Origin of the sequence: Sphingobium sp. AP50 (assembly GCF_900109095.1) — a bacterium.
GTDB lineage: Bacteria > Pseudomonadota > Alphaproteobacteria > Sphingomonadales > Sphingomonadaceae > Sphingobium.
Genome location: NZ_FNYZ01000022.1, coordinates 1 through 56,457, shown reverse-complemented (window position 1 = coordinate 56,457; position 56,457 = coordinate 1). Strand labels below are relative to the sequence as shown.

The following is a 56,457-nucleotide window of genomic DNA, read 5'->3' as shown; positions in this document are numbered from 1 at the left end:
AACTGCCGAACGTCATCGGCATGAGCCAACACGCCGACGGTGGCCGTCTGGCGACCAAGCCCTATGCGGGTGGCGGCGCCTATATCAACCGGATGTCCGATTACTGCGGCAAATGTCATTATGACGTGAAAAAGAAGACCGGGCCGGATGCCTGTCCCTTCAACGCACTATATTGGGATTTCCTTGCACGGCACGAGCGTCGCTTCCGCCGGAACCGCAGAATGGTGCAGATATATGCAAACTGGGATCGCATGAAGCCGGAGATGAGAGATGCCTATCGCGCCAGCGCGGCAATCTTTTTGAGAACGCTTGAGCCTGCCGCGGAAGGTTGGGCGCGATAGGGACAGGGGATTGGTTCGCAATCCGCTCCTGGGAATCGGGATTTGACCGCTAGATGTCTCCAGTGGGGGCTGTTGGCGAAGTCGCCCGGCCGAACCTTTCAGTAGGTGGGGAGCCTGTAGGCTCCCCACGGCCATTCATCCCAGAGCTTTCGTCATCAAACGCTCCAGCCGCTCGGCAAAGGCCCGTGGATCAGCCGGCGCCTCGCCTTCGGCAATCCGGGCCTCATCAAGCAAAAGAAACGCCAGATCCCGTCGCCCTTCCTCATCGCCACTGACCTGCCCCAGCTTTGCGATGAGCGCATGGCCGGCATTCACCTCCAGAACCGGCTTGGCTCGCTCGGGCGCACGGCCGGCCGAGGCCAACATCTTTTCCAGCTGAAGATCCATGGCGTTGTCCGCCGCAACAATGCAGACCGCGCTGCTGGTCAGGCGGTCTGAAATGCGGACGTCGGACACCTGATCTGCCAATGCCTCCTTGGCGAAGATAATGAAGTTATTGGCCTCTTCGCTTGGGGTTGCTGCAGCACTGCTCCCTCCAGCCAGCGGGATGAGGCTCAGATCAGCAGCGCCTTGGGTGACAGATTTGAAAGGCTTCCCCTCATAATCGACGCCCATCGTCGTCCAGAAACTGTCAACCTGATCGGGGAGAAGCAGAACCTCGATACCACGCGCCTTGAAGCCCTCGATCTGAGGTGATTGCGCGATCCGATCCAGGTCATGGCCGGTCGCATAATAGATGGCGGTCTGGTTTTCTTGCAGGGTGCTGACATAGTCCTTTAGCGAACGCCATTCGCCATCGGACGTCGTGCTTTTGAACCGGGCCAAGCCCAGCAACGCGTCGCGACGCTCGAAATCTTCGTAAAGCCCTTCCTTCAGGACCGGTCCGAAATTTTCCCAGATAGCGGCATATCGCTCAGGCTCGCTGACCGATAGCTTGTCGAGTTCGGAGAGGATGCGGTTGCTTACGCCCTTTTGAATGGCGGACAGAACCGGGCTGTCCTGGATCATCTCGCGCGACATGTTGAGCGGCAGGTCGGCGGAATCGACAAGACCGCGCACGAAACGAAGATAGCGCGGCAGGATATCCGCCTCATCAGTGATGAATACCCGGCGCACATAGAGCTTGATGCGACCCTTACGGTCGGGGTCGAACAGATCGAACGGTTTGGTTTCGGGAATGAAGGTCAGAACGGAATATTCGTGACGCCCCTCTGCGCGGTAATGTAGCGTCAGAGCTGGCTTGTCGAACTGCCCTGCCAGGCTGCGATAGAAATCGGCATAATCTTCCTCGCTGATGTCGTTCTTCCCCTTGGTCCACAGCGCGACGCCGTCGGCTACCTGCGCTGGCTCCTCCTCGCTTGCGACTTCCTGGAGGAAGATGGGAACCGGCACATGGCCAGATTGCGCTTTGATTATCCGCTCAACCGTGTAGCGCTCGGCATAGGTCTTGGCATCCTCGAGCAGGTGCAATGTGACGCGTGTCCCGCGCGCAGGGGCTGCTGCAGGATCGGCCGGCGCAATCGTATATGTACCCAGCCCGTCGGAACTCCAGATGGCTGCATCAACCTCTCCGGCACGGCGAGAAACAACCTCAACCTTCCCCGCCACCATGAAGGCTGAATAGAAGCCGACGCCAAATTGGCCGATAAGCTGCTGCCCCTCACCATTCTTGTCCGCAGCAAGCTTGTCCATGAACGCCTTCGTGCCCGACCGTGCAATGGTGCCCAGTGTCTCACCCATGTCGGCGGCAGTCATGCCGATGCCGTTATCCTCGATCACGAGCGTGCCGGCTTCCTTGTCCAGCTTCAGGTTGATGCGCGCTTGGGGTTCGTCGCCGAGCAGTGCCGGGCTGGAGATCGCCTCATAGCGCAGCTTTTCGCATGCATCGGCAGCATTGGAAACAAGTTCGCGCAGAAAAACGTCTCGGTCGGAATAGACCGAATGAACCATCATGTGCAGAAGCTTGGAAACATCTGCCTCGAAAGCATGTGTTTCAGGGGCGGTAACGGCATCCATTGTCATCGTCTCTCCGGCTCGCATTCCTAAATCGGCGTGCGACAGATGGATCGAAAGCTTTTGTCGTTCAAGAGGACAGAGCTGGCCATTTTTCATAATGGTGAGCCGGTCAGAGGGCGAAGATACGGTCGCGGATTGACGTCAATGAAAAGCGGACACGCGCAATCCTGCAACCAGGATTTTGCTGGCCGGCCTGCAAGGGGCGACGACCGCGACGGCAACCTATAGGCCAATCCAGGTCATGAACTTAGAAACGGACAATCTACCGCAACTAACCGCTGCAAACTTTAGGTTTTGTCAAAAAGCGGTGCCAGGTGGACCGCCCTTATGAGGCACTGAACAGTGACCATCCCTTCCGCCACATCATAGGTAATCAATAGTTCGCGCCCGAGCGCCAACCTCCGCAAGCCCGGAGACAAATCATAGCGCGGTCATCCACGAACAGGAATATCGGCCAACGCCGCGATGCGTTCTTCAAGTCTGGCAAGATAACCACCGGCCGCGGGAACGTCGGCTTCCCCGCATATCCATTGGCGACGAGCAATCAAATCCTGGAGTGCCAATGGCTGAAGTTGTGCATCATAGATCGGGCGCGCCGATAGAGAGCCAGACCGGCAGCGCTGGAGAATGGAAAATCAGCCGCCGAACGTCGTGGCAGGTCAGAACAAGCATTTAAGCCATCGACCCGGCTTCAGCTCCTGCGATTTCCCATCATTTCGCCGAGCCGAACAGGCCTTTCCGATCTCCATTCTTCATTAAATTTGATGGCGCCTCTCGTAAATAGCATCACGATGGTCGAGCCAAGCAGGAAACGGCCCATTTCATCACCTTGCTTCAGGCAGATTTGTTGATCGGGATACGTCCACTCAGACGACGTCTTATTCCGTTTCGGGTTGACGACGCCGTGCCATGTCGTAGCGATGCTGCCGACAATCGTGGCACCTACCAATATCATTGCAAACGGCCCATGTTCCGGCGATTCAAAGATGCACACCACACGCTCATTGCGGGCAAAAAGATGGGGCACGCCTCTTGCGGTAACCGGATTGACCGAAAAAAGGGTGCCCGGTACATATATCATCCGCGTCAACATGCCATCACAGGGCATATGCAACCGGTGATAGTCACTTGGTGAAAGATACAGGTTGGCAAAGCAGCCGTGGCGAAACCTGGCAGCCAGTTCGGCATCGCCGCCGACCAGCTGGGCAGTAGTAAAGTTATGGCCTTTGGCCTGCAATATGTGATGGTCGTCAATGGCGCCAAACTGACTGATCGCTCCATCGACCGGGCAAATGAAATCAGCATGGGCCAACGGGCGCGCGCCGATGCTTAACGACCGGCTGAAGAAGTCATTAAAGCTTTTATAGCTTGCCAGATCCGCGTTTTCGGCGTCGGTCATGTCTACAGCATATTTTTTGACGAACCAGTTGATCAAATGGGTTGTCACCGGGCCGGCGTTGGCTCCTGCTATGCGGCCAGCGAGACTGGTCAGCGCCTGCTTGGGAAGGAGATGCTGAAGCAGGATTTTTAGCCGTTCAGACAAAGTGAGCCTCGAAGTAGCGACCTGACGGTCATATTGCGGTCTGAAAGTATAGAGATGCCTTGAGCTTTGCCATTAATATCACTCACGACCTAAGACGTATCGTCGCACTTGGCTATGTAAATTTGTGCACCAACTCTTATGCGCTTGCCATAGGCAAAGGGCGCTAACACCGCGTTTTCAGACGAATATCTGTTTTTTAAAACCAGGACAATATCTTCAGCGTTGAAGTCCTTCTGACCGCGTCTGACGCCTGCTAAGTCTAACCCACACCATAACGGGGAAGATCTTCAGCAAGATTATCGGTTTGTTCATAATATTTGTTCATTTCGGCTTTACGCCATGTGGTGAATTTCTAATAATCAAAGCTGCGGGATAGTAAGTTGTTACGCCTCCAGAACATAATATTGGAGATGGTCGCCAGAGGCGACGACCTGCCGGAAACAGCCAGGAGACTGTGTCTGGAGGTTGAGGCCATTGTGCCTGACACGGCCTGTTCGATTCTTACGGTCGATGCCGCAGGGCTACTTCATCCGCTTGCGGCTCCCTCTCTACCGACCGGTTATTCTCTGGCGCTTGACGGTCTGTTGATTGGTCCTTCGGTAGGCTCCTGCGGCACGGCCGCCTTCCTCGGTGCCGACGTTGAGGTGCGGGATATCCGAACAGATCCATTATGGAGTGACTATCGTGAGTTGGTAGATCAACTGGAGTATAGCGCGTGCTGGTCGACGCCGATCCGCGATGGCAAGGAGCAGGTCATCGGAACTTTCGCTTTCTATTATCAAGGACATAGGGGACCTACTAAACTAGAGCGAGATATCGTCGAGGCTTGCGTCCACCTCTGCGTCCTCGCTTTCGAGCGCCGCGATCGTGTCGAAGAGCGTGAAAGGTTAGCGCGGATCGATGGCCTTACAGGGCTTGCGAACCGCAATGGTTTCAATGCCGCCCTCGATGCCTTGGACTGTTCGCAGCCAGGTGCCTGGGCGCTACTGGCCATTGACCTTGATAATTTAAAGATGGTGAACGATACATTCGGACATCATGCCGGTGATATTTTGCTGCGAGAAGTGGCGCACCGCATGGCAGATGCAGCAGCCCCAGACCGCACATTCAGGATCGGCGGCGACGAATTTGCCATAATCGTACAATCACCTGCAGCCTTGCAGGATCTGGAAACCATGGCGTATGGCCTCCTCGATCGCCTGTCACCTCCCGTGAGAAGTCTCGGCCATAGCCTTTATCCGCGCGCCACCATCGGTGGCGCCATTGTGTCTGAGGCCGACCCGTTGCCACATAGCGTGAGGCTAAATGCGGATCATTCCCTTTATCATGCCAAGGAGACAGGGCGAGGGGGATTTGTCCGTTATTGGCGCGGTCTCGGCATGGCGATAACGCAGCGGCTTTCCGCCATTCAGGAAGTAGGCGCCGCGATCCGGGAAGGCAGGATCAAAGCCTATTATCAACCTGTTGTGCGGCTCGACACTGCGGAAATCGTCGGGGTCGAAGCGCTATGTAGAATGATTACACCTGATGGCAAGGTTCAGACTGCAGGCGAATTCCACGAGGCGATGTCGGATGTGGACATTGCTCAGGCCATTACCGACATCATGCTGGACAATGTGGCAAATGACGTGCGCCATTGGCTCGATGAAGGCATCGCTTTCCAACATGTGGGTGTGAATATATCCTCAGCTGACCTTCATAGAAGCATTCCGATCCATGAATATCTCAGCGCCTGCTTCGTAAAGGCGAATGTACCGCTGAAGCATCTGATCGTCGAGGTTACAGAAGGGGTCTATCTGGATGATCGCGACGACAATGTTGGAGCCAAGATTGCGCAGATGCGACATCACGGCCTCAAGGTTGCGCTCGACGATTTTGGTACGGGATTCGCGTCGCTAACCCACCTTCTGACAGTTCCGGTGGATATCATAAAGATTGACCGGTCGTTTGTTGCAGGACTTAAAATGGGCAGTCCCAGTGCAGCAATCGTCGAGGGGCTGACGTCCATCGCTCAAAAACTGGATATTCGCCTCTTGGCCGAGGGCATCGAAACCGAAAGCCAGGCGCGACATCTGCTGACTTTGGGATGTCGTATTGGGCAGGGGTTCCTCTACTCGCCGGCTGTTTCTCGTTCGGAAATGAGTAAACTTCTCCGTCTCTATGCACAAGGTTCAGGTGCGTGCCGTTCCATCGGGGCCTTTAGGCGGCATTCGCCTGCCGAAATGTCAGAAGTGCAGGTAGCAGGCAACGAATTGTAAGTCATCGAGCTTCGATGAACATAATCCGCTATCTCGTCGAGGGGGCGGTACATCACAATGTTCTCCTCGACAGGCTGGCGATGGCACTTGCAAGTGGATGAACGTCTTAGCTTTGGCTCTGCCTTTTTTTATTACGGCCACAATCCCACGCCAGCAATGCTGGGCAAAATGACCGACTTAATCCAGGATAGGAATAAGTGCGACCCAAGCTGAAGACTTTAGCTGCGGAAGATTGCAATCAGTCGATCGTTCGGGGGAGGATCAACATTTTATCCGGTGGCGCATCCGAGGAATGAGCTGTTGTGCTTCACAATCCGCCCTCGCATTCCAACCCTGACGACATGATCTTCCGTAACTGATCGACGGAATGGGACCAGTCAGCTTCGCCGCAAAGGGGAGACATGGTCTTTCCATCTATCAAAAAAAAACCATCGGTTCGGAGGAGTTCACCGCATTGTCCATGATATATTCGCTACTTTGCCATAGTCCGCGCTGCCATGGTTCTCGAATCGCCGATGCTACGCCTTTTGAAGAAAATCCTGGCTACCCTGTGCCTGATCGCCAGCGCGGGAGCGTTAGGGCTATGTGGGTCATCGCCTGTATCGGCCCAGGCGCTACGGATAAATCATCCCCTGTGCCATGCGGTAAGCGAAGAAGTGGCACCCTGGAACGTCGCGCCCTCAACATTCGCGTGTATCGGCCAACCAGAGCGCTATCAGCGGGGAACGCTTTGGCTCCAGGCTATGATACCACCAAAGGCGTATGATCGTGACGACCTCTCCTTGATCGTTCATAGTTCCCGATTCGATCGTTTGATCGTTGCTTTCTTTTATGCGGATGGTGCCGTGGAACGGCAGGCTGTCCGCAGTGGAGACTTTGGAACGCATTGGCGGGCAGGTGGGCAGCTTGCTTTTCGTGCGCCACAGCGAGACGCATCTTTGACAAAAGTGACGCTGCGCTTCGACAAGGTGGCGAGTGCCAGGCTGTTGCGCATGCGGCTCGTCGGACGAGGTGAAGAAGGCACCCAGACTACGGGATTAGCGACTCTGATCGGCGCGGCGCTTGTCCTGCTGCTGTCGGGCGCGCTCTACAATGCCTCGCTGGCACTAGCCGTGCGCAGACAGTTCTCGGCCTGGCAGGCGGCTTGGGCGGCCTCCATGCTGGCCTGGGGCACATGCTGGTCGCAACTCCACCTCTTCTTTTTTCCGGCCATGGCTGGTGCCCTCTCAGCACAAATATGCACGGGGCTCTCTTGCCTCGCCATTGCTCTTGCCACATTGAGTGCCATCACGGCACTTGAGCAGGTCCATGTGAGCGTCTACCTCAGGCGGACTGCACTTGGGCTCACGGGATGCGTGTTTGCGCTTGGCTTACCGCTCTCTTTGATGCGATCCGGACCGATCGAGAGCCTTGGCGCCGTGCTTGCTATGCTCGTCCTTGCAAATTTGCTCTCAGTGGCCGTCTCGATCGGGCAGGCCTGGCGACGGGGGAGCCGCGAGGCGCGCAGCTTTGCAGGCGCCTGGGCGGTGCCGATGCTGGTACTCGGCTCCACGAGTTTCTTTGACGCTGATACCATGTTCTGGGGCGGAGGATCGCAGATCCTCGTCCTCTTTGCAGCAGCATGGCAGACATTATGGCTCTCGATTGCGGCCTCGCGCACTTACGCCCGACTGCGCGTGGAACGTGACATCGCGCGCCAGGCTGAAGCCCAGGCACAGGAACTGGCACGTCGTGACGCCCTGACCGGACTCCCCAATCGGCGTGGATTCATCGAACGGGCCGGATCAATCCTCAATATATCGCGAGGTAGAGGCGACGTGGTGGCGTTGCTCCTGATCGATGTCGACTGGTTCAAGTCCATCAACGATGTTTACGGTCACGAAGCGGGGGATTTGGTTCTACAGGGGATTGCGTGTTGTCTTGCCCCCCACGAAAGCCCGGTCAGCGCAACCGCACGTCTGGGCGGCGAGGAGTTTGCGGTGCTGGTTGCCGGAATGGGAGATGTGGAACTTATGCGTTTTGCGGAGGCTCTTCGCCACGAAATTAGCAGTTACGACCATGGCGACGTCATCGGCCATCGCAAGGTCACCGCGAGCATAGGCATCACAAGATCCACGATCGCTGCCGATTTTCATAGTCTCTATCGCGTCGCGGACGAAGCCCTTTACGAGGCCAAACGGGGCGGACGCGACCGGGTTGCAATCCAATTGATGGACGCGCCTGATAGATATAGTGATCTTGGCGAAGTCGCGCTGAAATGCTGAGGATGGTTTCGGCCGCGCCGTGGCTGATGCCTGGCTACCTTGGAAATCGCAGGAATTAAAAGAAAAATGGAGCATGATCCGATCCGGAGGGACGGTTGCGTCACGATATCATTTTCAAACTGTGCTTCGTCAGTCCATCTCACCCGGTCGGTTCTACTCTGGACGCTTCCATTTCGGCGTGGGTTGGCAGACGCAGCAGTTCAAGCCTCTCGCCTTCCCATGCCACTAGCCCGATGCGGGCAAATGCGTCGAGCCAACCTTCCATCGGCCACCGATCCCAACGCGCCCTGAACCGCATCGCATTACGTACGATATCAGCGACATGCTGGACCGGCGGTTCATAGCTGTCATGATATTGGTGACAGGCAATCGCCCGACCCACAAACAGCAGCTTCAACCCGCATGTAGCGGCCCTGAAGCCAAAGTCGGTGTCTTCGGCGCCATAGCCTGTGAACCCATCATCAAATCCGCCAATTGTTTCGAAAGTCGATCGACGCAATGCGAAGGCGAGGGACCAGAAGAGCCCCGCATTCTTCTCTTCCCGGACCCCCTGGTTGGGAAACAGGCGCGCCGGATGGGAACGGCCTTGCGCGAGTAAGTCCGTCTCCTCCCAGACGCCACGTGCGTCATATGGACCAAGATAGCGGACATCTGCACAAAGCAGGGCATCATGGCTGGAAAGAGTCTGACACAAGACAGTGATGCAATCACGCATCGGGATGCAATCGACGTCGAGGAACAGCAGCATGTCATGGTTTGCGAGGGACGCTGCTCGGTTGCGCGCAGCGGCAAGCGGCAGGCCCTGCGTTTCGAACCGATCGATGCGAACCGGAAAACTGGTGGGCCCCACGATGACTGGCTCATCGCTCATATCCACGATAATGAGTTCGTCAGGCTTCCGATCACTGCGCCGAAGCCCTTCCACCAGCTGCGCCAGATGCGCGCTACGATTGCGAACAAGGGTGAGAACGGAGACCCCCATCAGCGACGCTTCCATAGATCGAGCCGATAAGTATCCCGGCGCTCTGTCTGCTCAATCTCAAAACTTGCGTCCAGCGCCGACCAGAGGATCTCGACTGCGTCATCGCCGCTATGGGGATAGTCGGTCTTTCCTGTATAATGGACAAGGATGACACGGCCGCCGGACCTCACCTTGTTGCGCAGCCACTCGCTTGCACAGTCGAGATCGACCAGATCCCAATAATAGGCTACCTCGGACAGGACTATGAGATCAAAGGGCTGGTCATCCGGAGCTTCCTTTGGAAATGCCATCCGGGCAAGAGCCATGCCGGGACGATCGCCAATGCGTTCATGCGCCTTTGCCAGGGCATTGGTGCTGATATCGATGGCCAGAAGCTGGTCACAGAGGCGCGCAAGGTGGCTTGTCAGCACGCCATGCGCACATCCAACCTCAAGCGCATGAACATATCGCCGATCTGACAGCACATCATGGGTATGCGCGAACTTGGCGGCCTCATATTCGCTCGATGCCAAATTCCAGGGATCCTCATCCGACGCAAAGATGCCATCGAAATACGCAGCTGGCAGGCTCGAGCCGGTCATCGGCAATCACTCCTCAATGTGAGGACGTCGCATGCGGTCATGCGGAACTTGTCGCGCGGAAGCCGGAAGCCATCGCCCAGGATCGGCGACATCTGACTGCGATGAGCCCGAAGGGCGTGTCGGCGTCGGCCGGACAGCATGGGGGGCGTCGCGACACGCCGGGCACCAGGCGGTGGTTCGCTCCACACATGATAAGCGAACAAGGCGACAGCGCGCTTTGCTCTGCGCAGAGCAGCTGCAGCCAGATAATATGCCGCTACATGGTCGCAATGCGCTTCGCTATGATCTGACACGGCAACGGCATCGATCCGTTGCCAGCGGATCAGGGCAGCAATGCGATCAGCGTCTCGCGCAAATATCTTGCTGTTGACAGGATGGGGATGGGCGTCGCGCCAGCCCATCCAGACTGTGGAGATTTTTCCGGCGCCCATCCTGCCGATGGCGTGGCGCGCTTCCCTTCGCCGGGTTATGGCTACGCGCGGCGTACTGTCAGGATGCGATCCGGTTCCGTCCGTCAGAAAGATGATCCCACCCAGTCGTTCATGGGCAGCGCAATGCGCTATCAAGGCTCCGGCACCCAGCGTTTCATCATCGGGATGGGGTGCGAATATGAGCCAGCGCGCCTTTGCCCAACGACTGCGTCTCAAAGGTTCATTCATTACCATAAGCGCTCGCCTCCGGACCAGATGTCGTGATCAAGAAGCGTTTTGGCGGCTTCATCGTGCGCATGATCCGGGCCGCCCTGCCGCAAATAAAGAGAAAGGTCGCGGATGATCTTGTCAGTACGCTGCCCGTCAAAAGCGCTTTGCGTCCCAAGAATGCGCGCAGCCGCTTCCATAACCGTGAACCCTGCATTTTCGACAACCCTGCGCGTCAGTCGTGCCATTGTCACGGCATTCTCATGATCCGCCGCGAAGGACTCAGCCGACTTTGCTACCCACAAGCCAGCGGTTCGCATGGCGACCACCGCGTCAGCAAAGCGTGCCCGTTGAACCGGATCCGCGCGCGCGCTATCACACATGGAGCGCTGGATCTCCAAGACCAGCGCCTCGATGCCGCCAAGCTGGGTCGCGCAAAAGCGCCAGGCGCCCGCGGTGAAACGGGGATCTAGATCATAGTCCCCTGGCTCGCCCAGCAGCATCAACGGTTCAACCGCAACGCCTTCCAATGAATAGCGTCCGCTGACGCTCGCCCGCATGCCGCGCACCCGCCATCCAGACAGGTCAGCCCGTGCCTTGTCGCTGGCGGATACGATGACCAACCTCCGTGCATGGTCCGTGCTGGCCGCAGTTACGAGCGCATAATCGAGGCCGCCAGCACCGCTGGCGAACATCTTCTCGCCTGAAAGTGAAGCGTTGCCAACCTGTGTCAGTCTGACACCCGGCGCCTTTTCCGTCGCCCACACGCCGAACCAGGCACCGGAATCAAGAGCGTGCGTCAGCCAGCGATGCTGCTCACTCGTGCCGTACCAGTCGAATAGCAGCATTGCGTTGACATGCCCTTCATAAAGGCGGCCAATGCTGAGATCTCCACGTCCCACTTGGCGCAGGTTCTCTGCCATTGCGCGGTTACGCGCGGCCTCACTGTCGAATGCTTGTCCACCACAGCCCTGCGGCGCAAAGCGCCGGTGATGTCCGCTCCTGATCAGAGCGGCCATGCTTTCGACAGGGAAATTGGGTGCGGCATCATAGCGGGCGCCGAGCGTCGCAAGCCGATCGACGATATCGACGGTGTCAGTGAATTGCTCCTCTATATCCTGGATCACGCGATGTCGCTCCTGCCTCTGATCGTTGCGGAGGGAAGGCTGTCGAGCCAAGAGGCCGCCCTTTCCGCGCCGCCCTCGTCGGCCAGGCAGGCTGGCCAGTGATCAGCCTGTTCGATCGCCTGCAAGATCAACACAGGCCACTCTTCTTGCTCTGGCCAATCATAACGCACGATCGCTCCGCCTGTTGCCGTAAGCCTCCTTGCCTTCGACAATTGTTCAGAGAAAGGTCGATCTTCAGGCAGACAGATGAAGGGACGGCGAGCCGTCAAAACGGCACTGACTACGCCATCCCCGGCGCCGCCGATGACCACGTCTGCTCCGCAAATATGCGGAGCGACGTCATCCACCCAGCCTCGCAAATCGAGATTGCCCGGAACGTCCAGCGGGGTCGTGCAGGGACCGAGAATTCGCCACCGACGCCCGGGTGTCGATCGAGCGGCATCCGCCCACTTGTCGCCGTCGGAGATGCCGCCCCCGCGGCCCAGGATGACGAGCACAACGCCATCGCCTTCGTGCGACCTACTGGGAAGCGATCGAACGATATCAGGTGCATAGAAAGTCTTTCCGCGTACCCAGGCCGGAACATCGTCATCGTCCAGCGCTTCATGAAAAGGGGCCAATAAAGCGGTTGCGCCACGGAAGGCGTCAAGATGCGCTGTATCGATCCGTCTGCCGTTCAAGCGAACATAGACAGTGGGCACAGAAGCTAGCCGGGCCAGCATTGCGACCTCGACTGACACATCGACCACCATCAAACGCGGTCGGGCCTGCGCTATCCAGCCCGTCATGAGTGCGGTGCGCTCCCGGATGCCTTCATGATCCAGCGGGGCGTAATGCAGCGCCGACGGCCGTTCCACATGGTCCACGCCGGAGAAATCCTCGCCAAGGCGGTCGTCAGGGAGATCGAGAGTGGGCAGATGATCCGCCTTCCCCGCCATTGCGGTCCCAATAAGCGTGACGTTGGTCAACATGGAACCGATCGCTAAGGCACGCTGACGGTGGCCGTCGCCATGATGATGCACATAATATCCGATCGGGCGGTTCACGCAGTTGCGCCCGCTTCTGGAAGCAGCATGTCACAGGGCATAGGGACAAGGGATCGTTCGGCCTCCCTTAGCGCTGTTGTCCCCAACACCTTCCTCGCTCGCCGGCGCCATCGCGCCCGAGCTTCCCAATGCACGAGGGCAGGCACGATCGGAACATTCCCGCTGTTTGCATAATCAATCCATTGCTGCATGTCGGCTGCCATGCCGGCTTCAGCGCGTCCCGCTGTTCTGGCGGAGGCTCTCGTCCATACGACATTGGGGTGGACGAGCCTTCCGCCTGCAGCAATTGCCGCGTCCACTAAAGCATGATCCTCTCCGGTGGAAATAAGCGGCACACCGCCAGCGCGCCGGTAAAGATCAACAGATAGCGCGAGGCTCGCGCCAGTGTGGTCACCATGCCTGGGCGGCATATCCCATTCGACTGGGTCTATCGCATCCTCAATCGCTCGGACTGCTGCCCAATAGGCGTCGAAGCGACTACGTATCGAAAAGATCGCCGGCATGGCGTCAGCCTCCAGTTCGTCCAATTCGATACGGCCGCCGACAATATGATCCGTTGCACAATGCTGAAGATTGGCTTCCACCCAAATTTCTGGTGGGCGGCAATCTGCATCCGTGGATATGAGAATGCCGCCAGCGGAAAGCAGTTCGGCGCCCAGGTCCATCGCAGCACGTCGAGCAGATCCGGCATGGGCAAGACCGGGCTCGAACTCGCATTCGACAACATGCAAATGAAATCGAGCGTTGATTTTTCTCATCGCGCTCATCGCCGTTGCGCGGGTGGCGTCGCTACTGTTGTTGATACAGATCGCAGCTGAGAAATTCTGGACAGTCTGTTGTGCCAAGGCCTCGATCAGCTGGCCGATATGCTGCGCCTCATTACGGGCCGGTACGCAGACGCACGCAGCCAAGTTCACGCCACGCTCGCAACAAGTGGAGCGGTGACGGCCTGTTCGATGCCGCTGTCAGTATAAGTGGCAGAAACTTTTTGATAAACCGCTTCATATTGATCGACCATGCGTTGGGCGTCGCAATATCGCTCAGCATGGACTCTGCAGGCGCTGCGGCTCAGTATCGAAGCCGCAAGCGCAGCCGACGCGAGAGACGCAACGTCGTCTGGCTCAGCGAGAACGCCGCAATCTTCGCCCAGAAGCGCAGGTACGCCGCCGCGCCGGAAGGAAGCCACCGGCGTGCCGCAGGCGAGGGCTTCAGCTACCACAAGGCCGTAGGGTTCTTCCCACCGCGGCGTGCAGAGCGCGGCCGTCGCGCCGCCTACAAGTCGGGCAAGATCGCAATGGGCCAGATGCCCTACATATTCAACATCCAGCCCCAGGCGAGGGAGGATCGCGTTGTCAAAATAGCCCTGGTTAGAGATCGGCCCGGCGATGCGCAGAGGCAAGCCGGTCAGGCGCGCGGCATCGATCGCAAAGTCTAATCCCTTTTCTGGTACGATCCGCCCGTACCAGACCAGATAGGGCGTTTGGCTGGCGACGGGCTGGAAAGGAAATTGCGTAAGGTCGATGCCGTTCGAGATGACATGATCTGTTTTAGCAACATGGCTCCACATGGCGGCAGTCGCTTGCGATACGGCGACATAGGTCATAGGTCCCCGGTTCAGTCGAACGCCGCTTTCCAACCAGCAAAAGGGAGGGGTGTGAAGGGTGGTCACGACGGGCGTGGCGAGCGTGTCGGCCATGCTCACCGGAAGATAATGCAAGGAGTTATTATGGATCACGTCGAAAGAACGTGACCGCAGTTCGGTCATCAGGCCTAGATACGCATGATGCTCTCGAAAGAAGGCGACATCATTAGCCTCCGCTATGCCGGTCTCCAGAAGCGAGGTCTCTGGACATATGGCTTCCACGCCAAGCGAAGGGTCCGAGCGCGTCGAAGCAAACAACGTAATTTCATGCCCGCGCTCGCGTAACGAGCGCGCAAGCATATGCGTGTGCATTTCGAGACCGCCGGCGAACGGCTCGGAGATGCGATATTTCAGATGAGCAATGATCGCGATCCGCATTTTGCCTCCCCGACGCGATGTGCAGGAAGTGCCATCAGTCCATGTCTAAACGTTGCCGCTGTATAAAATTTCCAAGGCGGTGACGTTGCACAGCCGGGATTCACATTGATAAAAATCAACTTCCGCTTTTATGGCTAATCGATCCCTTCAATCGGGATGCTGCCCTTTAGGTCGAAATTTACGAAACGAATACGTAAAAGATTTAGATCGGGCCCTTCCATCATGAAGTCTTCAGTCAAAAGACTATATGTTCCCCAAAGCAGAAAATAATTGCCATGCTATGAGTTGGCTTCATCAGCGCCCTTTGTCTGCTCCAAAGCCGCCTCACCAGCTTCAACCAGGCTACGTCCCGTTGCCACGGCGGCTTGTGGTGTCAGAGTGATTGCGATCCCATCCGGGCCATCGAGAACGACGTGCCCATCTTCCACTGCGGCAACCCCGGCGTCGGCGAAGGGTTCGACGGATTGATTATCCTTCATTTCAACTCTTCCTCATCTTTGTTAGAAAGCGGACTTTGTTCCAGATACAGATAGTGGGGACTGAAATCCCCGCGCCGCATGAGGGCGGAGAGATCCTCAATTTCGACCAGCGAGGCGCGCATGTTGCAAAGCCCCGCCTCGCGCAGTTGACGAAACGCTCTGTTGGTATGGACGGTGGTCAATCCACATATTTCGGCAATATCGCTTTGGGTGAGAGCCAGCACGAAGCGCCGCCCGTCGGAAAGGGCAACAGCTTCGAGGCGCGCATTGATCTCACACAGAAAATGCGCAATCCGGCCTACCGCATCGAGCCGGCCAACCCGAAACAACCAGGCACGATGCATTGCTGCATCGATCAGGGTAGAAAACCATAGCTTTCGAGCGAGCTCCGGCCGCGGATTCAAAATTTTCTCGAGGGCGCTGTGCGGAACGATAGCGACGGTTGCCGCGGTCAAGGTGCCGACAGAATGATCAAGCTCGCGCATGGGATAAGCGTGCAGATCCACGAATTCTCCGGGCACATGGACGGCGACCAATTGTCGCAAACCTTTCTTATCGTCGATAAATCGCGATAATATGCCTTCCAGCAAATAGGTGCTGGCGCAAACTTTCTCCCCTGCTTCGATGATCGTACGACGCGGTTCCACCGATCGAATTTCGCTGATCGCGCCTTCAAGCAGCGACCTTTCCTCATTGGTGAGATCGACGCCACGGCGGTTGGCAAGAAAACGGTCCAGAAACATGGTCGAGCAGCAGATCCTCGCAGTCAATGATCCGATTGTGCTAAACCGAAAAGCCGGCCGTGCGATCCCGCGCTCATGATCTTTCGCTATGATGTTTGTTAATCTGCGTCAGCGTGATGCAACAGCACGGGCACCGGATGGTTGGTCGACGATGCTTGAATTTCGTGCGCTCTCTCACTGGCACACAGGAGCCCTCTTCATGGCTATGGCCCCCTGACGGGCGCAAGGATCGCGCTGCTGTGAAAAGCTCTCCCAAAATGGGCGATCGGAAATTTCCCATTCGAGCGGGCGAGTTTGAGAATCGATTTGGTGACGGTGACGAAGTTCATCAGGTAGGAAGAGGAACCACACTCACTCCGTAGCAGGGCGTCCCCGTTTGGGCTGATCAGAACAGCCTGAAACTGGTAGAAGCCGCCAGCGTAGCCGAAATGAATCGCGACGAGGGTATCATCGCCATCGCCAGCGCTGCTTATGCTAAAGCCGTCCTTGAATTGCCCGATCAGGTCCGTTTTTGGGATCGCGCGCTTGTCGCCGACCTCGATGCTGCGGCGTTTGTCGAGGCTAGATGCATAGAAGCATGACGCCGGGCATGTCAAACGACCCTAGGCCGCCGCTGCCTTCTGCAGAGCGACTGCAATCCTTGCTATTTGAAGAAGCACGGCTTGGCCGTGATGATATGATAGCTGCGCTTCTGCAAGCGGGGGCGGACATAGAGGCAGTCGATGAAAAAGGGCATAGCAGCCTCATACTGGCAAGCTATCATGGCCATGAAACAACGACTGATCTTCTCCTTTCATTAGGCGCAGCGCCAGACGGCGTTGCAAACGAAGGAAATTCTGCGTTGATGGGCGTCGCCTTCAAAGGCAATGAAAACATAGCAAAGTCCCTGCTCAAGGCCGGTGCTGATCCTGACCATGGCAACCGCGCCGGTCAGACCGCATCGATGATGGCCGCTTTGTTTGGCCGCGAGCCTGTTATCGATCTGCTTCTTAAAGCGGGAGCAAATCCCGCTCTGCGAGCCCAGGATGGGAATGATGCGGCGGCCTTGGCGCTTGCTCAAGGGAGGGAGGATATTGCTACCCGCCTTACTGCAAAACAAGTTCTCTCGCCAAAATCATTGTAAAAAACTGATCATGATCAAGATTTATCTTAGTTCGAATATAAGGTGGAAAAGGGAACGCGATGATTGGCTGGGTGTTCTGAATATGTCCCTACATTGAAGGAGATAATCATGAGCATCGAAGGTAAGGCAAAAGAGGCGGCTGGCTTTGTAAAAGAGGAGCTGAACGAGCATAGCGACACGCCTGAAGCGAAGAAGAAGGCGCAGGAAGGTCGCGATCTTCGCAACGAAGGCCGTATCGAGGACGGCAAGGCTCCCAAGACGACCGAGCCTGGAACCGGCGCCAAGGAATAACTCTACCGTCAGGGTGTGCAACGCCGCCCGGGACCGGGCGGCGTTTTCATTCCTATCGATTTAGTCCGCATCAAGATTGGCTTGCTCATCTTCCGGCAGGTCGGCATGGGGCGAATTATAAGGTGGCGCATTCTCGCGCAGGCATCCGCCTTGAATTACCATATCATCGCGGTAGGCGTCGGTGATAAATGCGAGCGTGTCGACATGCTTTGCCTCGAAATACATTACATGCATATCTTCCCGTCCTGCGCCATTGATAAGTGTAAATTACAAAGCGCAAACGTCAGACAGGGTGACTTCGACGCTGGTCGATAGATGATTAGCTTCCGGGGACGCCTTAGCAGATGAGAAGGCTTACTCCGAGGTGGAGGATTCCGGGCTTTTATCGCGGGAATAAGCCGCCGCCATTTTCAGACGCCGGCCCATCGCGTTTTACCGGCTGATCAGGCTGCGAGCAGGTTCACAGCTGTCGGCTTTGCAGCGGGCAGCCCGTCTGTCTTTGCTTGCGCGAGCAATTCCTTCTTGCGTGCGGCCATCGCGTCGCGAAGTGCCACAAGATCGACATCCGTCTTCCGACACTGAGCGAACATGCCCTCCGACGGCATTTCCTCCTCATGGACATGATGCTTGATTTCTTCCGAAAGCACCTTGACCTTTGCATCGTAGAAAGCGTCGTCTGGCGACCCGGCTTCTATGTCGTTGATCAGCACCTTGGCGCCATCATGTTCGACATAGGCTTCGTCGAGCGTGTCGTCCTCGATCAACCCCCGGAAAGCGGGATAGAAGATTTCTTCCTCGATGAGCGTGTGGATTTTGAGCTCGACGCAAATCTCGTGCGCCAGCGCCTGCTTGCGCTCTGCGGATTTCGCGCCCTCGAACTTCTCGAACAGATCCTCGACCCTGCGATGATCGGCCTTCAACAGGGCGATCGCATCGGTGAATTGCGGCTCGGCCATCCTAATTCTCCTATGGGGTGATGGCCAATGAAGCAGTCGGCACCAATTATGGTTCCTCGCTAACGACTCGCAAAAAGGAAGGAGGCCGGGAGTATGGAGCCATCCACATCTGCTTACTCGCCCGTCTGGTTATGAGGGGCTGCTACAGCCTTGGATTCCGGCGATTCCCGTTGGCGCAGAAAAATGGATAGAAGCACCAGAACTGCAGTCGAGAGAAATTCGCTTTGCCAGTTTTGGAAGGATTCAAACCAAAGCTGAGGATCGCCGAGATAGGCTATCGTTGTCAGCGGCTGTTCTCCATGTGCTATTGCATCCTGCGCCGCCACCCTGGCGCTTTGGCTCCAGTGGATGACGAAAGAGATGACGAAAAGGGCGGCCAGAGCCAGGCCGAGCGATTGCGCATAGAGAGCGCGCCAGATTGGCCCCCATCGCAGGATTTTCGGTGCACCGGGCTTGCTCGCCTGGAGATCGAGGTCTGCGTCTCGCGGCGGCCCGTCCGGGTCCTTGGATTCGGCCGAACCGCGCTGGATGAGGAAAGCTGTCAGCACCACATAGGCTGACATCTGAAGGAACTCGCTCTCCCAATTTTCAAAGACACTGGAGAGAAATTCGGGGCTGAAGCTGTAGGCGCTGAGCGAAAGCGCCTGTTCGCCATGGCGGTGCGCATCTTCGACCTGAACATGCCAGCCCGCGATCCATTGCCCGATAATGCTCGCTCCAAACAACAACAGCAGGACGAGCGTCAGTCCGTTGTTCCGCACCATGACCATCTTCCAATCCTCATGATCCTGTGGGTGACGGCTTCCTGGCTTTCGATCCGTCGGTAAAGAATGCCGCGTGACACTCCGTGGGCAGCAGTCCGGAGTTGAATGGACAAGTCTGCGCCGGCCCGCGGCGCCTTGCCTGCGGACCGGCAGGGGCTATCAGATGATTGCGCCGACGCTGGTTGCGGCGCTGTTGCGCTCGATAAACTGGTAGGCGGCTTCCGCGACATCCTGCCAGCCCGGTTCATTGCAAATATAGTGGCTGCGACCGGCGAAGGGCAGAAACTCGGTCAGGCTCGCGGCATCTGTGTACGCCTTGAAATTCTTCTCGGTGAGGTGCGCAGGGATGATCTGATCCTCTTCACCACCAATCAGAAGAAGTGGTGCGTGGGGTGCATCGAGATCGATCCTGCCATCCTCACCCATGCAATCGCGCAGCACATTGCGGCTGTCATGCGTAGCCGTTGCCTCGAACTCGGCTGCAGCCTCGGCTTCGCTGAGCGTGTTGGCGAAGGTGCCATGGAAGGTTTTTTCATCCATAAGCACAGGCGCAATGCCCTTCAGGGGGTTTGCGATGATCGCGCTGTTCTTGATGAAGCCCCAGTCGAGATCGATCATCGCGTTAGGCGCGACCGAATTGATCGCAACGCCGCTCGACAGCAATCCGCGACTAAGCAGGATCTGGGTGATGAGCCCACCGACCGAATGACCGATCATGATCGGCAGGTCGTAACGCCGCACTTGGGCCTCGATCGCTTCGATCACCTCATGAAGGTGGAGATCGCCCAGGCCTTCAGGCGGGCTCTCACGCAGATCGACTGGATTTCCCGCATGAAGCGGCCAAGCCGGTGCCACGCAATCATAGCCCTTCTCGCTAAAATAGCTGGTCCATTTCTGCCAACTGACAGGATTTTGAAACATGCCATGGACGAATATTACGGTCTTCATGGAACACTCCTCGGCTGGTGGGGATGGCCGAGCGAACGGCTCAGGCCACTGTCCGTTCCAGCAGCCCAAGGCAGGATATTTACACCAGAAGAGGCTTGCGGGGCCATTTGTGGCGCGGCCCAGCGCATAGCTCGGTGCCAAAACTGATCTCTATCAATAAGATTTATGCTGCCGGTCATGGGGCTATTGTCGAGACCGTCGCGTTGTGGGGTGGCGAGACCGAGGATCGCCTTTGATGCGCCCATACATGCTGGCGCAGCCCATTTTCCCATGTCCAAGGAGCTATGCCCATGAGCCATGCGACAGACGATGCCCCTGCGGCCACTGCAAAGTCGAGCGAGCAGAAGAAAGAGGCCGCAACCGCCGTTGAGGGGGCGGGTCATGAAAACCTCATCGGCAAATCCGTGACCATCAACCGCCCTCGCGCAGAACTCTTTGCCTATTGGCGCGACTTCAGCCAGCTGCCCAGCTTCATGGATAATGTGGAGCGCGTGGACATTCTTACCGCTGAACGCTCCCACTGGGTGGTGAAGGCGCCGGCGGGAAAGACCGTCGAATGGGATGCCGTGATCACAGAAGAGATAGACGGTGAACTGATCGCCTGGACTTCTGTCGAAGGCGCTGACGTCCCCAATAGCGGCCGGATCGAATTTCGCGACGCAGGCGAACGCGGCACCATCGTCACGGCTACCATCACCTATGATCCGCCCGCCGGGTTCATCGGCAAGATCGTCGCCAAGATGTTCCAGCGCGAACCGGCCATTCAGGCGCGGCGCGATCTGCGGCGCTTCAAGCAACTCATGGAAACCGGCGAGGTCGCCACTGCCGCCCGCACTGCACAGCAATTTGCCGAGGAGAAGAACTGATGCGCGCGCTCACCTGGCACGGCAAGCATGATGTCCGCGTGGATACCGTCGACGACCCTGAAATCCTCAATCCGCGCGACGCCATCATCAAGATCAGCTCGACCGCCATCTGCGGTTCGGACCTGCACCTTTACGATGGCTATATCCCGACGATGAAAGCGGGCGACATCCTTGGCCATGAGTTCATGGGCGAGGTGGTCGAAACCGGTGCAAAATCGACGTTGAAGAAGGGTCAGCGGGTCGTGGTGCCTTTCACCATCGCCTGCGGGAGCTGCTACCATTGCGGCAAACACCAATATTCCGCCTGCGATAACGGCAATCCCGCCGACAATCAGGACATCGGCCAGGAAATGTATGGCCAGCCGATGTCCGGACTGTTCGGCTACAGCCATCTGACCGGCGGCTATGCGGGGGGCCAGGCCGAATATGTCCGTGTGCCATTTTCCGACATCGGGCCGATCGTCGTTCCCGATGGGTTGGATGATGACCAGGTCCTTTTCCTCTCCGATATTCTCCCGACCGGCTGGCAGGCGGCCGAATATGCCGACATCGAGCCGGGCGACACCGTCGCGGTCTGGGGATGCGGACCGGTCGGCCTGTTCGCGGTCCAGTCTGCCTTCCTGATGGGCGCGCAACGGGTGATCGCGATCGACCATTTTCCTCATCGCCTGGAGCTGGCGAAGCGCTTCGGCGCGGAAACCATCAATTATGAGCAATCGAAGACATATGAGGCGTTGATGGAGATGACCGGCGGCATCGGTCCTGATGCGGTCATCGACGCCGTCGGCCTCGAACCGCATGGCTTCTTCCTCGACAACGTGGTCGATCAAATCAAGGCGTCGATGTTCCTTGGCACCGACAGAACCCATTCGATCCGACAGGCCATTCATGCCTGCCGCAAGGGCGGACGCGTCTCCATGCCGGCCGTTTATGGCGGGTTCGTGGATAAGTTCCCGCTGGGCGCCTTTATGGAAAAGGGTCTGACGCTCAAGACCGGCCAGACCAGCGTCCAGCATTATATGCCCGCGCTGCTCGATGCGATCGTCGAGGGCAAGATCGATACGACCTTCCTCATCTCGCACCGCATGGGGCTGGAGGATGCGCCAAAGGGCTACAAGATGTTCCACGACCAGCAGAATGAGGTGACCAAGATCGTGCTGAAGCCCGGCCTTGATCGCGTCGCTGCGTGAGGAGAAAAGACATGGCTGATAAATTCGCAATCATCACCGGCGCATCGAGCGGGATTGGCGCTGAATTGGCAAAACTGGCGGCTAAGGACGGCTATGATCTCCTCGTCGTTGCCGACACGCCCTTTGCCGATGCCTCGGCTGGACTCGCAAGTTTTGGCGTCGCGGTCGATACGCTCGAGGTCGATCTTTCTATCGTACAGGGCGTCGATCAATTGCTCGATCGTACCGGCGGGCGACCGGTGGACTTGCTCTGCGCCAATGCGGGGCATGGCCTGGGACATGCGTTTCTCGACCAGCAACTGTCCGATTGGCGCCATGTCATCGACACCAACATCACCGGCACCATCTACCTTCTTCACAAGGTGCTCGGTCCGATGGTGGCGCGCGATTCGGGAAAGATTCTGGTCACCGGCTCGATTGCCGGTTTCATTCCCGGCAGCTTCAACGCGGTCTACAACGGCACCAAGGCTTTCATCGACAATTTCACCGAAGCGCTGCGCAATGAACTGAAGGATCATAAGGGCGTCACGCTGACGACGCTGATGCCCGGCGTGACCGACACGGAATTTTTCGACCGCGCTGGCCTGGGCGCCGACACTGCGGTGGGTGCCGACGACAACAAGGCCGATCCGGCCAAGGTTGCAAAGGATGGCTGGGACGCGCTCCTGGCCGGAAAGGGCCATATCGTTTCGGGCTTCTCGAACAAGCTGCAGGTCGCAGCAGCGGGTCTCGTTCCACAATCGTTATTGGCTGAGCAGCATCGCAAGATGGCTGAGCCCGGCAGTGCGCAATAGGAGGCTGAGATGTCCGAAGACACCCGCAAGGTAGCGCGAGGGCCGCTCGGCGATGCGCGTCCAGACCATGAGGCTGAGGTTGATCGGCCTAAGGGTAAGCACTCAGAAAAGGTCGAGGACCGGCCTAATGTCGGCACGGTAAAACCTGAGGACTATCCGGCCGGGGATCGCGACAGCGCGCGCCCGGACTGAGATGTTTCAAACTATCGCCGGAGGCCCGATGGACAGCCCGATCCCCTTTACGCCCGACATCGAGCGGATTGACCAGGATGAGGCGGACGTAAATGCCGAACTGGCGGACACTTTCCGCCAAATCATCGAGACCACATATCGTGATCTGGGCCATGGGTTTAGCGGCGTCCATGCCAAGAGTCATGCCCTTCTTCAGGCGCGCGTTCGCGTGCTTGAAGGATTGCCGCCTCATTATGCGCAGGGCGTTTTTGCCGAGCCGAAGAGCTTTGATGCTTTGGTAAGAATATCCACCGGTGCTGGCGACATATTGCCTGACAGCGTCTCATTGATCCGTGGCTTTGCAATCAAGCTCGTCGGCGTCGAAGGCGAGCGGCTGGCAGGGAGCGAAGGCGACAGTACGCAGGATTTCCTGTTCGCCAATGGTGTTGCCTTTCCGACCCCGGGTCCAAAGAAGTTCCTCGCGAACCTGAAGCTGCTCGCCAAGACGACCGACAAGGTCGAAGGACTCAAAAAGGCAGTATCTGCCGTCTTTCGGACGGCCGAGAAGGGCGTCGAAGCACTGGGCGGAGAGAGCGCTTTGCTCGAACAGCTTGGCGGCCATCGCCACACCCACCCCCTTGGCGAGAGCTTCTTCACCCAGGCGCCGATCCGTTACGGCAACTATATCGCCAAGCTTGGCGTGGTCCCGCTCTCAGAGAATTTCAAGGCACTCGAAGGCCAGGAAATCGACATCGCTGGTCGCGACGATGCGCTGCGCGAAGAGATTGCCAGCCTGTTGGCGGCGCAAGGCGGTGAATGGGAAATACGCGTTCAGCTTGCCCGTGATCTTGCTGCCAATCCGATCGAGGATGCGTCGGTTGCCTGGCCTGAAGAGGCCAATCCCTATGTTGCGGTCGCGGTCATCAGCATTGCGCCACAGCCGAGCTGGACTTGGGACAGAGCGCGGGTGCTCGACGATCAGACAGCGTTCAATCCTTGGCATGGGATCGAGGCGCATTGTCCGCTCGGTGCGGTGATGCGAGCGCGCAAAGTAGCCTATGTTGCGTCGTCCGAAATGCGCGGGCGGTTGAACGGCTGCCCTTTCCATGAGCCGTCAAATGCGAAGCTACCCGATGCCGAATAAGGAGAGATGCGATGCCGAAAGGTGACAAGTCGAGCTATAGCGACAAGCAGAAACGCAAGGCCGCCCATATCGAAGAGGGATATGAGGATCGCGGCGTTTCTCACAAGGAGGCCGAGCGTCGCGCCTGGGCGACGGTCAATAAGGAATCGGGCGGCGGAAACAAATCGGGTTCCGGACGCGGCAAGGCTGAAAATCATGACAGTTCCCGCAAGGGCGGACGCAAAGGCGGTTCCAACCAGAGCGCTTCCGACCGGTCAGCTGCCGCGAAAAAGGGTTGGGAAACGCGGCGGCGTAAAGGCAACGCCTGATTTCCTGCCTCATGGGCAATGATGACCAGACACCAAAATCCTAATCTGCAAGCAGGAAAAGATCATGGTCCTCAAGGCGCTGGCGATAAATTGTACGCTCCTCCTCAAATCCGGCCGAGCTTCGAAAAACTTTGAAAGCACGCTAGGCTATCTCGGCACAAGGCAGACCAAAGGCTGCCGGTCCCACGCCCAAAGGGCATCATCACAACAACAGTCTGGTGCATAGGGACCGGCATCGACCTGCCAATAGCCCATAACCGTCCGGTCATCGGCAAGATCGCACGACGACCCAGTCGATCGATGACGGAATATCCTGAAACACAATGGCCCGGCGCACTTGAAGTGAGAATATGAGGGCGTCGCAGCGTTGTGTCGGGTGCCTTTAGTCCAGGCCGGTATGAGGATAAACGCACGATATCCTCGACGCGGCATTTGCTGGCAGGGCCAAAAGCCCCGTCGATCTGCCTCATGCAAGATCGAAGGGGCAGGGAGACGGGTCATTGGCGATCACCGCCATGGCCCGTCCGTACACGCAGAGATTCTGAAAAAGGAACGTTCGCTCAGGACTTGAGGCCCTTAGCCATGTTGAGATGGGCTGTCACGATGGGAACAAGCTTGGTCGCGAATTCCTTCAACGAGGGAACGTCCCCATTGGCAGAATAGGCTTTGAGCGTTTCGAGCGTCTCCTGATGTCCCCGGGTCTGCGCTTCGATATAGGCGGCATCGAAGTCTGCCCCTTTCTTGCCCTTGAGCGCGTCGAGCGACTGTTGCTGCGCGATGGACAGGAGCGGCTTGGGCACGATGGTTGGCGACGCAGCGCTCGCAGCCTGGCCGAGCTTTGCCGTTGAATCGGTATGCGCCTTGATCATCGACTCCGCGAATTTCTTTACGGACGCCGACTGGCTGTTGGCTTGCGCCAATCTCGAGCTTTCGATTTCGAATGTATCGCTCGCCGCTGCTGTATTGGCGAACGTCTGGCCTGCGCTCTCCGCAACGGGCGCCGGTTCGATGGCGTTGACGCTGTTCACCGGCGCTGCCGCGGCGTTGTTGGACGTCGTATCGACCTTCTTGCCGCATCCGCCAAGTGTCAGCGCTGCCAATGATATCGCCACCGTCGCGAAATGCATCTTCATCTATTGTCTCCCGGATCATCCTCTGTCGGAACGTCAACCCGCCGCGGCCAAGCTCGTTCCCACGGGACCCTTCTTTGCCACCCGCCGTTTGTTGATGATTGAACCATCACATGGAGGACAGGCACATGGGCATTTTCAGCAAGATCAGGGACAAGATTTTTGGTCATGACGACCAGAAGGCAAGCAATGGCGCTCCTGCACCCGCCACGAATGTCCAGACGGCCAGCCCGACCCCGCCAGCCACTACGCCCCCTGCGTCGCCCGCCACCGCCACCGCGTCACCTGAGGCAGCCTCGCTGCCGCAGGTCGATGTCGGCGCGGTTCTCTCGGCCATGGCCGACGCCAAGGGAGGCGGGGGAAATTATCAAAGTTCGATCGTCGATCTGCTGAAGCTGCTCGATCTTGATTCCAGCCTTGCGGCGCGCAAGGAACTGGCAGACGAACTGGCTGTCCATGAGGGCGCTGATGGCAGCGCCGAGCAGAATATCGCGCTGCACAGGGCGGTGATGACGAAACTCGCTGAAAATGGCGGCGTGGTTCCCGATAGCCTGCGCGACTAAGACCTCTGGCCGTGCCGCTCCTTCCGGTGGCGGCCCGGCGTTATACTGTCAGAACCATTTCTGTTGCGATGGTGGCCCCGCGGTGACGCGGGGCCATCCTTGCGTCAGGCGATCCCTGCGCCGCCGGTCACGCCGTAGACTTCACCGGTGATATAGCTGCCCTCCTGCGAGGCCAGCAGCACATAGACGGGCGCGATCTCGACCGGCTGACCAGGGCGGCCGAACTGGCTCTGCTCCCCGAACTTGGTGACCTTGTCCTGCGGCTGACCGCCACTGGATTGCAGGACCGTCCAGAATGGACCGGGGGCAACCACATTTGCCCGGATGCCCTTTTCGATCAGCTGTTTGGCCAGCGCCTTGGTATAGGCGACGATGCCGGCCTTGGTCGTGGCATAATCGAGCAATATGGCCGAGGGCTCATAGGCCTGGACGGAGGCGGTTGTGATCACCGACGCGCCGGCGGGAAGATGCGGCACGGCGGCCTGTGTGATCCAGTGCATGGCGTAAAGATTGGTCTTGAGCGTGCGGTCAAAATCTTCCGAGCTCACGACCTCAACATCATCGCGATATTGCTGGCTGCCAGCGTTGATGACGAGAATGTCAAGCCCGCCAAGGCCATTTACCGCTTCATCGACGAGCTTGCGGCACCAGTTCTCGTCCGTAATGTCGCCAGGTAGTGCGACCGCCTTGCGGCCCTCTGCCTCGATCAGGGCGATGACCGCCTTTGCGTCCTCCTCTTCGCTTGGAAGATAGGAGATGGCGACATCGGCGCCCTCGCGCGCATAGGCGATAGCGGCAGCTCGGCCGATGCCGCTGTCACCGCCAGTGACCAGCGCCTTGCGGCCCTTGAGTTTGCCCGAGCCGGTATAGCTTTCCTCGCCATGGTCAGGCCTGGGATCCATGTCCGCAGCGATACCGGGAACCGGCTGCGGCTGCTCTGGAAAGGGGGGCTTGGGATATTGTGCGCGCGGGTCCTGCATGGTGAGACGCTCTGCCATGTTCGCTCCTTGCTGATGGGGATGATGGACGACAGTCCGGTTTGCCGTTCTGGGCGACACGTCAAACTACGAGCCGCAGCGCCATCGAGTTCCACACCGGGCTCAGCGGGATGGCAATCTTATTCAAAGCTCTGATCTGGATCAGGAAAACAGGCCGCCTCTCGTGCGTTCTCGCCTGAAATCAGTTCAAGGGAATGTCGTCATCAACAGGACTCAGCTCGACAACGCTCGCCCCCGGCGCGACGCGGAAAACTATCTTCATCTCGAACATTATGCGGCCCTGGGCGATGGCCGGACCTTGGCCCTGAGCGGTAGCGATGGGTCGCTCGACTGGTGGTGTGTCCCCAATCTCGATTCTCCGCCCCTGTTCGATAGGTTGCTTGATCCGCAGGAGGGCGGCTACTTCTCCATCACGCCTCGTGAAACGTTCGAGGTCGAGCGGGCTTATCGTCCCGAGAGTAATGTTCTCGAGACTATATTCAAGACCGCTGGCGGCAAGGCGCGAATGGTCGAATCGCTCAACAGCGGCTCTGCGGGACGCTTGCCCTGGTGCGAATTGGCGCGGCGGATCGAGGGGCTGGAAGGCTCGGTACATTTCGATATCGCGTTGAGGCTCGGGCATCGCGCCGGGACCGCTTCGCCCTATATGCAGAATGTCGCAGGCCATGATGTCTTCCATGTCGGCAGCGTGCTGGGTCTCTTTCTGCCGGGATCAGGCGTGATCATCGAGCATCTGGGCGATAGTGGCGCGACTGCAAGTTTGACGATCGAGGAGGGCCAGACGGAGTTGCTCGCGATCGTGGCGGGCGAGGACGAACCGCTGGTGGCGCCTTCGCTTGACGAAATAGACGCCCGGATCGACGGCTCGGACAATGAATGGCGCACATGGGCGCAGACGGTCCAATGTGACGGACCTTATCGGGAGGCATTGGTCAGAAATGCCCTCGTCCTCAAGCTCCTGCTCTTTTCGCCCAGCGGTGCGATCGCAGCGGCGGCGACCACCTCTCTTCCTGAACGGATTGGCGGGTCGAAAAATTACGACTATCGCTTCGCCTGGATCCGCGACGCAGGCTATACCATTAACGCCCTCCTGCGCGTTGGTGCCCAGGCGGAGGCGAAGGCTGCTCTGACGTGGCTGCTCAAGCAAATCGAGAAAGTGGGGCCGCGCGTCTGCTATTCGATCTGGGGCGGCGCAGCTTCAGACGTCCGGACAGTCGATCTGCCTGGCTATCGCCGTTCAGAGCCGGTTGTTGCTGGAAATCGCGCCACGGATCAGCGGCAGCATGGAATTTATGGCGATATCTTCGAGACCGCGGCATGCTTCGTAGACCATGGCAATATTCTGGACGCGCGCAGCGCAGAAATATTGGCCCATCTTGCCGATCAATGTGCAGACATCTGGCGCCAGAAGGATAGCGGCATCTGGGAGCTTGCCCAGGAGCAGCATTATACCATGTCGAAAATCAGTTGCTGGCAGGCCCTGGCCCGCGCGGTCGAGCTGGCCGACGCAGGACAATTGCCGACGACGTGCCGCGATCGCTGGTCACGCGAACGAGACAGGGTCGAGGCCTGGATAACGGAGCATTGCTGGTCCGAGAGCCTCGGCGCCTATAGTTTCTATCCGGGCTCGGATCGCCTCGATGCGTCCCTCGCCCTTGCTGTGCGCTTCGGGTTCGATGGACGGGATCGCCTTCGTCGAACGATCGAGGCGATCGATCGGGAGCTCGGCTGTGGACCCTATCATTATCGCTATTCCGGAGCCGACAAGGAAGAAGGCTGCTTCCTCGCCTGCACCTTCTGGATGGTCGAGGCCAAAATTCTGCTTGGTCAGCCTGAAGCGGCGTCCAGGGCATTTACCCAAGCGATTGAGGGGCTGGCGCACACAGCTGGCGTATATCCTGAAATGATCGATCCTGTGTCCGGCCGCTATCTGGGCAACATGCCGCAAGGGCTGACCCATCTTGCGATCATTCAGGCCCTCATGTCGCTGCAGGCTGGCAGCGGCTAGGCTCCCCTGAACATGGTCCAGCTTCCAGGCTCCGCTGAAACCTGTAGGGTTCAAGGCTGCTGGTTATAGGATGGGCCGCTATGCTCGGTCGCGACGTTGTTGCCGGTGGCCTGATCCTGTTCAAGTTCCTCGCCATGCCAGACATTTCTCGCGACAAATATGAAGATGAAGAGGGCGATGATCACGCCGCAAATGACCGCGCCGGCCTTTGCGAGGCGGCGCGGCGAGGGCTTCTCGTCCGATGTCATCATCCGGCATCCTCCAAAAATAATTCGCCTTCCTCTTCGCCATCCCAAAAATGCGCACGTTCGCCAATCACCTGGATTAGGACGAGGCCAGGTGTCTGCGGGCCCTGCGGCCACCATTTTTCCAGGCCTTTCGTCCAATGCGCTTCAAATTGGTCCTTATCGCGGATGAGCAAGGCGGTGCCTTCTACCGCCAAAAAGAAGGGGCGCTGGCCTAGCAAACCCGATTTTCCTTGATAGCTGAGGTTGACCGCGGGGTCGGCCTCAATATCCGACACCATGCGCGCGGTATCTTCCGAAAAAAACCAGGCGCTACCCTTATAATCGACTTCACGATTATTGCTCATCGGACGCGATCCGATCGCACCGTCGCCTGTATGGGTGGCGAGCATGGCGAAATCGATCTCTTTCATCTTGTGCGACAGATCTTCAACCGACATGGACATGGCCATCAACTCCTATTGTTTCGGCACCAACGCACGAACAGGAATAATGGGCCATTCCACAGTTCAGCATCGCAACGAGTATCCATCTGCTTGCAAACAATTACCCCTGCGCAAGCTTTGTCGCCTGCGATGGAAGATTGGCCTCTGCCTGGGCGTCGGATGATGACGCACGGCGACCGCCACGGACCATTTCCTCTATCCAGGTCAAAAGCAACTGGTTGTAGGCGCGCCGGCCGCCTTCATCCCGCAGCGAATGATCAGCGCCCTTTAGAATACGGTAGCTCAGCGAATTACTGTTGTGGAACGCCGACATATAGGAGCTGATGGTCGCGTGCGGAACATAATCGTCATGTTCCGATTCAACGATCAGAACGTCGCCGGCAAAGCGCTCGCAAGCGGCAAGAGCCCTGTCTTCCCGGCCCGTTCGAAAGCGCGCCCGATAGGCATTGATGAGATCGCGGTCGAGCTTCGCCTTGGGCACATCCCAATGTTCGTCAGGATAGAGCGCAGGAACACGAAGCGCCAACCAGTTGACCGGACGAGCCGCAGTGAGCAATGCCGCGAGATAGCCGCCATAGCTGGTGCCGACGACCGCAATCGCCGACGGATCGACCTGGTCCTGCCTGACGAGATAATCATAGGCCGCTGTCACATCTGCAAGGCCGTGCGAACGGGTTACGACATTGCGCTCCTCGGCATGTTTGGCATGGCCTCGCAGATCGAACGTGAAGCAGATGCAGCCCAGTTGAGCGATCTCCTCGGCTCTCACCATATCCTGCTCGCGCGAACCGCCCCATCCGTGGATGAAAAGGATGCCAGGGACGAGCTTGTCAGGCGACAACAAGGTTGCTTCCAGGCTCTCTCCCTGGACATCAAAGGTTAACTGACTGCCTGTCATTCCAACTCCATCGCATATTTTGTCATTGGCCCTGCGACGGGATCGACACCGCTATAATAGATAATGCTGCCATCCGGAGCGGCATCGGCCTCGCCATAAATCTCCATCGTCATGCATGTCACAGCCGACCGTTCGGGATCACGCGCCAGGGCTTCGAACGCCGCGATCTCCGCGCCGCTCGCGCCGCCAGCACGCCAACTCTGCTCGAGCACGCCGATGCGACGTTCCCCGTAGGAATTGACGCCGGCTGCTACATCGTAATTGCGGCGAGACGCCAGCAAATCCGGATAGAAACGTGAGACGATAGCATCATAGGCGATCGCTTTATCGATACCCTGCTGCAATTCCTCGGCCAAATCGAGGCTCGCAAGCCGCTCCAGCCCCCCCCTCACGACATGTAGGGTGGAGCCGCCATAGACAGTCGCGCCGCTGTTGTTACTGGTGAGCCGCTGCGTACCCCAATAGGAGATCGCCTCGCCAAACAGTCGCGTCGTGCCGACGCTGTAAGTGACGACATCATCGAGATTCTCCTCGATCACCACCCCATGTCTGGCGATGGCAGCCTCGTCGAGCTGGGCCATTGCTTCGTTTAATTCCTTGACCGACGTAACGACGAACTGGCCTAGTCCGGCAGTGGCTTCAACCTCCTTCAGGCGGATCGCCGTACGCCCGAGCATATCAAGAGCGGCAGCGCGGACCGTATCGAGAGTGAAGGCCGACCAGCCTGAAAGCACATGGGGCGCAAGAGCGGAGCCCAGTTCAGGACACCATCCGGCCGGAATTGCGGGATCGTCCCTGAAGGCCGGATGTGTGATGACCTTGCTGCCGACAAAGGGAAACGGCACGACGCCCCCGTAGATCTGGCTCTCGGTCCGGATGCCCAGTTCTTTCGCCGTCGAAAGGTCAATCGTCCCCGTTGGAATGAACAGCGTGTCAGTTGGACCCCCTGAAGTCTGTTGCTCGCCCAAAATGTCATGATCGACAAATCTTCCCTTGCCGAGACTGGCTATCCTGCGCGCAAGCTCACTCCGCGAGGCTCTGTCATGCTCATTGTTGAGGCTACTGGATTGACTGGGATGGATCTTCACAAAATGGGTCTGATGCGAGCGAGCCATTGGACCTCACGGAATTCGAGGGACTGCCAAGTGGCAGTCTTGCAACAACCCCACGCCCGAACATTATATCCATGGCTCGATAGACATGCCTTCCTTGTTGAGGGTTCATATGAGGATCTGGTCATGACTTTGTCTGGAATGCGCGCCACCAGGGCATTTCGCCGCGCAAATGCCCCTGTTCGCCCGCAAAATGATCCATGATTTCATGCAGGTGGTCAGCGCATGCGAGCACCAGGATCCAGCTTGGATCGCTTTTATTTTGCGTCGCAAGGTCTCGGAGGAGAGAAATTTCCTCCGCCATGAGCGTTAATGCTTCGACATCATCACGCATGCATGATTCCCGGCTAATAAGTTCCTCTCATTCCGGTGAACTCGATTGAAGAGAGAAATATCCTTGATCGTGCTTCATTTCCGGGCACGAACGGGGATCATTTGGGCACTCTATCCATTTCTGCGAAAAGGAAAAAGCGGAGAAGCAGATGCATTGGCCGAGGAAATTGACAATCGTTCGGCATGGTCAGAGCGCAGGCAATGTCGCGCGGGATGCTGCCATGCAGGCCAATGTCGATCGCATAGCTCTTTCCGAGCGAGACGCGGACGTACCCCTGAGCGACCTTGGCCGTAACCAGGCCCGAGCGCTCGGACATTGGTATGCCGGTGAGGCACCACATAAGCGTCCCGATGTGCTCCTTGCCTCCCCCTACCGACGCGCTTACGAGACTGCCGATCTATTTCGCCAGGCTGGAGGCTGCGCAAGCAATGTGCCCATCTGCTTTGATGAGAGGCTGCGGGAGAAAGAATTCGGTATCCTTGATGGACTTACATCCATGGGAGTGAATAGCATTGAGCCGCAGCAGGCAGAATTTCGCAAGCTGTTAGGCAAATTCTATCATCGCCCCCCAGGGGGTGAAAGTTGGTGCGATGTCATTTTGCGACTGCGCTCCGTCATGGACACGATTGCGCTTCATCATGCAGATCGGCATGTGATGATCTTCACCCATCAGGTCGTGGTGCTATGTTTGCGTTACATCGTCGAAGGCATGACCGAGGCTGAGATATTAGAGATCGACCGTGAAGGCGATGTCGCCAATTGCGCCATCACCGAATATGCGTTCGACGCGGACAGTGGCAAAAGGGGAGGACTATTGCTTGGTCGATACAATGTGACGGCCCCGGTCGAGCAGGACGACACGCCCGTGACCCGTGCGCCCGATGCCATTGCCGGCGCACGCGGATGAGCTGCCTCCCGCTCGACGAGGCGTGGCTGAAGCGACATCCGCTGCCGGCGATCGAGCAAGGTGCCGACAAAAACAGCCGGGGCCGCGTTCTGGTCGTGGGAGGTTCGGAATTTGTGCCTGGTGCGCTTCGCCTTACCGGAGAAGCCGCGCTGCGCGCAGGTGCCGGAAAGCTGCAAATGGCTACGGTGCAATCTTCGGCTCTGTCTTTGGGTGTTCTTGTGCCCGAGGCCGCCATGATCGCTCTGCCTGTCGACGGCGATGGAGAAATCGCTTCCAACGCGGCGACATTATTGACGGATCGGATCGCCGCCTGCGATACGCTCATTCTGGGGCCGGGTATGAGCACGACTGCAGGTACAAAGGCGTTCTTGATCGATCTGCTCGACCGGCTCTGCTTTTCTGGCAGTCTCATTCTCGACGCAGCCGCGCTTGTCGTTCTTCGTGAATATAGCCCGTCCGGTGGGGGCTTGGGCGATAGAACGATTTTGACGCCTCATCATGGCGAAATGGCCGCCTTGAGCGGTTTGTCTCTCGAAGAGATCCGGACTGAGCCCGCCGCGGTCGCAATCGAGATGGCGGCGCGGTGGAACGCGGTTATTCTCCTCAAAGGAGAGATCAGCTATCTGGCGTCGCCTGACGGACAATGTCTTGTCCACAGCGGCGGCTGTGTAGGTTTGGGGACAGCAGGATCAGGTGACGTCCTTGCTGGCCTCATAGGTGGCTTGACTGCCAGAGGCTCGGCTGCATCTCTCGCTGCTGCCTGGGGTGCGTGGATCCACGGACAAGCCGGTAAAGCCGCGGCGGCGGCGATTGGCGAACTGGGCTTTCTGGCACGCGAACTTATTCCGGTCATACCCGCACTGATTGAAGGCACGCTCAACAGCCTTCCTCGCGGTAAGACTGTTCAAAGACCCTGAATCATATCGCACCGTTCACATAGACGGATTCTGGCTGTTGGTGGGTAGGATTTTGACCGGAACTGACTTGGCTGCAAGTACATGGCTCTGCTCTGCGTGATGCTCGACAGGGATGAGGCAGTTACATTCTGGATAATAAGCACCCAGGCATCCGCTAGGAATGTCGTACGGGGTCACGATCAGGCCTGAGCGCCGACGTGTAATTTCGTCATCCAGGGCGCACTCAAGCGTCACGATGTCGCCTTCGCTCAACGCTTCACGCACCATGTCTTCAGCGTTCATAAACAAAACGTCCCGCGTGCCCTTCACACCACGGAAGCGATCGTGGAACCCATATATGGTAGTGTTGAACTGGTCATTCGAACGCAAAGTCATCAGGCGATATCGCCCTGCAACGTCAGCAAAACCAGTGGCCGAAAGACCGGTTGGAACATGAAACTCCGCCTTCCTGCTAGGCGTGAGCCAAATGCGCTCTGATGCCTTATTGCCTTTCCAGAAGCCGCCGGGCTGAAAGAGGCGTCCATTGAAATTTTCAAAGATATCGGGGTAGGTCGCTTCAATCGCATCCCGGATGCGTGCATAGTCGGCAACCCATCCGTCCCAATCTATTCGAGGGTTGGATGGCACGATCCGTTTAGCGATGGCAGCCACAATTGCAGGCTCCGAAAGAAGATGTGGGCTGGCAGGCTTTGCCTTACCCACGGAGCCATGGATGCAGCTGCTCGAATCCTCGACTGAAACGGCCTGCGGGCCGCTAGCCTGGATATCCTGCTCGATCCGCCCGAGGCAGGGAAGAAGATAGGCGACGCGGCCCGGTAAAAGATGGCTTCGATTAAGCTTGGTGGCTATATGGACGGTAAGGTCTAGCGAAGGCCATGCCGCCTCCATCGGCCCTGTGTCCGGAACGGCACGGAGAAAATTGCCTCCCATCCCGATGAAGGCTTTGACCGACCCATCGATTACACCGCGACAGGTTTCGATCGTGTCCAGCCCTTTTTCCGTGGGCGGATCGAAGCTGTACAGCTCCTTCAACTTCTCGACAGGGGCCAGGTCTGTTTTCTCTGTAATGCCTACCGTGCGCTGTCCCTGAACATTGCTATGGCCGCGAACGGGTGTTGGGCCAGCACCGGGTTTACCGATGTTGCCGCGCAGGAGAAGGAAGTTGACCAGCATGCGAACGTTTTCGACGCCCCTCACATGTTGTGTAAGGCCCATGCCGTAGATCGCCATCACAGCTTTTGACATCGCATAGACGCGTGCCGCTTGCTCCAGCGCGCCACGGTCGAGCCCTGCTTCCCGCTCGATATCGTGCCACTCGGTAGCGCGAACCCGGTCGGCGAAAGCGTCGAAATCATGGGTATGTCTTTTTATGAAATCATGGTCGAGAACAGGAGCATCTCCCGCTGCGGCAGCGACATCGTCCCATTCGATAAGAAACTTGGCCAGGCCCATGATAGCAGCGATATCGCCGCCTGCCTTAACCTGATGATATTGGGTCGAAATGCCCGTTTCGGATAACGTCGCCATTTCGATCGGATTTTGTGGATCGGTAAATCGCTCGAGCCCGCGTTCACGCAGGGGATTGAAGGTAACGATCTCTACCCCTCGCTTGCGCGCGGCGCGCAGGTCATGGAGCATCCGCGGCGCGTTCGACCCGACATTTTGGCCAAAGAAGAATATTGCATCGCACTCTTCAAAATCCTTGAGCTGCGTCGTTCCGACAGGGACGCCGATAGCCGCCTTGAGGCCGACAGAGGTGGATTCGTGGCACATGTTCGAGCTGTCGGGCAGGTTCTGGTTACCGTACATTCGGGCCATCAGGCCGTACATGTATGACGCCTCCAGACTGGTGCGGCCCGACGAATAAAATATGACAGAATTGGGATCATAGGTGCCTAGCGCCGCAGCAATGGCATCAAATGCTTCATCCCATGAACAGGCGACATATTTGTCTAAATCTATGTCATATCGCATGGGATGCGTCAGCCGCCCATGTTGCTCGAGATCATAGTCCCGCCACTGCCGGAGCGCGGTGAGACTATAGTCCTTGAAAAACTCAGGCGTTGTGCGCAGTTTAGTCAGTTCCCATGCCGTCGCCTTGGCACCTTCCTCGCAAAATTCGGCGGGATGGGGATGGGCAGGCTTGGGCCAGGCGCAACTGACACAGGCAAAGCCAGCGGGTTTGTTTTGCCGGGCAAGCTCTCTTAACCCTTGAACGGGCAGCTGCTCGCGAGGCAAGATTTCTGCGAGGGAACGAACCGACCCCCAGCCGCCGGCCGGCCCCTCGAACGTCTCGATACGGGGTTTGTCAGATTTTTGCCTGGCCATAGCTTTTCCGTTCCTTTTCCCAGTCAACGGCAACGAGCGGGGTTGGCGTTGGTTCAGATCGCCGACGAAGCGAGAAATGTCCCCGGGACGAACGAGAAGCGCGACGTTAATTGCACTTGCACATTTTGCTAACCGCTGACCGACCGAGGCGAAGGAAATGTCAGCGACCGTTATGGCTATGCGCATGAAACCGTCGCAAGACCGGCCTGGATCCCCCCCCCGTATTCAGGCTTTGCCTTGACGCGTATAAAATAGCGCCGCAATAATGGCGGCAGAGCCAATGCCGATAGCGGCCAGAATTTTTAATGAATTGGCGATGTCATCGCGCTCATTCGATCCAGTCGAAGGCACATCTGACTCCAGTTCCGCAGAATGTGGCAAAGGATGTGCAGGATAGGGTGCTACGCTACCTGCGGGGACTGGAGGCCTTTGTGACATGTAAATTTCTCCTTATGACCAACTTTACTGGCGACGGATTGAACGGATATCGGCGTTAGGCCCGATGGAAAGACTCATGCATGCATTGAGATCCAGACAGCCGCCAACAGAAGAGCAGCGACAAACGCTATCACCATATAGCTTCCCAGCGAGCGTGTAGCGGTCTTGGGCGTATGTGCCTTATGATAGGTTTTTTCGTTTCCGGGCTTCATGCTGGTCCTTTCTGTCAATGATTGATGAACGAGCGAGTCAGTGACCGGTTGCAGATTGCATTTCCTTGTTTCAGCTCGGCACCAATATTGAAATTATGAGTTCAGGCGGACATGAAGTTAAATATCCATGCCCACCTCGATTATGAGTTCCGTGACCCGACGGACGTGCTGCTGCAAGTTGAGGCGGCAAATATCCCGGAGCAAGCAATCGACTGGACCAATCTGGTCTTGCCTCTGGCAGATCACATCGCAAGGGTGCCAGCGCAGGATTGCATCGGTGAAAGAATATGGCTTCGGATAGCCGGTAAGATGGTGGTGGATTATCGCGCTACGGTGACGATAAACCGCAATTTGGCCGACTGTCGGACATTGTGCAAGATACCCCCACATCTGCTGCCCGGTGAAACGGTGCCCTACCTGCTGTCCTCTCGCTACTGCGAAGCCGATCGATTTCACAGCTTTGTTGACGCCGAGTTCGGAACGTTGGAGGGCGGCGAACAGATCGTGGCCATGCGAGACTGGGTGCATCATCATCTGAGCTATGTGCCAGGATCGAGCAACGTGATGACCACGGCAGCCGACACTTTCATTTCTCGGCGCGGTATATGCCGCGACTATGCTCATCTTCTCATTACATTGGCACGTGCGGCCGGCATCCCTGCCCGGATTGCAAGCGTCTACGCCCTTGGAGTTGATCCTCCCGATTTTCACGCTGTAGCGGAAATTTTCCTGGGCGGCGAGTGGCATCTTGTCGACGCGACCGGAATGGCCCGAGAAGCTGGCATGGCAAAAATTGGGGTCGGCCGGGACGCCGCAGACATCGCCTTCCTGACGGCATTTGGACAGGCGCAACTGATAGATCAGTATGTATCTGTGGAGCCGCACCGGGAATAAGCGATTGAAGGTCCCGTCACGTTTCGCAACTGGCCTGCAGCCGCCAGAGCCAGGTCTGGCTCAAGGCGTCAGATGACCAGCGCTGTAATCCTGAGCGGTTCTGGAGTGTAGCGCATAGGAGCGATACGTCACGCGGCAACGTTGCCCGGCAATCGCATTCCATCGGCCCTCTGCAGGAGGGCCACGCACTTTTCGAAACTGAATGATGCAACGTGCGATTGACTGCCATCGGCATGACGGACGCTGAGTTCCCACAGCATGTCGGACGAGATGCAAATTGCGCGCGCTTCGTCATCCTCGAACTGGACGAGTTCACCCCGGCGCTCGCGGTCGAGGAGATGCCGCGCTACCGTAGTTTGCATCTCACGATGGGCGTTACAGCGCATTTCGACAGTCTCGACGCGGTTGGCGAACCATTGCAATGTTCGGGATTCAAATAGCACGGGCGTCTCCAGCACAGGAAATCTGAGCACCCAATGAGACGCGCGTTCAGCTTCGTTGTTCCGCTTTTATTTAGAAGCTTTATCGAGGTTAATAAGAAAAGGTTCTCGGGCAAATAATTGATGCGCGGGGCGGGTCTGATCGAGCATAAGATATGTGTCTTGCCACCATGCAATAGGTGGTAGGCCTCCAGTAGCTATAATCGGTGCTGCTGCGCGGATCAGAACGGCGCAGGTCAGGCGGACATCACCATGGCGGCGGGTAAATGCAAGAATATGACCTGCCCTTGGCCCTTCGACCAGCAAGGGTTCATATATCCCGGACGCAAAAAGCTCGGGGTTGTCGCGCCGCATTGTCAAAAGCCTGTGAATGAGTTGCAGCTTAACATCTGCGCCGATATGGGGCACCGCGATCGAAGCTTTCCGATGCGAGTAATCTACAGCCCGCCGATTGTCAGGGTCGACCAGGCTGAGATCTTCTGCCTCACAGCCTTGATAGGTGTCAGGGACGCCCGGTAAGGAGAATTTGAGCGCCGTCTGAACAAGGGTGTTGATCCGTGAAGCAGGCTCGATCTGCTTGGTGAACTTTGCAAGATCGCCCGTAAAACCGGGGCTTGCGAGCAGATTATAGACCAGTCCGGCCGCTTGCTTTTCATAGTCGAGGTTCGGATCTTCCCAACTTGATCGCAACCGGGCCTCGCGCAGTGATTTTTGCTGCCAGCCAAGGATACGCTCAGCAAAGTGGGGGGACGTCCCATCATCCGGCCAGGCACCAAGCAAGGTCTGAAACAATTGATAGCGATCGGCGGGATGGATGTCGGGGCCAAGATCTTCAGCAAAAACGCTCCATTGATGAACGCGGTCCGCCCAAAGATCGGGAATGCCGCTCAAGACAGCGATGCGCGCGCGACTATCCTCGCCGCGCTTGTGATCATGGGTCGCGGTCGCCAGCATCGCGCCTGGAAAGTCACGCGCACGGTCCATAACCCGGCGGTGGAATTCCGCGGGCGAGATCGCAAATTGTTCAGGCGCCGATCCGACCTCATTAGCCGATAGTAGAGGGGCACGGCGATAGAAGGCGGTGTCCTCGACCCCCTTTGCAGCGATGGGCGCAGAGAGTTGCTGAAATTTGCGTACGGCTTCGGCAGCAAGATCGCCTGTAACAGGACCATCGCCTGCAAGCCAGGCAAGGATTTGTCGGGCTACCGGTCCTTCGCCAGGCGGAAGGTGCGACAGCACTGCTTCCCATGCTTCCGTTCGCGCTGCCTCGTCGCTGGTTGGTGCCGAGCGCCCGTCACCATAGGTGCGATAGACCGGAAAACTCTGCAACAGACAGGCGATCGCGCGACGAAGCATCGGCGGCGTCCATGCCTCGATGTGGGGCTGCCCGCTGCTCTGCGCGAGCCGCCTGAAGGCTTCAACGCAGGCAGCCAATTGCGCCTCGAACTGCCAATCAAGTATGTCGCGCTTCGCCTGTCGGACCACGGTCTGCGGGTCGGCATGGTCGGGATCCAGGGAAGCCCATAGGCTGGTAAGTGGCGCCTCGCCTGCTGGCTCGTGGAGCAGGGCCGTGACATCGCGCATGAAATCATAGCCGCTCGTCCCATCGATGCCCCAGTCGGTGGCGAGCCCCTCTTGTGCGCCGAGAATCTTCTCGACCAGGATGACGGCGCCGGGACGGATGATATCCATGCGGTGCCGGAGCTTGCAGCAGTAGCCCGCCGGATCGGAAAGGCCATCGACATGGTCGATGCGCAGGCCGTCAATCAGCCCATCGCGATACAGGCGGAAGTAGAGCGCATGGGTCGCTTCGAAGACCAGTGGCTCCTCGACCCTGACGCCGGCCAGCTCGTTGATCGAAAAAAAGCGGCGCCAGTTCAGCCGATCATTTGCGGCGCGCCAATGAACGAGGGCGTAATGCTGTGCCTCTACGATCGACGCGACATCCCCTTTCAGGGGGCCATCAGGGCGCAAGGGAAGCCTCTGCTCGCCATAAAGAAGAAGATGCGGTTCGCCTTCCGATCTCAGGACCAGATCGCGCTTTTCGATAACGTCGGCAAGAGGGTCTCCCAAGATAGGAAGAATGAGAGGACCGTCCCAGTCGATATCGAAATAGGGTGCGAACGGGCTGGCGCGCCCCAGTCGCAAAATATCGTTCCACCACGCGTTCTCGCCACCAGCAACCCCCATATGATTCGGAACGATATCGATGATGATGCCCATATCATGAGCGCGCAAGGTTGCGACCAAGCTGGAGAAACCGTCCTCGCCGCCCAGTTCGGGGTTGATCCGCGTCGGGTCGATAACATCATAGCCATGCATCGACCCACAGCGCGCGGTCGTGATCGGCGACGCATAGAGGTGGCTGATGCCAAGCCCCGCCAGATAGGGTACGATCGCCTCGGCTGCCTCGAATGGAAAATCCTTTGTGAATTGCATCCGATAGGTTGCGCGTAATATCATGGCTGATCCTCCTGCAGCAGGGCCGCTCGCGGACGGGCTCTGGTCAAGGACGCAATGCGCCGCTGGAGAGCAGGCTCAGCCAGCAGAGCGTCGATCGATGCCGGAAGGCGTCGGCGCCAGTTCGGATGCTCAACTGTTGTACCCGGGAGGTTGGGCTGTTCGACAAGCCCGACGAGATCCTCCATCGGCACCAGCAAGAGCGGCGCAGCCGACCCGGCCAGAAAATCCAGAACCCGCTCAATAACGGGCGTGGGATCGTCATTGGCTGGCTGCGGGGCGCCCGCACCAATCGCCATCCATAGCGCCTTTCGAGCCTCTGCACGGTCGCCTTGTGTGTCTCCTCCGCGATCGAGCGTATGATTCCATTCCAGATCGCGGCCAGTCCACCAACCGGCGATGGTCGCTACATCATGCGTGCCGCTCATGGCGACGGACCCTTCGGGATAGGCGGACGCGTCGAGGAACCCTTCTGCATCGCGGGTGAAGGGCAGGACGGTCATACCATAGATGCCCGCTTTCTCGAGCGCCTCGCTAAAACCAGGCGGCCGGGTGCCCAGATCCTCCGCTATGATGATCGCGTCGGCGCGCCAGGCCTCCAGCTTCAGCAGGCGCAGCAGGTCGGTGAACGGATAGGTGATATAGGCCCCCTCAGTGGCTGGACGGCCTTGCGGAACAACCCAGAGCCGTTGCAGCCCAAAGGCATGGTCGATGCGCATGCCGCCGCCTTGCGGCAGGTTGGCACGCAGCATCGCGATGAAAGGCGCAAATCCCCGATCGGCTAGCCCCTGCGGACTGTAACTGGTAAGGCCCCAGTCCTGCCCCTGCGGTCCCAGCGGATCAGGTGGCGCACCGATGCGTAGCCCCTGTAGAAACGCACCGGGATCGCCAAGTGCCTCCTCCCCCAGCGGATCGACGCCAACCGCAAGATCAGCGATGATGCCGATCGCCATGCCTGCATCCCGCGCTGCGCGCTGGACGTCATCAAGGCCGGCCCGCGCCCGTTTCTGGGAGAAATGTTCAAAGCTCTCCCCCTTATTTGCCTCTTTTGCCGATGCGGCGAGGGCAAATGCTTCCTGAAGGGCGATAAGCCTGGCCGGGCCGGCAACCTCCCAGTCGATCAGCGCCGCCGAGGGCTCTACGCCAGCTGTCCCAAGAGGCGCCAGCAGCGCGTTAAGCGCAATCCGGCTTGACGGAGAGTAGGGCGCGAAACGCCCCGGATTGGCAAGCGATAACGCATGGATTGGGCTTAGCGCCACTGCGTCAGCGCCGCGAGCGGCCAGACGCTCCACCGCGTCTGCCAGAAGCCCAAGATCGCCAAAGTCCTTATCGTCGCCACGCAGCGACGGAATTTGAATCGTGACGCCCCAGCAGCGGCGCTTTATCGCCGGGCAGCGTGCAGGGGCGACCGCGATCAGGATGCTACCATCATCATAATCAGCATGATAATAGCCAGGTTGGGACAGGCCGCGCTCGGTATCGATCTCGATGGTCTCGCCTGTCTCGGTTCGAAAGCTACAGACGCCGGCGGGCAGGGCAATTGGCTCGCCACAGTCCATGGTAAGAAGGGAAGGGCGGGCCGAACGCCGCTCATGGAGCGCCACGCGCGAAACGGTAATGGCGGCCTCGTCGCTGGCCCTAAGGCCCAGCGCGGACAGGATCGCGCGCAGGGTCTCGTCGCTCACCTGCCGCTCCTCGCCGTCCGCGTCGATCCAGAAGCGCGCAATGCCTGCTTCCTGCGCAAGCTGATGGAGCGGCGACGTCATGGCAGGTCGATCCAGACGGCGCAGCTGGCAGAGCCACCTGGCGTTCCCACCGCAAATATCGGCTGCTCTCGTCTGGAGCCTTCGACCGCCAGTTCACCAAGGTTGAGCAGGATGGACAGCAGACGCCCGTCACCAAGCCGCCATACCGCCTGGACAGCGCTGCCGGACAACACGGTCGCCTCAAGCGCGTGTGCGCCGGCGATGCCCGGCACGATGACTTGATGGCGGAGCGTCAGAAGCGTCTTGTAGAAGCTGCGCCATTCGGCTGCATCAGGGCCCTCCACCACGCGAGCCATGTCGAAGGTGGCCGGTGCGTTAGGGTCGGGGATATGCGCCCGGGCCTCTTCGCTAGCAAAGGCGGTAAAGCCCTTGAACTCGCGCCGTCGGCCTTCCCGCACGGCGTCGGCCAGCTCGTCGTGGAAATCAGTGAAGAAGAGGAAGGGGCTGGTCGCGCCGGATTCCTCGCCCATGAACAGCAAGGGAATCTGCGGCATCAGCAGCAGGAGCACCGTTGCCGCTTTCAGTCGCTCCGGCGAAGTCAGCGAGGTCAGCCGCTCGCCCATCGCGCGGTTGCCGGTCTGGTCGTGATTTTGCAGGAAGGAGATGAATGCGGACGGTGGGAGATGCGCACTTGGCGTTCCGCGGTGCTTGCCTTGCTGATGGGGCGAGGGATCGCCCTGATAGATGAAACCCTCCGCAAGGCAGCGCGCGAGCCTCTCAGCCGGGCGCTCAGCGAAATCCTCATAATAGGCGTCACGCTCGCTAGTCAAAAGGACATGGATGACATTGTGGAAATCGTCATTCCATTGGGCATTATAGCGCCCCGGTCCCAGCCGTTCGGCATCGTTGCGCTCATTCTCAAGCATCAGGTGAATGTGTCGCCCCGGTGTCGCTGCGCGCAGATCATGCGCAAGCGCGTCGAGAAACGCGTCATCGCCGATCGCATGGACCGCATCGAAGCGCAGCCCGTCAAAGCCATAGTCATGGAGCCACATCAGCGCATTCTCGCGGAAAAAGGCGGCAACCTGCGGGCGGTCGACCGCAATAGCGCCGCCCCAAGGCGTGTGGCGCTCGGGATGGAAAAAGGGTTGCGCATAGGCACCCAGATAATTGCCGTCCGGGCCGAAATGATTGTAGACGACATCGAGAAATATCATGAGGCCCAGATCATGCGCAGCTTCGACCAGCGCACGCAGTTCTGCCGGGCTGCCATAGGCCTCAGCCGGGGCAAAGGGTAGGACGCCGTCATAGCCCCAGTTGCGCGCGCCGCTGAAAGCGTTGACTGGCATCAACTCGATCGCGGTAACGCCAATGGCAGCAAGGCCAGCGAGCCTATCGGCAACGCCCGCAAATCCGCCGCACAGGCCGACATGCAGCTCATAGATAACGGCTTCTTCCCAAGGACGCCCCATCCAGCCAGCATCATAGGCAGGTTGCGCGGTGACGACACTCCAGCCGTGGATGCCGCCAGACTGGCGGCGTGACGCGGGATCAGGGACGGCGAGGTCAGGGGCAAGGCGGAAGCGATAATGGCTGCCTTCACTGACTTTGGCATCGACACGGAACCAGCCATCATCGGCCGGGTCCATCGGCCAGATCTCCTCATCCTCGATTTCAAGCGAAACGCTGTCCCGATCCGGAGCCCATAGGGCAAAACGCCATTGTCCGTTGCCGATGTCAGTAGGCCCCCACGCGGTCATGATGCCGGCCTTTCGCCAAGCCAGCAGACCAGCACCGCGGAATGTGCTTCGACCCTGTAGTCGTCGCCTATCGCGAAGGGCCCCCGCTCCGGCTGCGCGCTATCAATCAGCACCTGCCGCGGCGCGGAAGGCGCGGGCAGGGTGAAGTCGATGGAATCTTCGCTTGCATTGAGAAGCAGTGTCAACGCCTCGACCCGACCATCCTCCAGCAGGGTTGCCCGTCGCATGACGAGGGCGCGACCTTCGGGATTATCCCAGTCGTCAGCCGTCAGTCGCTCGCCGCGCTCGTCCCACCATTCAATGTCATTAATGCCGAACCCCGGCGAATCCTGACCATAGAGGAAAGTCGATGCGCGCAGCACCGGATGGGCCTTGCGCAGAGCAATCAGCCGCGCGGTGAAGTCGAAGAGGGCCTTGCCTTCCGCTCCCTCCGTCAGCGACCAGTCGAGCCAGCTGATGTCATTATCTTGACAATAGGCATTGTTGTTGCCGCCCTGACTGCGGCCGAACTCGTCACCGGCCACAAGCATCGGGGTGCCGAGGGAGGCGAGCAGGGTCGCAAGCATCGCGCGGCGTACCCGCCCCCTTGTCGCCAGGATGGAGGGATCTTCGGTTGCGCCTTCGAAGCCCCAATTGCGCGAAAGATTATTGTCATGACCATCGCGATTATCCTCGCCATTGGCCTCATTATGCCGCTCCTCATAGGAGACGAGATCGGCAAGGGTGTAGCCATCATGGCTGGTAAGGAAATTGACGCTCGCCCAGGGCCGACGCGCCCGACGATCGAACAGGTCGCCCGATCCCGATAGCCGGGCAGCCAGGTCGGCACGCTGCCCCGGATCGCCACGCCAGAATCGCCGCGCTGTATCACGATATTTGTCGTTCCATTCGGCAAAGCCGGGCGGGAAATTGCCGAGCTGATAGCCGCCCATGCCCACGTCCCATGGCTCTGCAATGAGTTTGAGACGACCCAGAATAGGGTCTTGTCGTAGTACGTCGAACAGCCCGGCGTTAGGGTCAAAGCCATGATCGGTGCGACCAAGCGTGAGCCCGAGGTCGAAGCGAAAGCCGTCGATCCCGAAACTTGTCGCCCAATAGCGCAGCGAGTCCGCCACCATCTGGATGACCCTGGCGTGGGTCAGCTTGAAGGTATTGCCGGTGCCCGTGTCGTTGAGACAGTAGCGCGGATCATCGGGTAGCAGCCGGTAATAGGTCGCATTGTCGATGCCGCGCCAGGACAATGTGGGTCCGAGCTCGCTACCCTCGCAGCTATGATTATAGACGACATCAAGGATCACCTCGATTCCGGCCGCGTGCAGGCGCCGCACCGCGACACGCAACTCATCATGGCTATCGCTGGAAAAATAGGTCGGCTCAGGCGCAAAGAAGCTCAGGCTATTATAGCCCCAATAGTTGCGTAGGCCTTTTTCCATCAGGAAGCGGTCCTGGGTGAAGGCGTGGATCGGCATCAGTTCCAGAGTCGTGATGCCCAGCCGGTTCATATGGTCGATGACCTTGGGATGGGCGAGCGCGGCAAATGTGCCGCGCTCCTGCGCCGGTGCCGCTTCCAGCAGCTTCGTCAGGCCCTTGGCATGGGCCTCATAGATCACCGTGTCCGACCAGGATACATTGGGACGAACATCGCGCGACCAATCGAAACTGTCATGGGTTACAACAGCCTTGGGCATGGCGCTGGCACTGTCGCGCCGGTCGAACCCCAGATCCTTGAGCCGGCCGCGGACCGGATAGCCATGCAGCACGTCATTCCATTTGATGCTGCCAGATAGCCGCCGGGCATAGGGATCGAGCAGCAGCTTGTTAGGATTGAAACGATGACCATGTTCGGGCGCATAGGGACCATGAACCCGGTAGCCATAGAGGAGGCCGGGCCGTGCATCAGGAAGATAGCCGTGCCAGACCTCGTCGGTACATTCCGGCAGGGTCAGCCGGGCAACCTCCTTGCGACCTTTGGGGTCAAACAGGCAGAGCTCGATCCGGTCGGCATTGGCGGAAAAAATGGCGAAGTTGACGCCGAGCCCGTCGAAGCTCGCGCCGAGAGGATAGGGTGATCCGCCCTCAAGGCGGTCAGGATGCTGGCTCAAATGGGCTAGGTCCTGTCATGGAGGAAGCGGGCGAGAACCAACGGGTTCAGACCGTCGTTTTAGACGCTTTCCTTTTGGTCAACGCTTTTGCTGCTGCTCCAGTCGCAATAGGAGGGGGAAGCTGGGCAAGCTTGTCGACCTGCGCCACCTCCTCGACGGCTTGGCGCCAATGTTCGTCGGCAAGCCCCTCAGGATGACCCTGCGCTTCCCAGATGGCATGTGCCCGTTCGCGAATGCGGTCCTCAAGATTGTCCTGCACGAAGGCCTCCAAGCGATGCCGCGATGCGCGGCGGACGATAAATGCGCAGGAGCCCCGATGGATGCGCGAGTTGATACAGATCAGCGAGATTTTTTGCCGCGCTGCAGCAGGCGTGACCTTCGCTATTGGAGCGGCGCTCACCGCCCAACTATCTGTCTTGGGGCGTTGCGAACTGCTTTGACTTCCAATGATGTCATCTTTCAAAAGGTTCGCAACGTTTTGGATTGATCAAAGCTCCTTGCAAGTTGGCCGCCTTGGGCCTGTCCGATATCTGGCTGCACCGGCGTGTGAAAAGGCGCATCTGTTCAGAGTATTTTCGAAGTAGATGGCTGGCTGGGAAAATATAGGAAACAAAAGAAAGATAGCGTGTGATCAGATCATGGATGACCAGATTACATTCAAGTGAAAAATGACATCTACTGTCTATTTAATCCTGGAAATTTATCAATATGGATCGGTCGCATCACATTATAGTGGACCGGCCGAGCCAAATGGCTCGTCGTGAAACTGGCGCTGACGTCATCCATAGCGTCGTCGTCAAACGCGAGATCAGTCCAGGCTTCAACGCAGGCTAAGCGTCGTTAGAAATTTATTCATCGATTTCCAGTTCTCGTCTGCGCCAGAAGGGTTTCGATCCGATCGCAGAGTTGATGCACCATGGACGCTACCATTTCTTGCGACGAACAATATTTTCTGTTTGCTGGCTAACGCATCGAATATGGACTTAGATTGTAAGATCTCTTCGGTTTCGGAAGACTGGCTGATATAGACCGGCACCGTCACTGCCTTTGCGGCGGCGCCGGTGAAATGACGATCAGGGAAATATTCTCCTGGCGAGAATGCCAGCACTGCAGCGACGCGGCTCGGATTGTCGGCTGCGACGCGCAAACAGAGGGAAGCTGAATAGCTGCTGCCGAGCAGAATGACCGGAGGGCCTTGAAGTCGGGCCCAGTTCAATGCGGCCTCGATATCAGGGAGTGCGTCGCTAAAATTCTGGGCCGATTTCCCATATTTGTTCACCGTGCGGTTGGGACCGTAGAGGCTGCCGCCCGATCGGAGGTCGACGAGGACCGTGCTATAGCCTTCCGCATTCAGACGAGGCACAATATCTTTAAACTCATAGCCGCTGGCTCCGGCCTGATGGAGGAGGATGATCGTAGCACGGGCACTCTCGACCGGGACATGGTCCAGGAAGACCTTCTTGCCATCCTCTGTTCCGATAATGGCTGTCTGCGCTGCTGCTGTCATCTCCATTTGTGCTACGTTACCGGCCGGATCGCTATCTTCTTTCGGCGCGCTGCATGCGGACAAGAACAATCCGATTGCTATGCTGACCACCTTGTTGATCCTGTTCATCTTCCTTCGCGCTTCCATCACCATATGTCTATTTTGAGCGGGGTGCGCCGCGATCAGGGGCGATGCCGCCGGAAATCAGGTAGCCGCTTCGTCCACCAGCATGGATCTTTCACACTATCCTGTCCCGTTGATGGCCGACAAAATGATCAATGTCGCTCAAGCACTGCGCGCAGCGATTTTTCGATATCGCCGCCACAATAGTCCATGCCATATTTCGCGAAGCTATTTTTTTCCAATGCCGCCAGGCTAGGCACCGATTGCATCCGTTTCACAAGACCAGCGATCCGTGGAGCGGTTTTCTCGAGGATTGTTTGGATGAGCGGGAAGCGCTTGCCCATTGTCGACCATAATGTCGCGGTAAGGATATCAGCCGCTCCCGGGCTATTGGTCCCCAGCAAATAACCCGCGTCAGCTTTCAACCCATGGTTGCTACCCAAAGACTCAAAAATATGCATCCATTTACGGAGCCTTGGTTCGAACTTTCTCCATTTCTCGTCCGTCCACATTTCGCGACCGCCATAGAGGGTTATCTCGTCGATCACGTCATTGGCATCATTGGCGACCTTCGCCGTCAGCGCCCGCGATGCCGCTCGATCGTCGATCAGCCCGAGAGTATCACCAAGGTACACAGCAATTGCTGGCATTTGCGATAATGCAAGGCCGGTTGCTCGCTCGATCAGAACCGGTGGTCCCATGAAAGCGACCGGTTGATCGGTTGGGTCACGTCCCATAAGGTCGGTGATGGCTTCACTGCCCTGTTCGCTCCAGCTTTTGCCGGAAAATGCGAGGATTGCGCGAATGAACTGACCTCGAAAGGGCGAGGGCCAGTAATAGAATTCATATTCCGCCATCACGCTCGCTCCATCGGCTCATCCCAAACAGTGTAAGCCCCAAGCACAACAAGAGTTTCATGGCGTCTGTGCCCGACAGGCATTTTAAACGCTCCGGCTATGGCCGCCAGGATGAAATTTCGTAGATGTAACAGCGCAGTCTGGTTCTCTTTTAACGCCTTGAAATTTTTGCTGATCAAACGCCAGGCGCGATAGGATGCGTTCTTTTTGAACCGGGGCAGACGTAATAGCGCGCCGCGTTAGTTGAGCATATGACATAGGTTAAAGCATTCAGATCACGGATGCCGTATCTTCTTCCCGTGATGGGCCGGCGAAGGGAGATAGGGTATGAGTAGCTCTGACCCAATGGCATTTGCCGTGCGTACCGCGGACATGAGCGATGCCGAACTTGCCTCTGCCCTTCAGGCGATTGAAACAGATACCGAACTTAGCGATTTCCAACGCGCCGTACTGGATGAGGCGCAGTGTCGTGGAATGCTCCAAACTATTGATACCAAAGGGATGCATGAGGTAAAAGGATCTTGATTAGGCCAGCGTAACGATCCGTGCGTCACCGGTGCGGTTCACAGGCTTGACTACGACCGTGTTCCCCAAACGATCGAAATCGATGTCGGCTTTGGCCTTTCCAACCGATAGACCACGCACGGAGAGGCTATTGAGAAAGGCCGGCAAAGTCGGCTGGCTGAGAATGATCTGATGTGATTTGACATCGAAACGCAGGCCGAGGCTCGACTGGATCAGCGCAAGAGGCGCGGCAGCGGCCCAAGCCTGCGGACTACATGCGACGGGATAAAATGTAGGTCCCTGCGATCTGCGACGTGGAAAGCCACAGAATAGCTCTGGCAGACGCATCATATCGACATAGGTCGCTGCCGCGAAGAGTCCCTCAAATATCCGGGCTGCGTGTCGCTGGAATCCGTAGCGTGAAAAGCCGGCTGCTATCAGCGCATTGTCGTGCGGCCAGATCGACCCATTGTGATAGCTCATCGGATTATAGCGTTTCTCGGTCGAAGCAATGGTCCTGACACCCCAACCGGAAAAGGAGGCCGGTGCCATCAATGTGTGAACCACCGCTGCCGCTCTGTCATCACGGGCTAGGCCGGTGTAGAGGACGTGACCCGCATTGGACGATCGGACCCGACAAGGGCTCTTGTCGCCGTCTAGCGCAAGAACATAGGTGCCGAGCTCAGGGTCGAAAAAGGCTGCATCGAACCGGATGCGCAGGTCGGCAGCACGGGTCCGATAGTCCGCAGCCCGGCCCGCCTCGTCTGTCGCAGCGAAAATAGCGGCGGCAGCGTTCCAGGCACCATAAACATAGGCCTGCACCTCTGCCAGCGCGATGGGGCCGCGCGCAATTTTGCCATCGGCGTGGAAAATGGAGTCATGGCTGTCCTTCCAGCCTTGATTTTGAAGCCCCTGGTCGGTCAGTCGTCCATATTCGACAAAGCCATCGCCATCCCGATCACCGTGGGTTTCAATCCATAGCAGCGCAGCCTCAATATGGGGAAGGATGGTGCGAAGGAAGCTAATGTCACCTGTCCGTTCCAGATAGGCGCCGGCCAACATGACGAATAGCGGCGTGGAATCGATGCTGCCGTAATAATGGCGGAACGGTACTTCGCCCAGTTCCGCCATTTCACCATGGCGGACTTCATGCAGGATCTTGCCCGGTTCAGCATCAGCGAGGGGATCGAAGCTGGTCGCCTGATGTGCGGCAAGATAGCCCAGCACGCCCTGACTGATGGCCGGGTCCAGCCACAATGTCTCAAGCGCGGTGATCAGCGCGTCCCGGCCGAAGACGGTGCTGAACCAGGGTATGCCGGCATAGGGATATGGGCCATGATCGGTTTGCGTCGACAACATGGATATGTCGGCGACGGAACGGCGCGTGACTTCATTGAACAGATCGTTGGATGAGCAGATGGTGGCGGCGCGTTTGCGCGCTTGCTGCAGCCCACGCATCGCCTCGCGCAGGGATTGGAGAAATTGCTTGGGAAGGGGTGCGTCATCCCGCGCCTGTCCGCAAGCGATCCGTGCGAACAAAGTGCAGCGGCCGCCCGCCGATATCAGGACATCGAACCGGGCATGGCTGTCTGTCAGTTCGTCGGGCACGGGATCGAAATGAAGATGAGTCTCTCGTTCGCGATCATCACGGCCCAGATAAGACAGGAGCAGATCGGCAGCTCCGACCTGAGGGGCGCGTAGCGTTCCGCGACGCAATCTGGTCATGCCGCGAATTTCGAATAGATCGGCAAAGTCCGCCGCAAATGCCAGCCCGACAGATATTTGCCGGCTTTCTGCATCGAAATTGCGGATCGTGATCCGCTCGTAAATCGCACCCTCCCATAAAAAGCGGGTGCGGCGCAAATGGATGAGGTCATGCTCAACTATGACCCGGCCATCTTCCCCGACGAAGTCGGGGTTGGCAAGGTCACAAGTCAGCATCGCATTATCGTCGCGCAGCGCCGAACTGAGCAAGATCGGTCGCATGCCGTTAACGGTGAGATAAAGATGAGAAAGGTGGCGGGTGTCCCGATGATAAAGCCCTTCCGGGCTGCCTGGCCCCGCGATAGCATCGCCGCTATGATCAAATACAGCGAAACTGTCGCCATGTTTGAGCGTGCGGGGCCGACGTTCATGCAGAGATGCGGTCGCAGGAATGAAGAATTGGGTCTGAGCCTGAGACAAGGCCTGCCCCCCGGCGATCCCCGGCAGGTCGAATTGCGGCTGGGTCAGCGACATGGCGGCTCCTATGCGACAATCTGTAATTCCGCGTCTTCACCGCGCTGGCGGCGAAGCCAGGCTGCGTCCGTGCGCGCGCCAGGCAGCCGATGGTATAGCGAGACATAGTCAGCAGCCATCCGTGCAGCCGTGAACCGTGCGTCGAATGCGCCACGCACCAATTTTCGGTCAAGATCCCGCAGCAGCCCAATGGCGTCAATCGCTTCATCCTCGCTGTCGACGATGAAACCGGAACAACCATGCTCGATTATTTCGGGTACCGAACCGCAGCGGAACGCAATAATCGGTGTGGCGCAGGCCATCGCCTCGATCATAACAAGGCCAAAGGGTTCGGGCCAGTCGATCGGAAAAAGCAAGGCGCGCGCATTACCGAGAAATTCGGCTTTTTGCTGCTCATTGATCTCACCTATAAACCGAACATTGGGATGGCGTTCAACCAGAGGGGCAATTTCATTTTCCCAATAGGCGCGATCGACCGTGTCAATCTTGGCTGCAATGCGCAATTCCATGCCTGATCGTGCTGCAATCCGAATAGCCCGGTCCGGCCGCTTTTCAGGCGAGATGCGGCCGAGAAAAGCCAGATAGCCCTCTCCATCATCGTAACGCGGCAAGAGAATGTCAGCAGGCAGCCCATGATGGATGGTCGCTCCCCAGTTGACTGGCGGCATGGGGCGACGCTGATCGTCGGAAATGGACACGAGGCAATGATCGCCAAAGCAGCGATAAAAAGGGGGCAGGTCGGGAAGGTCGAGGCGGCCGTGCAAGGTGGTGACCGTCCGCCCTATAAAATCCTGGATCATTGGCAGGTGCAGCAAGTCGATGTGGAAATGAAGGGCATCAAATTCATTTGCCCGCTGCCGCACCGCCTCCAGCAGCATCATGTGATAGGGGATGGGATCGACAATATTGGGTGTAAGCCGCAATGCGGCAGGGGTGATCGGAACCAGTTCTGCCGCCGTTAAAGAATCTCCGCTGGCAAATAGAGTGACATCGTGGCCTTGCCTCACCAGTTCTTCGGTAAGATAGGACACAATCCGCTCAGTACCTCCGTAATATTTTGGCGGCACGCTTTCAGCTAGCGGAGCAATTTGGGCGATCTTCATGCGGCAATCCTCACCAGAGAGAGGCCTCGGCGATCCCCCAGCGCGAAAGCCGCTTATATAAATACTTCATCCAGCTAAAGTTGCACCGTCATGTGATTTACACTCGCGACGAACCGATAGTGGCCAAGATACTGATCTTGATTATTGATCTATATTATTTCGAAGTTGATATGCCGCCATCTTTGGGGTCTGCTATCTGCGCGCGTGCCTCTTCTGCTGCGCGGATTAGTGCCTGTCCGGTTCCCTCGGCAGCGTCAGGTGTAAGGGTGATGGCAATACCATCAGGACCATCTAGCATGACCAGCCCAGTGTCGGCCGAGGCGGTTCCAATATCGTTATATATTCTGGACGTCGACACGAGTGCTCCTCTCTCTCAAGCTGTTTCGAGCAGGGGCAACGAAGCGTAGCAGGGCCGGTTCCGTCAGCCTGTATTGTCCAAGAAAAGGTAAGAAGGATCGAATTCTCCGAGCTCAGCCAGACCCGCAGGGTTGATGATGTCCACCTGATTGCGGCGAATTGTCATGAGTTGGCGGTCTTTGAGTTCCCGCAGCATTCGGTTCATGTGCACGGCTGTGATCCCGCATGTTTCTCCCAGATCAGCTTGTGTCATGGGCAAATGAAAAGACGATCCATCGCTTCGCCCCACGGCGCGCAGTTTGGTTTCGATCTCGCAAATGAAATGACTGACCCGTGCGATGGCGTCGAGCCGACCAAGCCGGAAAATCCACTCTCGATGCATCGCGGCATCCAGCAGTGTGCTAAACCATAGCAATTTGGTCAGATTCGGACGCGTCACCATTAGCCCATCCAGCGCGGCATGCGGAACCTGCGCAACTTGGCACGCAGTCAGCGTCGCCAGATCATGATCAAGATAGCCAAGCGGGAAGCCATGAAGATCGACAAAATCCCCGGCCACATGAACAGCCACCAATTGCCGGTCGCCTTTCTGGTCGTCCATGTAGCGGCACATGAAGCCTTCCATCAGATATGTGCTCGTCCTGACCGGTTCATCGCGCGATATCATCGTCGTGCGCGCAGGCAGCGATCGAAGACCAGACACCGATGCCTCCAGCGCAGCAAGGTCGTCAGCGGTCAACTGGTGGCGCCTGCGGCTGCGAAGCAGATCTGCGAAAATCATCCTGATATCCAATGTTAGAGGCAATCGAGATCCTGGCTTCGTTTCAAATGCAGTTTGGGAAACTTCTGAGTCAAGATCGCCTGTCGGACGCCTGCAGCCTTCCGACCTTGATCCTGATTAATGCGATTTTTCGGAACGTGGCGCGGTCCAGGGCATTTTTTCGCTATATCCAAAATCGGAAGGCTCATCGGTGGCTACTCAGCTCAGCTATAACGGATCGCAATTTCTTCGGCAGGAATTTCAAGTAGAATTGAGCCGATGGAACAGGCATCGGCTGGCGCCATCTTTTCCCGCAGAGGCGACCGCATCACGATTTGAATGCGATCGGAACATGTTACGACTGGAACATGCGTTTATTGAGGAATTGCGTGGTGAGGTGCTGGAGGAGGCAGCCCAAGCGCCGACAGACCCCGATGGCTTCATCGCATGGTTTGAGGCGCTGAAAAGCAATGGTCCGGGTCAACATGACAGGCTTTTCCCTTGGCTGGCGCAAGATGCCGGGCGGGATGAGCTGCGATGGTTCCTTTCGCAGGAGGCTGCCGGTGAGGCGGGCTTTGACGACCTGGTGGCTATGACGCAGGTAAAGCTGCCGCCCCGCGCCAAGCTCGAACTCGCCCGTAATTACTGGGACGAAATGGGGCGTGGCAATGCCAAGGGCATGCATGGTCCCATGTTGGGCCAATTGGTCGATATCCTCCAGCTTGATACGCAGATTGAACATACGGTCTGGCAAAGCCTCGCCCTGGCGAATGCGATGACGGCTATGGCCTCTTCACGTCATTATGCGTGGCATAGTGTCGGCGCGCTTGGCGTGATCGAACTCACCGCGCCCGACAGGTCAGCGCATACGGCAAAAGGGTTGCGTCGCATCGGCCTGTCTGGATCTGAACGCCGCTATTTTGACCTGCACGCAGTCCTTGATGTCAAGCATAGCCGTGATTGGAATGACGAAGCTATTCGTCCGCTCGTCGCCGAAGATCCCCGGCGCGCGAAGGCGATGGCGGAAGGAGCGCTGATCAGGCTTAAGTGCGGTGCACGTTGCTTCGATCGCTATCGCACCCACTTCGGACTGGCATAAGGCAATGCGATACCCGATCTTGTTGGTAGAGGATGATCCGGTGGTCGCTTCGATCATGACGGATATTCTTGAGCGAGCAGATTATGCCGTGGATGGGCCCCATGCCACCTTGTCTGACGGAATAGAAGCGCTTGCTGAGCGCATGCCGGCGGGCGCGATATTGGACATTCGGCTTAGGGGAGGAGATGTCGGGCTGCTGGCCGATGACCTCGAGCTTTACGGCATTCCCTATCTGTTTTGTTCCGGCGGCTTCGACCATCCGGTTGTAAGGGCGCATCGGAAAGCGCCCCTCATTCTGAAACCGGCGCTCGAACGGAATTTGATCTCAACATTGGAGCAAATGCTGCACTAAGCAAACTGAGTTTCCCTTTCAAAATCAAAGGCCAGTCAGGATTTGCCTTGTCGATCATGCGGGACTGATCGTGCGGTTGCATAAGGGGAAATAGCCGGGCGCTGCCAGAGTAGCACTTTGCCTTATCGGCTGTGGGCTGTATCGCCGACCTTGCTTTCCTCCGCTGGTCCTGATGCGTGAAATGACAAGGTGAAAAGCGTCCGCCCTTCCTCATCTGCCACATTCATGGTCCACTCGCCCGCTCCCCAGAATTGCTCCGGCTGATCAGCCAAAAGCGATCCCGCAAAGCGTACGGCCTGGCGTCGGGCGGCTTGCAGGTCATCCAGTTCCGTACCTTGCAAGTCCGTGTAGGACTGGCCATCCTCGACGTGAAAATAATAACGGGGCACAGAAATCTCCAGCCATGAGCGGGAGCACGGCGCTTCTTAGTCGCAGACGCCAGTGTACCACCTGCTATAGCATGTTTGAGCCAAATCGGCGAGATATACAAGAATAATCCCAGATTCTTCGGGTTCAGATTTACGTCATTCATGATCAGGCTAGCGATCTGATCCCTCATTGGCATCGAAAACCGTTCCCACTGTTCCCGCCAGTTGTGGCGCAGCCTGATCGAGATGAAGGTAGAGTGGGTTGAAATCGCCGACTTTCTGGATGCCTTCCCAATTTTTGATCGCGATCCACCGCCCACCATGGTCGATGAGACCATCCTGGCCGAGGGATTTAAGGGTGCGGTTGACATGAACTCCGGTAAGGCCGGTCGCATCTCCTAGCTGTTCCTGCGTCATCGGCAACTGGAAATCAGGGATCTCGAGCAGGTTCACTGCCCGCATCCTTACGGCAATCTCGCACAATATATGCGCGATCTTCGCACGTGCATTGCGCCTTCCAACATTCAGGACCCATTCGCGACAGATGGACGCATCGATCAAACCGTCAATCCATAGCGCCTGAGCAACGGCCGGCCGCTCAAGAGCGACGGTCTGCAGCGCCTTATACCAACCTGCATTGATCACGACCCACATGCCCATTTGCGGCGTCCGATTGTCATGATGCGCCACGGCTGATCGACGAGCCTGTTCCAAGCTTC

The 56,457-nt window shown here is 57.9% G+C and carries 57 protein-coding genes (1 of these 57 only partly in view); 21 read left to right on the top strand and 36 right to left on the bottom strand.

Annotation, left to right across the window (positions count from 1 at the left end; translation table 11 throughout):
- On the top strand, nt 1–341 hold the 3' end of the coding sequence (locus tag BMY84_RS24445; protein ID WP_093087361.1) for a cryptochrome/photolyase family protein. Its footprint begins 1,210 nt before the window's first position; only the last 341 of its 1,551 coding nucleotides appear in the window; its start codon lies off the left edge, out of view; it ends in the stop codon at nt 339–341.
- Between the two features lie 135 nt (nt 342–476).
- Here BMY84_RS24445 and htpG read toward each other — a convergent pair whose 3' ends face one another.
- Both htpG and asd read right to left on the bottom strand, forming a co-directional pair.
- Entirely contained in the window at nt 477–2,363 is a 1,887-nt protein-coding gene (gene htpG / locus BMY84_RS24440; RefSeq protein ID WP_093087359.1) for a molecular chaperone HtpG, read from the bottom strand.
- A 685-nt stretch (nt 2,364–3,048) separates the two neighbouring features.
- Complete coding sequence (gene asd, locus BMY84_RS24430) at nt 3,049–3,900, bottom strand: archaetidylserine decarboxylase (RefSeq protein ID WP_093087357.1); 852 nt, start codon at nt 3,898–3,900, stop codon at nt 3,049–3,051.
- A gap of 410 nt (nt 3,901–4,310) precedes the next feature.
- On the opposite strand from asd, the gene BMY84_RS24425 reads away from it, so the two are divergent.
- The gene (locus tag BMY84_RS24425; RefSeq protein WP_093087411.1) at nt 4,311–6,158 is read left to right on the top strand and encodes a sensor domain-containing phosphodiesterase; all 1,848 of its coding nucleotides are present in this window, start codon (nt 4,311–4,313) and stop codon (nt 6,156–6,158) included.
- Between the two features lie 497 nt (nt 6,159–6,655).
- Nucleotides 6,656–8,422, top strand: a complete 1,767-nt coding sequence (locus BMY84_RS24420) for a GGDEF domain-containing protein (RefSeq protein ID WP_093087355.1) — start codon at nt 6,656–6,658, stop codon at nt 8,420–8,422.
- Nucleotides 8,423–8,561: 139 nt separating this feature from the next.
- On the opposite strand, the gene BMY84_RS24415 is transcribed toward BMY84_RS24420, so the two are convergent.
- The 9 genes from BMY84_RS24415 to BMY84_RS24375 all read right to left on the bottom strand — a co-directional run bounded on the left by BMY84_RS24415 (nt 8,562) and on the right by BMY84_RS24375 (nt 16,038).
- Entirely contained in the window at nt 8,562–9,419 is an 858-nt protein-coding gene (locus BMY84_RS24415) for a glycosyltransferase family 2 protein (protein ID WP_256215423.1), read from the bottom strand.
- Nucleotides 9,404–9,985, bottom strand: a complete 582-nt coding sequence (locus BMY84_RS24410) for an SAM-dependent methyltransferase (protein ID WP_093087353.1) — start codon at nt 9,983–9,985, stop codon at nt 9,404–9,406. The genes BMY84_RS24415 and BMY84_RS24410 overlap by 16 nt, the downstream gene beginning before the upstream one ends.
- Entirely contained in the window at nt 9,982–10,644 is a 663-nt protein-coding gene (locus tag BMY84_RS24405) for a PIG-L deacetylase family protein (RefSeq protein WP_256215430.1), read from the bottom strand. The genes BMY84_RS24410 and BMY84_RS24405 overlap by 4 nt, the downstream gene beginning before the upstream one ends.
- Complete coding sequence (locus BMY84_RS24400) at nt 10,644–11,642, bottom strand: acyl-CoA dehydrogenase (protein WP_256215422.1); 999 nt, start codon at nt 11,640–11,642, stop codon at nt 10,644–10,646. The genes BMY84_RS24405 and BMY84_RS24400 overlap by 1 nt, the downstream gene beginning before the upstream one ends.
- A 104-nt stretch (nt 11,643–11,746) precedes the next feature.
- Nucleotides 11,747–12,616 (bottom strand): glycosyltransferase, encoded by an 870-nt coding sequence (locus BMY84_RS24395; RefSeq protein ID WP_256215421.1) that lies wholly within the window; start codon nt 12,614–12,616, stop codon nt 11,747–11,749.
- A 176-nt stretch (nt 12,617–12,792) separates the two neighbouring features.
- Nucleotides 12,793–13,713: a glycosyltransferase gene (locus BMY84_RS24390; RefSeq protein WP_218147019.1), complete on the bottom strand. Its 921-nt coding sequence runs from the start codon at nt 13,711–13,713 to the stop codon at nt 12,793–12,795.
- Nucleotides 13,710–14,816, bottom strand: coding sequence for a glycosyltransferase (locus BMY84_RS24385; RefSeq protein ID WP_093087346.1), 1,107 nt, complete (start codon nt 14,814–14,816; stop codon nt 13,710–13,712). The genes BMY84_RS24390 and BMY84_RS24385 overlap by 4 nt, the downstream gene beginning before the upstream one ends.
- Nucleotides 14,817–15,094: 278 nt before the next feature.
- A complete protein-coding gene (locus BMY84_RS24380) occupies nt 15,095–15,295 on the bottom strand; it encodes a hypothetical protein (protein WP_093087344.1) in 201 nt (66 codons plus the stop codon).
- On the bottom strand, nt 15,292–16,038 hold the full coding sequence (locus tag BMY84_RS24375; protein WP_093087342.1) for a Crp/Fnr family transcriptional regulator: 747 nt from the start codon (nt 16,036–16,038) through the stop codon (nt 15,292–15,294). Before BMY84_RS24375 ends, BMY84_RS24380 begins: the two co-directional genes overlap by 4 nt.
- Nucleotides 16,039–16,466: 428 nt before the next feature.
- Between BMY84_RS24375 and BMY84_RS29975 the strand changes: the two genes are divergently transcribed.
- The 3 genes from BMY84_RS29975 to BMY84_RS24365 all read left to right on the top strand — a co-directional run bounded on the left by BMY84_RS29975 (nt 16,467) and on the right by BMY84_RS24365 (nt 17,452).
- A complete protein-coding gene (locus BMY84_RS29975) occupies nt 16,467–16,619 on the top strand; it encodes a hypothetical protein (protein WP_177204176.1) in 153 nt (50 codons plus the stop codon).
- On the top strand, nt 16,616–17,161 hold the full coding sequence (locus tag BMY84_RS24370; RefSeq protein WP_256215420.1) for an ankyrin repeat domain-containing protein: 546 nt from the start codon (nt 16,616–16,618) through the stop codon (nt 17,159–17,161). Before BMY84_RS29975 ends, BMY84_RS24370 begins: the two co-directional genes overlap by 4 nt.
- Nucleotides 17,162–17,269: 108 nt before the next feature.
- On the top strand, nt 17,270–17,452 hold the full coding sequence (locus BMY84_RS24365) for a hypothetical protein (protein WP_093087339.1): 183 nt from the start codon (nt 17,270–17,272) through the stop codon (nt 17,450–17,452).
- 60 nt (nt 17,453–17,512) lie between these two features.
- On the opposite strand, the gene BMY84_RS29970 is transcribed toward BMY84_RS24365, so the two are convergent.
- The 4 genes from BMY84_RS29970 to BMY84_RS24350 all read right to left on the bottom strand — a co-directional run bounded on the left by BMY84_RS29970 (nt 17,513) and on the right by BMY84_RS24350 (nt 20,120).
- Nucleotides 17,513–17,677: a hypothetical protein gene (locus BMY84_RS29970; RefSeq protein WP_177204175.1), complete on the bottom strand. Its 165-nt coding sequence runs from the start codon at nt 17,675–17,677 to the stop codon at nt 17,513–17,515.
- A gap of 218 nt (nt 17,678–17,895) precedes the next feature.
- Nucleotides 17,896–18,408, bottom strand: a complete 513-nt coding sequence (locus BMY84_RS24360; protein WP_093087338.1) for a hemerythrin domain-containing protein — start codon at nt 18,406–18,408, stop codon at nt 17,896–17,898.
- A gap of 113 nt (nt 18,409–18,521) precedes the next feature.
- Nucleotides 18,522–19,178, bottom strand: coding sequence for a DUF6766 family protein (locus BMY84_RS24355; protein WP_093087337.1), 657 nt, complete (start codon nt 19,176–19,178; stop codon nt 18,522–18,524).
- A gap of 153 nt (nt 19,179–19,331) precedes the next feature.
- Nucleotides 19,332–20,120, bottom strand: a complete 789-nt coding sequence (locus BMY84_RS24350) for an alpha/beta hydrolase (protein ID WP_093087335.1) — start codon at nt 20,118–20,120, stop codon at nt 19,332–19,334.
- Between the two features lie 290 nt (nt 20,121–20,410).
- On the opposite strand from BMY84_RS24350, the gene BMY84_RS24345 reads away from it, so the two are divergent.
- Genes BMY84_RS24345 through BMY84_RS24320 form a run of 6 tightly spaced genes read left to right on the top strand, consistent with a single transcriptional unit; the run spans nt 20,411 to nt 24,593 of the window.
- Nucleotides 20,411–20,986, top strand: a complete 576-nt coding sequence (locus BMY84_RS24345) for an SRPBCC family protein (protein WP_093087333.1) — start codon at nt 20,411–20,413, stop codon at nt 20,984–20,986.
- A complete protein-coding gene (locus BMY84_RS24340; protein WP_093087332.1) occupies nt 20,986–22,176 on the top strand; it encodes a zinc-dependent alcohol dehydrogenase in 1,191 nt (396 codons plus the stop codon). Before BMY84_RS24345 ends, BMY84_RS24340 begins: the two co-directional genes overlap by 1 nt.
- An 11-nt stretch (nt 22,177–22,187) precedes the next feature.
- Nucleotides 22,188–22,970 carry an SDR family NAD(P)-dependent oxidoreductase gene (locus BMY84_RS24335; RefSeq protein WP_093087330.1) on the top strand — a complete coding sequence of 261 codons (783 nt, stop codon included), beginning with the start codon at nt 22,188–22,190 and terminating at the stop codon, nt 22,968–22,970.
- 9 nt (nt 22,971–22,979) lie between these two features.
- On the top strand, nt 22,980–23,162 hold the full coding sequence (locus BMY84_RS24330; RefSeq protein WP_093087328.1) for a hypothetical protein: 183 nt from the start codon (nt 22,980–22,982) through the stop codon (nt 23,160–23,162).
- A 28-nt stretch (nt 23,163–23,190) separates the two neighbouring features.
- Complete coding sequence (locus BMY84_RS24325; RefSeq protein WP_093087406.1) at nt 23,191–24,285, top strand: catalase family protein; 1,095 nt, start codon at nt 23,191–23,193, stop codon at nt 24,283–24,285.
- Between the two features lie 11 nt (nt 24,286–24,296).
- On the top strand, nt 24,297–24,593 hold the full coding sequence (locus BMY84_RS24320) for a plasmid stabilization protein (RefSeq protein WP_093087326.1): 297 nt from the start codon (nt 24,297–24,299) through the stop codon (nt 24,591–24,593).
- Nucleotides 24,594–25,153: 560 nt separating this feature from the next.
- Here BMY84_RS24320 and BMY84_RS24315 read toward each other — a convergent pair.
- Nucleotides 25,154–25,726: a DUF4142 domain-containing protein gene (locus BMY84_RS24315; protein WP_093087324.1), complete on the bottom strand. Its 573-nt coding sequence runs from the start codon at nt 25,724–25,726 to the stop codon at nt 25,154–25,156.
- Between the two features lie 125 nt (nt 25,727–25,851).
- Here BMY84_RS24315 and BMY84_RS24310 point away from each other — a divergent pair, with 125 nt between their 5' ends.
- Nucleotides 25,852–26,286 carry a DUF3597 domain-containing protein gene (locus BMY84_RS24310; RefSeq protein ID WP_093087322.1) on the top strand — a complete coding sequence of 145 codons (435 nt, stop codon included), beginning with the start codon at nt 25,852–25,854 and terminating at the stop codon, nt 26,284–26,286.
- A 104-nt stretch (nt 26,287–26,390) separates the two neighbouring features.
- Here the strand turns inward: BMY84_RS24310 and BMY84_RS24305 are convergent, their stop codons facing one another.
- Nucleotides 26,391–27,284, bottom strand: coding sequence for an SDR family oxidoreductase (locus BMY84_RS24305; RefSeq protein WP_093087320.1), 894 nt, complete (start codon nt 27,282–27,284; stop codon nt 26,391–26,393).
- A 163-nt stretch (nt 27,285–27,447) separates the two neighbouring features.
- Here BMY84_RS24305 and BMY84_RS24300 point away from each other — a divergent pair, with 163 nt between their 5' ends.
- Complete coding sequence (locus tag BMY84_RS24300; RefSeq protein ID WP_256215419.1) at nt 27,448–29,292, top strand: glycoside hydrolase family 15 protein; 1,845 nt, start codon at nt 27,448–27,450, stop codon at nt 29,290–29,292.
- Nucleotides 29,293–29,342: 50 nt separating this feature from the next.
- On the opposite strand, the gene BMY84_RS24295 is transcribed toward BMY84_RS24300, so the two are convergent.
- From BMY84_RS24295 to BMY84_RS24275, 5 genes are all read right to left on the bottom strand, one after another.
- Complete coding sequence (locus BMY84_RS24295) at nt 29,343–29,540, bottom strand: hypothetical protein (RefSeq protein WP_093087403.1); 198 nt, start codon at nt 29,538–29,540, stop codon at nt 29,343–29,345.
- Nucleotides 29,540–29,983, bottom strand: a complete 444-nt coding sequence (locus BMY84_RS24290; protein WP_093087401.1) for a pyridoxamine 5'-phosphate oxidase family protein — start codon at nt 29,981–29,983, stop codon at nt 29,540–29,542. Before BMY84_RS24290 ends, BMY84_RS24295 begins: the two co-directional genes overlap by 1 nt.
- A 100-nt stretch (nt 29,984–30,083) precedes the next feature.
- Nucleotides 30,084–30,824, bottom strand: a complete 741-nt coding sequence (locus BMY84_RS24285; protein WP_256215417.1) for an alpha/beta hydrolase family protein — start codon at nt 30,822–30,824, stop codon at nt 30,084–30,086.
- 53 nt (nt 30,825–30,877) lie between these two features.
- Nucleotides 30,878–31,996 (bottom strand): DUF3182 family protein, encoded by a 1,119-nt coding sequence (locus BMY84_RS24280; RefSeq protein WP_093087317.1) that lies wholly within the window; start codon nt 31,994–31,996, stop codon nt 30,878–30,880.
- A 121-nt stretch (nt 31,997–32,117) separates the two neighbouring features.
- On the bottom strand, nt 32,118–32,327 hold the full coding sequence (locus BMY84_RS24275) for a hypothetical protein (RefSeq protein WP_093087316.1): 210 nt from the start codon (nt 32,325–32,327) through the stop codon (nt 32,118–32,120).
- 148 nt (nt 32,328–32,475) lie between these two features.
- Here BMY84_RS24275 and BMY84_RS24270 point away from each other — a divergent pair, with 148 nt between their 5' ends.
- On the top strand, nt 32,476–33,234 hold the full coding sequence (locus BMY84_RS24270) for a histidine phosphatase family protein (RefSeq protein WP_093087314.1): 759 nt from the start codon (nt 32,476–32,478) through the stop codon (nt 33,232–33,234).
- Nucleotides 33,231–34,151, top strand: coding sequence for an NAD(P)H-hydrate dehydratase (locus tag BMY84_RS24265; RefSeq protein ID WP_093087312.1), 921 nt, complete (start codon nt 33,231–33,233; stop codon nt 34,149–34,151). The genes BMY84_RS24270 and BMY84_RS24265 overlap by 4 nt, the downstream gene beginning before the upstream one ends.
- 15 nt (nt 34,152–34,166) lie before the next feature.
- Here BMY84_RS24265 and BMY84_RS24260 read toward each other — a convergent pair whose 3' ends face one another.
- Complete coding sequence (locus BMY84_RS24260; protein ID WP_093087310.1) at nt 34,167–36,479, bottom strand: FdhF/YdeP family oxidoreductase; 2,313 nt, start codon at nt 36,477–36,479, stop codon at nt 34,167–34,169.
- 225 nt (nt 36,480–36,704) lie between these two features.
- Nucleotides 36,705–36,830 (bottom strand): hypothetical protein, encoded by a 126-nt coding sequence (locus tag BMY84_RS30610; protein WP_256215416.1) that lies wholly within the window; start codon nt 36,828–36,830, stop codon nt 36,705–36,707.
- Between the two features lie 410 nt (nt 36,831–37,240).
- Here BMY84_RS30610 and BMY84_RS24255 point away from each other — a divergent pair, with 410 nt between their 5' ends.
- Together BMY84_RS24255 and BMY84_RS30235 are read left to right on the top strand one after the other, a co-directional pair.
- Complete coding sequence (locus BMY84_RS24255; protein WP_093087309.1) at nt 37,241–38,023, top strand: transglutaminase-like domain-containing protein; 783 nt, start codon at nt 37,241–37,243, stop codon at nt 38,021–38,023.
- Nucleotides 38,024–38,241: 218 nt separating this feature from the next.
- A complete protein-coding gene (locus BMY84_RS30235; RefSeq protein ID WP_093087307.1) occupies nt 38,242–38,463 on the top strand; it encodes a hypothetical protein in 222 nt (73 codons plus the stop codon).
- Nucleotides 38,464–38,532: 69 nt separating this feature from the next.
- Here the strand turns inward: BMY84_RS30235 and treY are convergent, their stop codons facing one another.
- The 7 genes from treY to BMY84_RS24215 all read right to left on the bottom strand — a co-directional run bounded on the left by treY (nt 38,533) and on the right by BMY84_RS24215 (nt 48,957).
- Entirely contained in the window at nt 38,533–40,926 is a 2,394-nt protein-coding gene (gene treY / locus BMY84_RS24245; RefSeq protein WP_093087305.1) for a malto-oligosyltrehalose synthase, read from the bottom strand.
- Complete coding sequence (gene malQ, locus BMY84_RS24240) at nt 40,923–42,689, bottom strand: 4-alpha-glucanotransferase (RefSeq protein WP_093087303.1); 1,767 nt, start codon at nt 42,687–42,689, stop codon at nt 40,923–40,925. Before malQ ends, treY begins: the two co-directional genes overlap by 4 nt.
- The gene (treZ, locus tag BMY84_RS24235; RefSeq protein WP_177204173.1) at nt 42,686–44,389 is read right to left on the bottom strand and encodes a malto-oligosyltrehalose trehalohydrolase; all 1,704 of its coding nucleotides are present in this window, start codon (nt 44,387–44,389) and stop codon (nt 42,686–42,688) included. Before treZ ends, malQ begins: the two co-directional genes overlap by 4 nt.
- Nucleotides 44,386–46,491: a glycogen debranching protein GlgX gene (gene glgX, locus BMY84_RS24230; protein WP_093087300.1), complete on the bottom strand. Its 2,106-nt coding sequence runs from the start codon at nt 46,489–46,491 to the stop codon at nt 44,386–44,388. Before glgX ends, treZ begins: the two co-directional genes overlap by 4 nt.
- A gap of 46 nt (nt 46,492–46,537) precedes the next feature.
- Nucleotides 46,538–46,954: a DUF2934 domain-containing protein gene (locus BMY84_RS30230; RefSeq protein WP_218147018.1), complete on the bottom strand. Its 417-nt coding sequence runs from the start codon at nt 46,952–46,954 to the stop codon at nt 46,538–46,540.
- 357 nt (nt 46,955–47,311) lie between these two features.
- Nucleotides 47,312–48,106: an alpha/beta hydrolase gene (locus tag BMY84_RS24220; RefSeq protein ID WP_177204172.1), complete on the bottom strand. Its 795-nt coding sequence runs from the start codon at nt 48,104–48,106 to the stop codon at nt 47,312–47,314.
- A gap of 146 nt (nt 48,107–48,252) precedes the next feature.
- Nucleotides 48,253–48,957, bottom strand: coding sequence for a glutathione S-transferase (locus BMY84_RS24215; protein WP_093087296.1), 705 nt, complete (start codon nt 48,955–48,957; stop codon nt 48,253–48,255).
- Between the two features lie 327 nt (nt 48,958–49,284).
- On the opposite strand from BMY84_RS24215, the gene BMY84_RS24205 reads away from it, so the two are divergent.
- Nucleotides 49,285–49,482: a hypothetical protein gene (locus BMY84_RS24205; protein WP_093087292.1), complete on the top strand. Its 198-nt coding sequence runs from the start codon at nt 49,285–49,287 to the stop codon at nt 49,480–49,482.
- On the opposite strand, the gene BMY84_RS24200 is transcribed toward BMY84_RS24205, so the two are convergent.
- From BMY84_RS24200 to BMY84_RS24185, 3 genes are all read right to left on the bottom strand, one after another.
- Nucleotides 49,483–51,699: an amylo-alpha-1,6-glucosidase gene (locus BMY84_RS24200; RefSeq protein ID WP_093087290.1), complete on the bottom strand. Its 2,217-nt coding sequence runs from the start codon at nt 51,697–51,699 to the stop codon at nt 49,483–49,485.
- A gap of 8 nt (nt 51,700–51,707) precedes the next feature.
- The gene (locus BMY84_RS24195; RefSeq protein WP_093087288.1) at nt 51,708–52,802 is read right to left on the bottom strand and encodes a glycosyltransferase family 4 protein; all 1,095 of its coding nucleotides are present in this window, start codon (nt 52,800–52,802) and stop codon (nt 51,708–51,710) included.
- Nucleotides 52,803–53,223: 421 nt separating this feature from the next.
- Nucleotides 53,224–53,940 carry a Crp/Fnr family transcriptional regulator gene (locus BMY84_RS24185; protein WP_093087284.1) on the bottom strand — a complete coding sequence of 239 codons (717 nt, stop codon included), beginning with the start codon at nt 53,938–53,940 and terminating at the stop codon, nt 53,224–53,226.
- Nucleotides 53,941–54,130: 190 nt separating this feature from the next.
- Here BMY84_RS24185 and BMY84_RS24180 point away from each other — a divergent pair, with 190 nt between their 5' ends.
- Both BMY84_RS24180 and BMY84_RS24175 read left to right on the top strand, forming a co-directional pair.
- On the top strand, nt 54,131–55,018 hold the full coding sequence (locus BMY84_RS24180; RefSeq protein WP_093087282.1) for an iron-containing redox enzyme family protein: 888 nt from the start codon (nt 54,131–54,133) through the stop codon (nt 55,016–55,018).
- 19 nt (nt 55,019–55,037) lie between these two features.
- On the top strand, nt 55,038–55,370 hold the full coding sequence (locus BMY84_RS24175; RefSeq protein ID WP_371262442.1) for a hypothetical protein: 333 nt from the start codon (nt 55,038–55,040) through the stop codon (nt 55,368–55,370).
- Between the two features lie 122 nt (nt 55,371–55,492).
- Here BMY84_RS24175 and BMY84_RS24170 read toward each other — a convergent pair whose 3' ends face one another.
- Nucleotides 55,493–55,759 (bottom strand): DUF6894 family protein, encoded by a 267-nt coding sequence (locus tag BMY84_RS24170; protein WP_093087278.1) that lies wholly within the window; start codon nt 55,757–55,759, stop codon nt 55,493–55,495.
- 150 nt (nt 55,760–55,909) lie between these two features.
- On the bottom strand, nt 55,910–56,457 hold a 548-nt coding region (locus BMY84_RS24165; protein WP_143075149.1), incomplete at its 5' end, for a Crp/Fnr family transcriptional regulator.

What these genes read in the sequence shown, in the direction of transcription:
- htpG (WP_093087359.1), bottom strand. Translation starts at nt 2,363, where the DNA reads ATGACAATGGATGCCGTTACCGCCCCTGAAACACATGCTTTCGAGGCA.
- BMY84_RS24425 (WP_093087411.1), top strand. Translation starts at nt 4,311, where the DNA reads ATGGTCGCCAGAGGCGACGACCTGCCGGAAACAGCCAGGAGACTGTGT.
- BMY84_RS24420 (WP_093087355.1), top strand. Translation starts at nt 6,656, where the DNA reads ATGGTTCTCGAATCGCCGATGCTACGCCTTTTGAAGAAAATCCTGGCT.
- BMY84_RS24415 (WP_256215423.1), bottom strand. Translation starts at nt 9,419, where the DNA reads ATGGAAGCGTCGCTGATGGGGGTCTCCGTTCTCACCCTTGTTCGCAAT.
- BMY84_RS24410 (WP_093087353.1), bottom strand. Translation starts at nt 9,985, where the DNA reads ATGACCGGCTCGAGCCTGCCAGCTGCGTATTTCGATGGCATCTTTGCG.
- BMY84_RS24405 (WP_256215430.1), bottom strand. Translation starts at nt 10,644, where the DNA reads ATGAATGAACCTTTGAGACGCAGTCGTTGGGCAAAGGCGCGCTGGCTC.
- BMY84_RS24400 (WP_256215422.1), bottom strand. Translation starts at nt 11,642, where the DNA reads ATGGCCGCTCTGATCAGGAGCGGACATCACCGGCGCTTTGCGCCGCAG.
- BMY84_RS24385 (WP_093087346.1), bottom strand. Translation starts at nt 14,816, where the DNA reads ATGCGGATCGCGATCATTGCTCATCTGAAATATCGCATCTCCGAGCCG.
- BMY84_RS24380 (WP_093087344.1), bottom strand. Translation starts at nt 15,295, where the DNA reads ATGAAGGATAATCAATCCGTCGAACCCTTCGCCGACGCCGGGGTTGCC.
- BMY84_RS24375 (WP_093087342.1), bottom strand. Translation starts at nt 16,038, where the DNA reads ATGTTTCTGGACCGTTTTCTTGCCAACCGCCGTGGCGTCGATCTCACC.
- BMY84_RS29975 (WP_177204176.1), top strand. Translation starts at nt 16,467, where the DNA reads ATGAATCGCGACGAGGGTATCATCGCCATCGCCAGCGCTGCTTATGCT.
- BMY84_RS24370 (WP_256215420.1), top strand. Translation starts at nt 16,616, where the DNA reads ATGACGCCGGGCATGTCAAACGACCCTAGGCCGCCGCTGCCTTCTGCA.
- BMY84_RS24365 (WP_093087339.1), top strand. Translation starts at nt 17,270, where the DNA reads ATGAGCATCGAAGGTAAGGCAAAAGAGGCGGCTGGCTTTGTAAAAGAG.
- BMY84_RS29970 (WP_177204175.1), bottom strand. Translation starts at nt 17,677, where the DNA reads ATGTATTTCGAGGCAAAGCATGTCGACACGCTCGCATTTATCACCGAC.
- BMY84_RS24360 (WP_093087338.1), bottom strand. Translation starts at nt 18,408, where the DNA reads ATGGCCGAGCCGCAATTCACCGATGCGATCGCCCTGTTGAAGGCCGAT.
- BMY84_RS24355 (WP_093087337.1), bottom strand. Translation starts at nt 19,178, where the DNA reads ATGGTCATGGTGCGGAACAACGGACTGACGCTCGTCCTGCTGTTGTTG.
- BMY84_RS24350 (WP_093087335.1), bottom strand. Translation starts at nt 20,120, where the DNA reads ATGAAGACCGTAATATTCGTCCATGGCATGTTTCAAAATCCTGTCAGT.
- BMY84_RS24345 (WP_093087333.1), top strand. Translation starts at nt 20,411, where the DNA reads ATGAGCCATGCGACAGACGATGCCCCTGCGGCCACTGCAAAGTCGAGC.
- BMY84_RS24340 (WP_093087332.1), top strand. Translation starts at nt 20,986, where the DNA reads ATGCGCGCGCTCACCTGGCACGGCAAGCATGATGTCCGCGTGGATACC.
- BMY84_RS24335 (WP_093087330.1), top strand. Translation starts at nt 22,188, where the DNA reads ATGGCTGATAAATTCGCAATCATCACCGGCGCATCGAGCGGGATTGGC.
- BMY84_RS24330 (WP_093087328.1), top strand. Translation starts at nt 22,980, where the DNA reads ATGTCCGAAGACACCCGCAAGGTAGCGCGAGGGCCGCTCGGCGATGCG.
- BMY84_RS24325 (WP_093087406.1), top strand. Translation starts at nt 23,191, where the DNA reads ATGGACAGCCCGATCCCCTTTACGCCCGACATCGAGCGGATTGACCAG.
- BMY84_RS24320 (WP_093087326.1), top strand. Translation starts at nt 24,297, where the DNA reads ATGCCGAAAGGTGACAAGTCGAGCTATAGCGACAAGCAGAAACGCAAG.
- BMY84_RS24315 (WP_093087324.1), bottom strand. Translation starts at nt 25,726, where the DNA reads ATGAAGATGCATTTCGCGACGGTGGCGATATCATTGGCAGCGCTGACA.
- BMY84_RS24310 (WP_093087322.1), top strand. Translation starts at nt 25,852, where the DNA reads ATGGGCATTTTCAGCAAGATCAGGGACAAGATTTTTGGTCATGACGAC.
- BMY84_RS24305 (WP_093087320.1), bottom strand. Translation starts at nt 27,284, where the DNA reads ATGGCAGAGCGTCTCACCATGCAGGACCCGCGCGCACAATATCCCAAG.
- BMY84_RS24295 (WP_093087403.1), bottom strand. Translation starts at nt 29,540, where the DNA reads ATGACATCGGACGAGAAGCCCTCGCCGCGCCGCCTCGCAAAGGCCGGC.
- BMY84_RS24290 (WP_093087401.1), bottom strand. Translation starts at nt 29,983, where the DNA reads ATGTCCATGTCGGTTGAAGATCTGTCGCACAAGATGAAAGAGATCGAT.
- BMY84_RS24280 (WP_093087317.1), bottom strand. Translation starts at nt 31,996, where the DNA reads ATGGCTCGCTCGCATCAGACCCATTTTGTGAAGATCCATCCCAGTCAA.
- BMY84_RS24275 (WP_093087316.1), bottom strand. Translation starts at nt 32,327, where the DNA reads ATGCGTGATGATGTCGAAGCATTAACGCTCATGGCGGAGGAAATTTCT.
- BMY84_RS24270 (WP_093087314.1), top strand. Translation starts at nt 32,476, where the DNA reads ATGCATTGGCCGAGGAAATTGACAATCGTTCGGCATGGTCAGAGCGCA.
- BMY84_RS24265 (WP_093087312.1), top strand. Translation starts at nt 33,231, where the DNA reads ATGAGCTGCCTCCCGCTCGACGAGGCGTGGCTGAAGCGACATCCGCTG.
- BMY84_RS24260 (WP_093087310.1), bottom strand. Translation starts at nt 36,479, where the DNA reads ATGGCCAGGCAAAAATCTGACAAACCCCGTATCGAGACGTTCGAGGGG.
- BMY84_RS24255 (WP_093087309.1), top strand. Translation starts at nt 37,241, where the DNA reads ATGAAGTTAAATATCCATGCCCACCTCGATTATGAGTTCCGTGACCCG.
- treY (WP_093087305.1), bottom strand. Translation starts at nt 40,926, where the DNA reads ATGATATTACGCGCAACCTATCGGATGCAATTCACAAAGGATTTTCCA.
- malQ (WP_093087303.1), bottom strand. Translation starts at nt 42,689, where the DNA reads ATGACGTCGCCGCTCCATCAGCTTGCGCAGGAAGCAGGCATTGCGCGC.
- treZ (WP_177204173.1), bottom strand. Translation starts at nt 44,389, where the DNA reads ATGACCGCGTGGGGGCCTACTGACATCGGCAACGGACAATGGCGTTTT.
- BMY84_RS24220 (WP_177204172.1), bottom strand. Translation starts at nt 48,106, where the DNA reads ATGAACAGGATCAACAAGGTGGTCAGCATAGCAATCGGATTGTTCTTG.
- BMY84_RS24215 (WP_093087296.1), bottom strand. Translation starts at nt 48,957, where the DNA reads ATGGCGGAATATGAATTCTATTACTGGCCCTCGCCCTTTCGAGGTCAG.
- BMY84_RS24205 (WP_093087292.1), top strand. Translation starts at nt 49,285, where the DNA reads ATGAGTAGCTCTGACCCAATGGCATTTGCCGTGCGTACCGCGGACATG.
- BMY84_RS24200 (WP_093087290.1), bottom strand. Translation starts at nt 51,699, where the DNA reads ATGTCGCTGACCCAGCCGCAATTCGACCTGCCGGGGATCGCCGGGGGG.
- BMY84_RS24195 (WP_093087288.1), bottom strand. Translation starts at nt 52,802, where the DNA reads ATGAAGATCGCCCAAATTGCTCCGCTAGCTGAAAGCGTGCCGCCAAAA.
- BMY84_RS24185 (WP_093087284.1), bottom strand. Translation starts at nt 53,940, where the DNA reads ATGATTTTCGCAGATCTGCTTCGCAGCCGCAGGCGCCACCAGTTGACC.